This is a genomic window from Blautia sp. ZXY-1-B12, from assembly GCF_056339915.1.
In genome coordinates, this window is the sequence record NZ_JBWJVP010000191.1 from 1 (window position 1) to 55013 (window position 55013).

The following is a 55013-nucleotide window of genomic DNA, read 5'->3' on the forward strand; positions in this document are numbered from 1 at the left end:
CATCGAAAAGGACAAGAGAGTGACGGTTGGCTTTTTTCAGGAAAGAAACCACGTTGGTCATATGTGAGGAGAATGTACTTAATGACTGTTCGATACTCTGTTCATCACCGATATCTGCATAAACTTCTTCAAACAGTGCAAGCTCTGAGCGGTCCAGTGTGGGAATATGAAGACCGGACTGGCCCATGAGAGTGAGAAGTCCGACAGTCTTTAAAGATACAGTTTTACCACCGGTGTTCGGACCGGTGATAACAAGCAAGTCGAAATCATCGCCGAGACGGATATCAATGGGAACAGCTTTCTTCTTATCAATGAGAGGGTGGCGTGCCTGTTTCAGACGGATGCGTCCTTCATCATTGAAGATTGGTTCTGTTGCATTCATATCCATGGCAAGGGATGCTCTGGCAAAAATGACGTCAAGCTGTACCATGATATTAAGATCTGCGCGGATAGAGTCGGTCTGTTCTGCAGTTTGCTGGCTCAGAGTGGAAAGGATCACTTCAATCTCTTTTTGTTCTTCCAGTTCCAGCTCGCGGATGTCATTATTTAGTTTTACGATTGCCATAGGTTCGATAAATAAAGTAGAACCTGTGGAGGACTGATCGTGTACCATACCCGGAACCTGTCCTTTGTATTCTGCCTTGACCGGAATGCAGTAGCGTCCGTTTCTCATGGTAATAACGGAATCCTGCAGATAATTGCGGGCACTTCCATTTACAAGAGAGGAGAGCTGTGTATGGATCCTGTCTCCGGTAATCTTCATGTTTCTTCGAATCTGGCGGAGGTTGCTGCTTGCATCATCACTGATCTCATCTTCTGAGAGGATGCATCTGCGGATCTCTGTTGTAAGAGGAGTCAGTGGTTCCAGTGCCTCGAACATCCCGTCCAGAGAGTCCGGGAGAGAATCACCGCGCTCACTTCTGGAATAAGCTTTGACACGATTGGTGTTCTCAAGAAGGCTGCAGATGGCAAGAAGTTCACCAATCCCCAGAGAACTTCCGATTTCCAGACGTTTCAGAGAACCACGCACATCTTTGACGCTGCCAAAGGAAATATTTCCTTTCTGGAAAAGACGGGTAAGTGCATCTCTGGTCTGAGTCTGCATATGTCGGATTTCATCAATATCTGTGGATGGCTCCAGCTTCCGGCAGATTTCTTTTCCCATGGAAGAGGAAGCCTTGTCTGTCAGCATATTGATGATTTTATAATATTCAAGTGCTTTATATGCTTTCTGATTCATTGTCTGTTTAAATCTCCTGATAGATATCTTTATAATTTGCTGTCCCTGATATTATAGCATTTTTTGTTATGGAAATGTACTCCGGGATTATAGCAATTTGAAAAAAATAATTGTGTTACTGTTCACTCCGTTCACAGTAACGTAGCCAAAATCTCATTCCAGATATCGCCTGCGGCAATGGAATTTTGGCTTGTATGTCTCGGGATTTTGGCATGTTCATGCCAAAACACCTCGCGGAATAGTGGTGTGTGAACAGTACATAACTGTAGCCGTGTTACTGTGAAATAAGCAGTTACAAATACTTTTCCTATTATATATGATTTTGGAATCTATGGAAAGCAAAAAGGATAGAAATACATAAAAATGATAGTTTTTACAAAAAAATAAAAAAAATTCAAAAAAGCTATTGACAGTTTATATAGTTTTTGGTATAGTACCAATTGTCGCAACAATAAGTAAAACTTATAACAGAAATGCGATATGCGGAAGTGTCGGAACTGGCAGACGAGCAAGACTAAGGATCTTGTGAGCATTGCGCTCGTGTGGGTTCAAGTCCCATCTTCCGCATAAGAAACGGTTTGAATGCTATTATATGTGCATTTAAACCGTTTTTTTGTGTCATCATAATAACCTGAGCTGTAGTGTTTCGCTGATACGATAAGTGTTTCAGTAGGAGCTTCTTTTTTGTACTGTGGGAAATTACTTATAGTATATTCATAAAAAATTCATATCTTTTTGTTAAAATAATATGTAGATTGTTACGATATAATTTGTTTGAATACAAGTGATATTGAACCTGAATGGTAACTGTTTGGCAGATTGCTGTTTTGTATGACACTGGGCAGTTATCCTGAATGGAGTGCGGCAGGAGAATCAGGTATGAAAAAAAACAAAATGGACACACAGGAATATCAGTTTATAAAAGAAACGGTAAAAAAACAGCCAAAAGAGAATGGCAGTCTGTTGCGCAGGCTGCTTATGATAGCAGGATGTGGCGTTTTGTTTGGGGGCTGCGCAGCCGTAACCTTTGCCAGTGTGTTTCCGGTTATGGCGGACAGAGAAGAGAATACACAGCAGAAAATCGAACTGACAGGATCGGATGTAGCGGAGACGATATCTGAAGAACAGGCAACAGAGAGGGAATCTGTCGCTTCAGTTTCTGAAAAAGAGGAGAAGAGTCTTCTGGCAATGCGTCAGGAGATGTATAGGGAAGTGCTGAAGGTTTCCCAAAAATCCCGAAAATCTCTTGTAAACGTGAGAGGAATTTCAAAGGATGAGGATTTGCTGAATAATTCTTATTTGCAGCAGGAAGATACGGAAGGTCTTGTCTTTCTTGAAACAGAGACGCAATTTTATATCCTGACCTATGAGGAAGAACTGGAAAATCTGCAGGAACTGCAGGTGACTTTTGCAGATGGTTCGACAGTGCAGGGAGAGATATGCAGGGGAGATGCAGATTCCGGATTTGCAGTTGCAACTGTGAGAAAAAATCTTCTTAATGACAGTACAAGAGAAGGTATCGTGGTATCTGATCTGACAGACACAAAGAAACTGGGACAGAGCGATATAGTAATTGCTATCGGAAGTCCTGCCGGTGACAGTGATGCGGTGGTTTATGGAATGATCACTTCTGTTTCTGAAAAACTATCGGTAGCGGATACGGAGTATAATGTGTTGGCTACAGATGTGCAGGGGAATGAAGATGGAAGTGGTGTGCTGCTTGATTCTGACGGAAATGTGGCAGGTATGATACTGAAGAAGAATGAAAACGATGGAGATAATATTCATGCAGTTTCCATTTCGCAGATTCTTCCGTTGGTAGAACATCTGGCTAACAAAGAGACAATCAGATATACAGGTATTTATGGAACAGAGATAACTCAGGCACAATGTAGAAAACTGGGAATTGATCAGGGACTTTACGTGGAGCGTACACAAGAAGAATCTCCTGCGATGAAGGCAGGGATACAGTGTGGAGATATCATAAGTAAGATTGATGGAACTCCCACAGAGAGTATGCAGTCTTACTATACATATCTTCAGACAAAAAAGCAGGGAGAAAATCTTACCATAACGGTTCTTCGCAAAAATTCCGATGGTGAGTATGCGGAGAAAGATTATAAGGTAACAGTTGGAGAGAGATAGTGACAGGCGGAGAATCCTACAAGCGGGATTCTTTCTTGTGGAATTGTTATAATACTAAAAATAAAGGATAGAGAGGCAGGCTTTATGCGTTTTTTAAATGAGTTACATGAGGGAGACAGAATTAATGGGATTTATCTGTGCAAGCAGAAACAGTCTGCGGTAACGAAGAATGGAAAACCCTATGAGAATATTATCCTCCAGGATAAAACCGGAATCATGGATGGAAAGATCTGGGATCCGAATTCTCTTGGAATTGATGATTTTGATGCACTGGATTATATAGATGTTGTGGGAGATGTGACCAGCTTTGCAGGGGCTATGCAGCTGAATATCAAGCGTGTGCGCAAGGCTGCTGAAGATGAGTACAACCCGGCAGATTATCTTCCTGTAAGTGAGAACAGCACAGATGATATGTACAGCCAGCTGAGAGCATTTATTGACAGTGTGGAGAATACTTATCTGTCTGCACTTCTGAAGAAATTATTTGTGGAAGATGAAGCTTTTGTGAAAGCGTTTGAAGGACATTCTGCAGCGAAGACAGTACATCACGGATTTATCGGCGGTCTGATGGAGCATACTCTGGGAGTGACCAGACTCTGCGATTATATGTCAAAGGCATACCCGGTCATCAACAGGGATTTACTGATCACAGCATCACTTCTTCATGATATCGGAAAGACAAAAGAATTATCTGCATTTCCGCTAAATGATTATACAGATGAAGGTCAGCTTCTGGGACATATTTATATGGGAGCGCAGATGATCAATGATCTTGCCCGCCAGATACCGGAATTTCCGGAGGTGCTTAAGAATGAACTGATCCATTGTATCCTGTCCCATCACGGAGAACTTGAATACGGTTCCCCGAAGAAACCTGCACTGGTGGAGGCTGTAGCCCTCAATCTTGCAGATAATACAGATGCAAGAATGGAAACCATCACAGAGATTTTTGCAGCAAACAAGAGCAAAAAAGAATGGCTTGGATATAATAAATTGTTTGAATCCAACTTAAGAAGAACAGATGAGGTGTAATCTTTATGGAATTTCGTAAGAACGATCTTGTTACGTTAGAGATAGAAGATTGCGGAATTGACGGTGAAGGTATCGGAAAAGCCGATGGCTTCACCGTTTTTGTCAAGGACGCAGTGATCGGAGATACAGTAACAGCCAAAATTATCAAGGCAAAGAAAAATTATGGTTACGGCCGTCTTATGGAGGTGCTGAAGCCATCTCCGTACAGAGTTGAGCCCAAGTGCGAATTTGCCCGTCAGTGTGGCGGATGCCAGCTTCAGGCACTTTCCTATGACCAACAGCTTGTATTTAAGACAAATAAGGTGAAGGGACATCTGGAACGTATCGGTGGCTTTACAGATATCCCCATGGAGCCGATCATTGGCATGGATGAACTTTTTCATTACAGAAATAAGGCACAGTTTCCTGTAGGCAGAAATAAAGAGGGAAAAATCGTTACAGGTTTTTATGCGGGAAGAACCCACAATATTATTGAGAACCGTGACTGTGCACTTGGTGTAGCTGAGAATAAAGAAGTTCTGGACCGTGTGATCGCACATATGGAGAAATACGGGATTGAACCATATAATGAAGCAACAGGCAAAGGGCTGGTGCGCCATGTCCTGATCCGTTACGGATACTTCACAAAAGAAGTGATGGTCTGTCTGATCCTGAACGGAAATAAGATTCTGAAAGAGGAACAGCTTGTAAAATCTCTGTGTGAGATTCCGGGAATGACAAGCATCACCATCAATGTAAATAAGAAACACAGTAATGTAATCCTTGGTGAGGAAATTCGTCTGCTCTGGGGCCAGGAATATATCACAGACAGGATCGGAGATATTTCCTATCAGATTTCACCTCTGTCTTTCTATCAGGTAAATCCTATGCAGACTCAGAAGCTTTATGCAAAGGCACTGGAATACGCAGATCTTCACGGCGAGGAAACAGTATGGGATCTCTACTGTGGAATCGGAACTATTTCCCTGTTCCTGGCACAGAAAGCAAAATTTGTCCGTGGTGTGGAAATTGTTCCTGCAGCTATTGAGAATGCGAAAGAGAACGCAAAACTTAATGGTCTGGAAAATACAGAGTTCTTTGTGGGCAAGGCAGAAGAAGTGCTGCCGAGAGAGTATAAGAAAAATGGTGTTTATGCAGATGTTATCGTCGTAGATCCGCCAAGAAAAGGCTGTGATGAAACCCTGCTGGAGACCATGATCGAGATGAACCCGGAGAGGATTGTGTATGTAAGTTGCGACAGTGCGACGTTGGCAAGGGATCTGAAGTATCTGTGTGCGAGGGGATATGAGCTTAGAAAGGTATGCCCGGTTGATCAATTTGGGATGACGGTTCACGTGGAGACGGTTGTTCTTTTGTCCCAACAAAAACCAGATGACACGATAGAGATCGACTTAGACTTAGATGAGCTGGATGCAACCAGTGCAGAGACGAAAGCGACCTATCAGGAAATCAAAGATTATGTGCTGAAAGAATTTGGCTTGAAGGTTTCAAATTTATATATTTCTCAAATCAAAAGGAAATGTGGAATCGAAGTAGGAGAGAACTATAATCTGCCAAAGACAGAAAATCCAAAAGTGCCACAGTGTCCGAAAGAGAAAGAAGATGCTATCAAGGCTGCCCTGAAATATTTTGCGATGATCTAAGGATATCGCTGATTTCAAGGAGGAATAACACATGAAAAGCACATTTGAAAAAATGGGTGGAACCTACACACTGGGAGCAGACGGAATTTACTATCCGAATCTTGTCAGTACAGATGAAGAACCGCATTATGGAAAATATGGAATGCTGCGGAAAACGTATCTGAAAGAGCATCGTCCGGCAATGTATTCTCTGTATATGTTGGAAGACAGATTGACAAAACATCTGAATGCTGTGGATGATGAAGCACAGGAGAGGATGGGTATTCTGGTGCGTCAGATGATGGAGAAGCAAGGCGTTACGGAAGAATTGAAAGCTCGTGATCAGATGGTGTGGGTTGGAGTTGTAAATAACATCCGGAATACAGCAGAAGAGATTGTGTTAAAAGAATTGATTTATAGGTAGTAGAATAAGAGCTGAACAAGTAGGACGAAAACTCCTGTTTGTTCAGCTTTTATGTTTATAAGGGGTCAAAGAAGAAGCAAATTACAATTCTATAGCAAGTGATCTTTTCTAAGTTTCGGAAGGCTGGTTTTTTCCGTCATAGTTATAAGTTGCCGATTTAATTATTCCATAGTATGGCTTAAAAAATATTCGAATATAACTTTATAGAAATAATCATGATGGGGAGATTATTTGATGAATTATGTGCTAATATTCTGCAATTCTACTGCTAGTCGATTGATTTATGCACGCTCTCATTATAATATGTGTGCAGGAGGTGGATATATGTATCAGATTAGTAATGAAAAATTTGGTTTATTTGTAACCGAATTAAGAAAGGAAAAGAATTTAACTCAAAAGGATTTGGCTGAAAAATTATATGTATCAGATAAAACAGTTAGCAAATGGGAACGTGGTCTTAGTATGCCCAATGTCGTATTACTCATACCAATAGCTGATATATTAGATGTTACCGTTACAGAATTGTTACGTGGAGAAAAAATAGATACACAGAAAAATATTGATACAAAAGAAGTCGAGGAATTGGTAGTAGGCTCTCTCGATATGGCTGTTAGGAATTCTATTCATCAGCATAGAAAAAACTGGATATTAGCATATTTGCTATGCTTTTTAATATCTATTACAGAAATTATTATGTTAGTCGTATCTGGGAATTCAATAGCTGAGATGAAAGATGATATATTGCTGGTTACAGGGTTAATGCTTTTATTTGGTGCATGGTTTTGTTTCTTTGCCAAAGACATATTACCAACATATTATGATGCAAACAAGATAAATTATGTTTCACAAGGAATTTTTAGAATACATCTAGTTGGTTTATCCTTTAACAACGGAAATTGGATGTACATCTGCACAACTTTAAAAATATGGACACTTGCAACGGTTGTTCTATATCCTCTTGCAGGTATTATAATAATCAATTGTTTCAATATAGCTTTATGGGATATTTCGAATAAAATTTTCTTAATTATGATATTAGGTGGTATGGTAATTTCGATTTACATTATCGGGAAAAAATACGAATAATTAAATTACCTGTTATCGTTGTGGATAGTACTAATTTACAACATTCTTCATGGGAAATATGGAATGATGCAGAAGAGGTTGTGTTAAGAGAATTAGTGTACATTTAAAACGTGGAAAGCTCCTTCGAGGCTTTTGGCTGATTATAAAGAAAGTATATAGAAAATGCATTAATCATATGGTATGATTTGAACAAAAGATAGAATCTTATGAAGTAAGAAGAATATTTTTGAGGAACGCAACTTAGAAGTTTCTGAATTAAGTTAATCGTGCCATATGGCTTGATTATAAAAGCAAAGATAAAAACGCAACGTACATCTTTGATGTGCCAGAGCCGGTAGGTAGCCCGGCCGTCCTATATAAATAGGGTAAGTAACCTGCCCCTCCGGGTTGTCCATTCTTTGTTCAATCAATTTTAGGAGGGATTCTTATGGACAAAGTAAATGGAAAGCTGACAGTATTTTTTGAGGAGCCGTTTTGGGTGGGGATCTTTGAACGCATCGAAGATGGTAAACTATCTGCGGCAAAGGTAACATTTGGTGCAGAGCCAAAAGATTGTGAAGTACAGGAATATATTCAAAAGTGGTACTTCAGTTTGAAATTCAGTCCGGTTGTTGAAACTGTTGTAAAGGATATCAAAAGAAATCCGAAACGGATGCAGCGGGAAGCAAAGAAGCAGATGCTGGAAATAGGCATTGGTACAAAATCGCAACAGGCGTTGAAATTACAGCAGGAACAGAACAAGCAGGAACGCAAAGAGAAAAGCCGCAAGAGAAAAGAAGCAGAAGAGCAGCGAATGTTTGAACTGAAACAGCGCAAGAAAAGAGAAAAGCATAAGGGACATTAAAGTCCCTTGGGCTTTTACTCAAATCGAAAAGTGTTGAATAAAGATTTCGGGAGGTGTTTCTATGAAGAAAAAAGTACTTGCAATTATGTTAGTTGCCGTATCAATCATGTTGATTTCAGCGTGCGGAAAAAAAGAAAAATTGTACGAAATTCCTGATTTATCGCAGTATAAGACAGATTATGTAGGAGATTCTTCAAATGTTATAAATATTGTAAGCGGTCAAGAGTATCCAGAGGGATACTCATATGACAGTATAGAGATACAGTCTGAAACAGAGCCTTATGGATTAACAGTTTTTCTAAAAGATGAGCCGTCGGCAGTCAAACTTGAAGATGAATTGCAGGTTAATGCAGATATGACATTTGACTTGATTGGTAATTTGGGAACAATTGATTATAAAACAGCAGATAGCAAAGAAATTATTGTATCATATGAACGGTGATATATTTTTAGTCAACTTTTAGACAATTTGAAGAGCAGAATATAAAAAGGCGTATGGAAGTTTTGATTTCCATACGCCTTTTTGAAAGGAGTTTATTTTTGAACAAGAGATTTGTAAGAGCATGTTATCTACTCGAAGATGATTACAATTCCATATCATAGGACTTTTTCTTAGCTCTTGCAGGCTGATTTCGCCGCATTTCCTGTTCTAGCTGATATTTAAGTTCCCATGCACGATGGGAGAAGACATCCGAATCTTCCACATTGAGATAATCCACCTCATTGGCGGCAATATCACGGCGGTGATAGTCATAATACTTACCAAAAGTACCTTTGAGCTGCTCGATCAGCTTATCCCGGAAATCAGGACGTATCTGGATTCTGGTGTCCAGCAATTCTGTATACTGTTCAGATTCAGGACGAAATTTTTCTTCCCGGAAAGCGGCGGCATCTTTTTCAAGCTGTTTTTTGAGCGAGATGTCCTGAGAATCTAGGATATCAAGATTGTTATTCATCCATGTCAGAGGAAGTCCGACAGCCAGATGGACATCTGCTTCACGGATGGAAAAGACATTCAGTTCCTTTGCAATAGCCATTAGCGTCAGAAGATAATATTCTTCGTCCATAGCCTTATCCGGGATAAATTCTTTGTGTCCTTTGCCAATCCGGTAGTAAATGCCGTTATATTCTAGAATATTTCCGGTGAAGATTGGTTCTGTTTCATAGGCTTTGATTCCGGTTGGCGTGACGGTGTTTGCTGTTTTCATATTGCTATAGCCATGATCTACAGCGATGATTTTTGTGTTTCTGAGTTCTCGCATAAAAAATACCTCCGTTTTCGTATTGATTGATTCAGCAGGTCATACCGGTGTGGTACTGCTTTGCTGTGAGATAAGCATACGAAAATCTGAGGTAAAAGACATTGAGTGGAAATTGAGCTGGAATTGAGAAAAAAGATATATTGTGCGTACGTTCTTCATGTACTCTTGTTGTGATTTCATTGTTTTTTATCGTATAATATGGATACTGGAGGTGGTTTGGATGAAATACAAGATTTTAGTTGTTGATGATGATAAAGAATTGGTGAAAATGCTTTGTAGTTATTTTAATATGAAACAATATGAAACCATTACGGCTACAGATGGAATGGAAGCATTAAATAAAATAAAAATGAAACCGGATATTATTTTGTTGGATATCAATATGCCACGCATGGATGGGATTGAAGTATGTCGTCTGATACGCAGTAAAGTGTTATGTCCAATTTTATTTCTGACAGCAAGAGTTGACGAAGATGATAAAATTAATGGGTTGCTTTCAGGTGGGGATGATTATATTACGAAACCATTTAGTCTTCGGGAGTTGGAAGCAAGGATTGTCACAAACATAAAGAGAGAAGAAAGGCATCAACAAAAAACGGAATACCGTTTTATGGATGAAATGCTGATTGATTATTCTGAAAAAATAGTAGCTATAGCTGGACACAGGATGGAGTTCACAAAAATTGAATATCAGATTATTGAATTCTTATCCATGCATCCGGGGCAGGTGTTTGATAAAGAACGTATATATGAACAAGTCTGTGGATATGATGCGGAAGGGGACAGTAGAACGATAACGGAGTTAGTACGGCGTATAAGGAAAAAAATAGCGGATTATTCAGAAAAAGAATACATAGAAACTGTATGGGGGATTGGATACCGATGGAAAAAATAAGAAACTTGTCACTGAAAAAAACAATTCTGCTTTATTTTGTGATCAGCTTAACGGCAGCATTTCTGTTATCTGGATTTACAGTTCATTTTGCAAGAAATATGCAGAATAAAATATGGGAAAAATATATTGATTATGCAGATTATACGGACGTGTTTCAGCAATATGGAAAGAAATACGAGATTGAGATATCAAGACCTAATCAATCGCAGATGAATCGTTTGGACTATCATCTTTCGGAAATGTGTGACTTTATGGAAACATATTCGGTACTGATTTTTTCGATTGTTGGGAGTGTTGCTGCGGTATTCTTTTTTTATAAAAATAAGTTAAAGACACCTCTACAGGAACTAAAAGATGCCTCGCAAATGATTGCGGATAATGAACTGGATTTTCATGTGTCCTATGAAAATAAAGATGAGATGGGAACTTTGTGTAAAGAATTTGAAATGATGCGAAGTGCTTTAGCAGATAACAACAGAAAGATGTGGCGAATGATTGATGACGAGAAGGCTTTGCGGAATGCAATTGCACATGATATACGTTCTCCACTTTCCATATTGCGTGGGTATCAGGAAATGCTCTTAGAGTTTGTTTCTGCTGAGAGTATAAAAACAGAGGATGTTATTGATATCTTACAAACAGGCATGTATCAGATTGACCGTATAGAGCATTTTACGGAAAACATGAGAAAAATGTCCCATTTAGAACAGAGGGAACTGCAATGCTCAGAGATAGAATTATCGGAACTGGAAAAAAAGATTGAGGCAGAAGCTGCCATGCTGTCCAAGAAGGAAAGTAAATTATGTAAGGTAGAAAGAGCGCAGGAACAAAACATTGTGAAAGTGGATGAGGAACTTGTCATGGAAGTGACAGACAACTTACTGGAAAATGCGGTTCGATATGCACAAAAAAGTATTGCTTTGCAAATAAAGAAAAAGGATGGTTTTCTTATAATTTCTGTTGAAGATGATGGAATAGGATTCGTGGATACTGAGGAAAAAGTAACAGAGCCATTTTATCATAAGAATCTACAAGATGATTTAAAGCATTTTGGTCTTGGTATGTATATTTCTCGTATTTTCTGTGAAAAGCATGGAGGAAATTTGAAAATATATAATGTCAGACAGGGCGGTGCTCATGTAGAAGCTCTTTTCAAAGCTGAATAAAAATACTTTATAAGGCTGAAATCACAAATAAAGTGGTTTTAGTCTTTTTTGTTGTGAATTTATTGAGAATTGATTTGTATGATGTCGTTAAAGAAATAAAGAAAGGAAGAGATACAATGAAAACAATCATAAAAAGAAGTATACTTGATTATTTAAAGAACCCTGTTTTGTGGATTGGCTTGATTATTATAGTTACCAGTATGTATCAATGTCTGTCATCGTATTTGCAAATTCATTATATCAAACAGAATGAACAGATCACACAAAATGACGTAGCATTGGAAGATGCTGATGTCATGGATGGGTACATTCCCACATCTGATGATAAAGAAAGAAGAAGGGAGTGGGAAGATACGATCAAAGAGACGCTAATGGACACCTCCAAAAATGGTTTTGGATTTAGCAGGCAGGAAGCAGATCATGTAATGAAAGAAATTCAGAATATGGATGTAAAGACTGCTTCTGAGTTTTTGGAATCCCAATATGGCTATTATAATGCAAGATATGCTTATGAGGACCTTGAAATTCATAAGGGGACAGCAGAAGAAATCAATCATTATATCGAGCGGAAATTATCCGAACATTCTTTTTCCTGGTACTTTGCCAAAAAATTTACGGATTTTGCAGGATTGCATATGGCCTTTTTTGCAACAGTCTTGCTATCATTTTTATTTATTCAGGATACACGAAAAAGTACCTATGAATTATTACATACAAAGCCTGTTACGGCAGTCCAATATATATGTGGGAAAGTAATAAGCGGATTCATTAGTATGCTGGGAGTATTAGTGATTTTGAATGTTATATTCTTTATGCTGTGTTTGAAAACGTCTTTAGAATCGGGCTTTCCAGTAACACCAATTGATTTTTGCGTGAATTCTCTGATCTATATTATTCCGAATATTTTGATGATATGTTGTGTCTATACAATTACAGCAGTAATATTTAAAAATCCGCTTCCGGCAGCACCAATCTTGTTTTTGCACATTATATATTCAAATATGCTGACCATGAAGAATGATATTTATTATATGAGACCGTTCTCTATTATGGTGCGATTCCCTGGCAGATTTTTTGAAACACATGCAGCCAAAATGTCAAACATAAATCAGATTATTCTTGTAATTTCATCAGTTATATTAGTATGTATTTCTGTTACAATCTGGAAAAGGAGGAGGGTTCATTGAAAACGGAACTAAAAAACTGCCTGTCGTTATATAAGATTTTTTATTCATGTGCATTTATACTGATATTGTGTGTTATTCATCCGATTATATACTATGAAGAAATCGGTTCAGCAATTCAGTCTCCAATAGCATTTTTAACAATTATTTTTTGTAGTGACACATATTTGATGGAAGTAAAAAGTAAGCGTGCCGATGTATTTCATTTGTATGATCAAAAAAAGCAGTTAAAAGTAATATCGCAGAGAGTAGGCGTTCAAATATTATATTTATTAATACTTTCCTGTGTTGGATATGTTTTGTTTTTCTGGCAAAAACCGGGCAGTGTAAACGAAGGCATTTCGGGTATTCAGATATTTCTTTTATATTTCATTGCAATGTTTGGAACTATCTGGCTTTGGAGTATATGCTCTGTGATTTTGTGTACATTGCTTCGAAATATGTGGGCAGGTATTGGATGTTTATTTGGAATTGTCATTGGACTTATATCAAAAGCGGGAAGTTCATTTTTCGGAAATCTGGGATTGTTTTCTTTCAGCTTTTGTGAACCTACTCAATTAATGTCCGAGAGTTGGATTTATGGAACGCTTGTGTCTTTTATAGCGGGGCTGTTTTTATTTGCAGTATTACCAATGGCTTTAAAGAAAAGAGGATAGATTATGAGTATTAGAATAAATGATTTAACAGTTAGATTTAAAAATGGTGTAGTTGCAGTAAATAAGGCATCTCTTGAAATACCTAAGGGAATTTACGGACTTTTGGGTGAGAATGGTGCTGGAAAAACCACTTTGATGAGGGTTCTTACAACTGTTTTAAAACAAACGGAAGGAATGGTTTTCCTTGATGGAATTCTGTATAACGAGGGAAATTATGAGAAAATACAGAAAAAGATTGGTTATCTTCCACAGGAAATCGACTTATATCCGAATCTTACGGTGAAAGAATGTCTTGTATATATGGGGGGACTGTCAGGAGTATCCAGAAATGACCTCGAACAAAGAATTACCTATTATCTGGAAAAGACTTCTCTTACAGAGCATCAGAATAAAAAAATGCGGCAATTATCTGGTGGTATGAAGAGACGTGTCGGACTCATACAGGCACTTCTTAATAATCCGGATTTTTTGATTATTGATGAACCTACCACCGGGTTAGATCCGGAAGAAAGAATCAGGATCCGCAATCTTCTGGTTGATTTTTCAAAGGATAGAACTGTGCTGTTTTCCACTCATGTAGTAGAAGATTTAGCAGCAACCTGTACACAGCTTGCCATTATGAAAAAAGGGAATTTTTTATATTCCGGAAGTGTGAGTGGATTGCTGGAAAATGCAAAGGGCTGTGTTTGGAATTGTACGGTACAAAATGCAGAAGAAGCCCGTTTGTTAGAAGCCAATTATTCTATTTCATCTAAGCAGTATGTAGAAAATGGAATTCATATGAAAATATTAAGCAAAGGAAAGCCAAATGAGAAGTGTGTCCTGGATAATGATATCACTTTGGAAGATGCATATATTTATTTGACGAATAGTTGAATATAACGGCGGGCAAGTTGCCCGCCGTAAATTATGCTTATTTTGTTAAAAGACCGGATAGATTTTTTCCAATGCAAAATCCAATCTGTGGATATAACTCCTGATCAAGAAAATGCGGATATTTTTAAATTGATTGTGTCAATTTAAAATCAATTTCTATTCAATGTGGTTTTCCGGTAGGTTCTGTAAAATAAGCTCAGATTAAAACAATGACGGGAGGAGCTTATGCAACAGAATATTGAATTTGAGCGGTGCATTGATTTTCTGGTACGGATGATTGATAAGTACGGCGAAGAAGTCCTCCGGGAGTTGGAGGAAGAAAAATAGAATAAAGAAGAAAAAACAGCATAGAATACTTCTTTTCATAGCATTTGTAAGACCGTCGAAGTCTCCTTTTCACAGGTTCGGCTTGCTATTCTCCATCGGAAACAGAGTCTTTCTTTTTTTAGACTTACCAGAAATCATTTCATGCCCAGAATAGATAGCTATGATCATGCAGAACAGAGAGCTACAAGCAAAATACTTATGAGCGGATTTCATATTTTTATAGCCAGTATAAAAGATTCCAAACATTGCTGCCGATGCACCAAGTGACCAATATTTATGTGCTTTCATCTTAGATTTCTCCTGCGTTTTTTTATTATGATTCAGTTTTTTTCTTTTATTTATAAAGAAATGAGGAACACATCTGTATATAGCGAGATGGTTTCTCTTTTTGTTATGCGGTTTTTTGTACAGCCAGCGCTTCGATTTCTTCTAAGGTCAGGTCTGTAAAAGCGGCAATATCTTCGTAAGTGAGTTTACCGGAGGCCAGCATACGTTTAGCAATTTCAATGCGTTCAGCTTTTCGCATATTTTCCATCTCTCTGCACATAGTCAAAACTCCTTCCTCATCTTCTTTAAAATAACGTACTCTGTCAGCAAGGATTTTATAATACATGTCTTTCGGATTGGTACAGGAAAAATCGTGCATTAGTTTTCCGAGTTCTGTTTCATCTTTGATTTGGGAATTTATATAAATAATATGAGCTTCATCACCGAATGGTTCACCGGTTTCCTGGATGATGCGGTCAACATGATAAATTGGAAGCCCGGCTTTTAATACATCATTTTCGGTAATAAAAATCACATAGGTTTCAGTGAGAGCATCATATTTATCGCCAGCTTCAGTTATATTGGCATCTATAAGACTGCTATTGTATCTTGCACGTTTTGCATCAGCACCACGATCACTTCTTTGAATTTCTATATTATAAATGCGGTTATTGGAATCAACAGCTAATATATCCAAGCGAATAGAACGTCCCTGTAAATTTTTTATATCGTATTGTCCCTGCACAGATTGTACTTTAAGGTCATGTCTTTGCAAAATAATTTGAAGTAGAAATTCCGCACATGCCTTATCTTCAAAAACTTTACTCATAAAATCATCATCTAAAAGACGGAACCCCTGAGGCGTTGTAGATCTTCTTTATGTTTTTGCTCAAAATCTAATGTTTCTTCTGTATTATCCATTGTAAAAACACCACCTGCTTTCCTTTAGAATGGGACATAGTAAACATGGATTCCTGTATCATTATTTTAACATGGCAAATAGTAATCCTCAATACCTGAATTTTGAAATGACAAATGCCGATAAAAAATAACAGTCTATAAATCTTTTACTTTTTCAATCTGTTCATTCACATCTTTAAGTTGCTGTTCAGTATCTTTTAAAGATTTTCTGGGAGCACTGGTCTGGTCTGATGCCTGATTGAGTTCTACATGGAAATCATCAAGAGAATCATAGCCATGTTCCTGTATGTAGGCAACAGTCTGAGCCATCTGCTTCAAATTGGTGAGCTTTACTTTTTGAGCATAGGCTCCACTTTGCTGTGCTTTAATACAGGTTTGCAGATCTATGACAAGCCGGAGATCTGATTTTATGAAAATGAATGGTGTAGAGATAGCAGAAGTATCAGAGAAAGGAACAGTTGGTAAATCTGTGGAAGTATTCGGAGACTGCTGTTCCAGAATTTCTTCTTTCTGTTCTCTATGGGATTTCGTGTTTTCCTCAAATGCTTTCAAGAGAAAATCTTCTGTGTATCTGGTTCCAAGATTCCTTTCAGTGATATATTTTTTTCTGCCAGGGTGAAGATAGCTGTATCGGTTTCGACTGATCGTGAAGATGATGTGATATTTTACATCAAGGATTTTTGAAAATTCCTCTGGTGATTGGGCGGTGCTTGCAGCATCATCAATAGCGTCACGAAGAAATTGTTTTTCTGTCTGGTAACGTGTTTCCTTTGGTGTGATTCCATCTTCTTTCATTTTCTGATTCAGTTCATCGAGCTTTTCCTGTCCACGGCGTTGTGCCCAATATTCTTTTTCTGTGATTTTTCTTTCAGCAGGAGTGAGCAGATCAACCTGATGTAGCGGGTGGATTACTCCACCCATTGCTGTTAACCGATTGTTTTAATTGGACAATCTAACCGCTTTTAACCGAGCATTTTAACTGGACGCTCTAACCGCTGCGCAGATATTTCTATCTGTGTTTTTATTATATGCAATTTACAGTAAAAAACCAATGCCTTTAATTGCTAAAATTTTATGAACTTTTTTCGATATCTATGGAATCGTTTTTATCACAGACAGGAACAAAAAGAAAGAGATAGCAGATGGGTATAAAAAGTTTGCTTGGTTTCGGTCAGGCGAGGGATAAGCCTGTACGGAATTACAGTAATGGTGAGTATTCGTTCAATTTCGGACAAAGCACCAGCGGAAAGAGCGTCAATGAAATAAGAAACATTGATAAAGGTTTATCTGATGGCTTGGAATGCATTGGTTGAGAACCGAGAGGGAGAAAATTTAACTAATGCTATTGAGTCTTCAGACATTGGGAATAAAACCTTATGTTTGCAGGCTTTTTGTTTACAGAAAAATTTTTCGTGGATATAATAAACATGACATATAGTTGTCGTGTTGTGTTAGATATGATATGTATGGAGTGTGGAAACTATGAAGACAGATAGGCTTATTGGGATATTGTCAATCTTACTGCAGGAAGAAAAGACAACGGCTCCTGAACTGGCAGAAAAATTTGAGGTATCCCGCAGGACAATAAACCGGGATATTGAAGACCTTTGCAAAGCAGGCATTCCAATAAGGACGGCACAGGGGACCGGTGGTGGTATTAGTATTATGGACGGATATCGTATGGATAGGACGATTCTGACATCCAAAGATATGCAGATGATCCTTGCGGGGCTGAGAAGTCTTGACAGTGTGAGTGGAAACCGATACTACGGTCAGTTGATGGAGAAAATCCAGACCGGATCATCAGAGTTTATCAGTGAAAGAGACTCTATGTTGATTGATTTGTCTTCATGGTATAAAGGCTCTCTTGTTCCGAAAATCGAAGTAATCCAAAATGCAATAGAAAACAGGCATACTATACAGTTTAAGTATTATGCTCCATCTGGAGACAGCAACCGAAGGATAGAACCGTATTATCTGGTTTTTAGGTGGTCAAGCTGGTATGTATGGGGGTGGTGTTTAGAACGTGAAGATTACAGATTGTTTAAGTTGAACCGTATGGATTGCGTTACAGAATCGGAGCAGTTTTTTATGTGCAGAAATGTACCAATGCCGAATTTGTCAAATGAGAAGATATTTCCGGGCGGGATAAAGGTAAAAGTCCTTTTCGCCCCGGATGTAAAGTGGCGGTTGGTTGAAGAATTTGGACCGCATTGCTTTACCAGGACGGATGATGGAAGGCTGCTTTTTTCGGCGGATTATACAGATATGGAAAACCTTGTGACATGGCTCATGACATTTGGAGCAAAGGCTGAGGTGCTTGAGCCGAAAGAAGCACGGGACATTATCCGCAGGAATGCGGAAGAAACATTAAAAAGCTATGGAGGATTAGGAAAATGACGTTTGATTATAAAAAGGAATACAAAGAGTTTTACATGCCGAAGGGAACACCGTCTATTGTCAGAGTCCCGAAAATGAATTATATAGCGGTGAGGGGAAGCGGTAATCCAAATGATGCAGATGGAGAATATAAGCAGTCTATTGGACTTTTGTATGGAATTGCATTTACGATAAAAATGAGTAAAAAGGAAGACCATCAGATTGACGGATATTTCGATTATGTGGTGCCGCCATTAGAGGGATTCTGGTGGCAAGAAGGCGTGTCAGGAATCGATTATGCGCGCAAGGAAGAATTCAAGTGGATTTCTGTTATTCGCTTGCCTGATTTTGTTAGCAGGGAAGATTTTGACTGGGCAGTCAGAAAAGCTACGGAGAAAAAGAAACAGGATTTCTCCAAAGTTGAGTTCTTTTCGTATGATGAAGGTCTGTGTGTACAGTGTATGCATATCGGATCGTATGACGATGAGCCTGCTACAGTAGATGAGATGCACAGATTTATGGAAGAACAAGGATATGCACTGGATATTACTGATCAGAGAATGCACCACGAAATTTATTTGAGTGATGCACGGAGGGTGGCACCGGAGAAACGCAAGACTGTGGTCAGGCATCCGATAAGGAGGGCTTAAAGGTATGGAATATATTAGAGTTACGAAAGAAAATCTTGAAAAGGAGCACATTTGCTGCGCCATTTCCAACAATAAAGATATTCAGGTATCATCAAAAAAGGCATGGCTTGCGGATAGATTTGATGAAGGTCTTGTGTTTCTTAAGAGCGTAGAACGCGGCAAGTGCTTTATTGAGTACATACCTGCGGAGTGTGCATGGAATCCAATCGAAGCACCTGGTTATATGTATATTAATTGTTTGTGGGTGTCCGGATCTTTCAAAGGCCATGGATATTCAAGTGACTTACTTTCCGAGTGTATTGAGGACAGCAAAGAAAAGGGGAAGAAAGGCCTATGTATTCTTGCAGCAGCAAGGAAAAAGCCATTTCTGGCCGATTCGAAGTTTCTAAAATATAAAGGATTTAAAGCTTGTGATGAGGCTGATAATGGAATCCAGCTATGGTATCTGCCGTTTGAAGAGAAAACTGAGCCACCGGTGTTCAAGGAATGTGCAAAACACCATCATATAAATGAAAGCGGCTATGTTCTTTATTATACAAACCAATGTCCTTTTAATGCAAAGTATGTACCAATCTTGGAAGAAACCGCTCAGAAGAATGGTATTCCACTCAAAGCTGTGAAGATTGAAAATAGGAAGGATGCTCAGAATGTACCAACGCCAATCACGACTTATGCACTATTTTGTGATGGGGAGTATGTTACGAATGAGCAGATGAATGATAAGAAATTCTTAAAGCTGGTGGGAAGATAGGAGAAAACAACATGGCATCAACAAAGGTATATTTGAATTTATGTTTCTCTCTTAATTTATGGCAGGTTTTATCGAGCTGAAGCCGGTAATAAAAAAATACTATAAAACAAAACAGAAAAGCTGACGTAAAAATAGCAGGTACCATAAGGCCTGCGAGCATTTTTTCTTATATTTAACTGTCAAACTCCCGTGTATTGATTTTCTGGTACGGATGATTGATAAGTACGGCGAAGAAGTCCTCCGGGAGTTGGAGGAAGAAAAACAGAATAAAGAAGAAAAAATAGCATAGAATACTTCTGAGCGGATATGGCTGAGAATGTTTTGACATATTGACAGGACATTTAAAATGACGTATACTAAGCTCAGTGATCGTTCTGTAGAAACTTGAGAAGCCTACAGGCGGGGGAGAGCCTGCGGGTCTCTCCCTCTTTTGTTTTAAGGAGAAATGAGATGCAGACACCGAAAAAATTCTCTTCTTTTAGTGACCAGGTTTCCTGGATCAGTGATGAAAAGGGAATAAAAATAAAAGACAGAGAATATGCGGAAGAGATGTTACGCCAAATAGGATATTTTCCTCTTATGGGAGGATATAAACATCTTTTTAGAATATCAAACACAAAAAAATATAAAGCAGGAACAAGTTTTGAAGAAATAGTCAGTCTGTATAAGTTTGATGCAGAGCTTAGAGAGTTGTTCTTTAAATATTTACTGCAGATTGAGCGACAGATGCGTTCTTTGATGTCATACTATTTTACTGAAATGTATGGAGCAGAGCAGAAGCAGTACCTGGACGCTAATAATTATAATAATACAAAAAGAAATCATGCAACAATCGTAAAGTTGATAGCGACCTTGAAACGAGCAACAACGACCACAGATTATACATATATCAACTATTACCGCAAGACATATGGTGAAATTCCATTATGGGTTTTGGCAAATGTACTTACGTTTGGAAACTTATCAAAAATGTTCCGAGTGTTTCCGCAGTCCTTAAAATCAAAAGTATCAAAAAACTTTGAACCTTTGAATCAGCATCAGATGGAACAGTTTCTATCTGTTCTCACTAAGTATAGGAATGTATGTGCCCATGGGGAACGACTGTTTACATACAGAACAGTAGATGCTATTGCGGATACACCGCTTCATAAAAAACTTTCATTACCACAGAGCGGTAATCAGTACGAAAAAGGAAAACAAGATTTGTTTGCTGTGGTGATTGCTTTTAGATATCTATTACCTGGAAAAGATTTTCTGGAATTTAAAAGAAAGCTCATAAAAGAGATTGACCGAGTAAACAGAGAAGTAGAGCATATAAGCGAAGTTGAATTATTGAATAAAATGGGTTTCTCGGAAAACTGGAAAAGTATTACCAAATATCATTTAAAGTAAAGAAATATCCTCTAAGAGATAGTGAAATACCTATTGTCTTAGAGGATTTTTTATTGAAGAATTTTAATATTTAAGAGTTTGTTTTTTCCTTTTTGACATTAAAGATAAGATTTCTTGTGGGTTTGTCAACTGACGTCCGGGAAGTGTCTGCTTTGGTGTGCGGTCGCGGTCGGCTTCGTCAATCGCTGCAATAAAAAGTTTTACGCTGTTTGGATTGGATATGACAAAATTATGAGTAATACTTGAAGTAGCCATACGAACACCTCCTCTTTTCGGGTTTTTTTTGTATTAATTATACGATTGACAGAGAAATGCGTCAATAAGAAAAATAAGCATTGAAAATAGTTGGAACAAGTACTAAAATAAAGTTGGGACATGAAATGAAGGTTACATTACGAAATAATAAGAATTGTAGGTGGAAGGTTTGAACATAGAAGCATATGATGCGGATTCATTGAGAAAGATGGTTAGGCTGCTTGAATATGAGAACAAGATATTAAAAGATAAATTGAAGAAAGCAGGCATTTCCTATGAAGAGGTGAATCCTTTTGAAGAAAAAATAGAAAGTGCAGAAGAATATGACCTGGATCAAGGGAATCGTATTGTAAATCCACCGTATATTACAGAGAAAATGGCAATACGTTTCTTTTCGATGTTTTGGGGAAGAGAAGATGTATATGCCAGAAGAGGAAAGAACGGGGGCTATTTTCCACAATGTGCGAATCGTTGGAATGACCGGCTTTGCCCTAAACAACGTAAAGAGAAGGTATTGTGTGATGAATGTGAAAATACCAAATGGATTAGTTTGGATGTTAAAAAAATAATTGATCATTTGTTAGGCACAAAAGAAGATGGATCAGATGTAATAGGTGTATATCCTTTACTGCCAAATGGTACATGCAGATTTATTGTATTTGATTTTGATAATCACGAAAAAGGAGCAGAGGTTACGGACTTTGCAAATACGGATAATGAGTGGCATAAAGAAGTGGATGCGCTTAGAAAAATGTGTGAGCTTAATGGTATCAGACCTTTAGTTGAGAGATCTCGCTCCGGGAAAGGGGCACATGTATGGATTTTCTTTAAAAAGGCAATACCGGCGGCTACGGCAAGAAATTTTGGATTTCTCCTGTTAGACAAGGGTTCAACTTCCATCAATCTGAAATCGTTTCATTATTATGATAGAATGTATCCTTCGCAGGATGTGGCAAGCAGCATAGGTAATTTAATTGTATTGCCATTACAGGGGCAGGCACTTAAAAATGGAAATAGTGCTTTTGTAGATGAAAGTTGGAATGCATATTCTGATCAATGGGATGCTCTTTTCAATAAAACAAGAAAGCTGGGAATAGAAGATGTTGAACAATGCATGGCAAAATGGCAGGGAGAATTAGCAGAAGTCAGAGGAATGCTTACTAATATTGAGAAGAATGTCAGACCGAAACCATGGAAGAAGAAATGTGAGTTTTGTAAGTCAGATGTTGTGGGCAAGCTTCACATGGTATTGGGCAATGGAGTTTATGTTGATACTCTGAATCTTATGCCAAGAATACAAAATCAGATTCGTAGTTTGGCGGCATTTGATAATCCGGAATTTTACAAAAATAAAAGGCTGGGATATTCTAATTATTATAATTTTAGTGCTGTATATTTAGGTAAGGATATATATGGATATATACAGATTCCGAGAGGACTGCGGGAAAATATTATACAGGAATGTGAAAAAGCAGGCATTTCAGTTGAGGTTTCAGATCAAAGAGAAACAGGACAACCTATCAGAGTATCTTTTAAAGGTGATTTGCGAATGCAACAGGAATTAGCAGCAGAAAAATTATTATCACATTCAGATGGAGTTCTGAGTGCGGCAACTGCATTTGGAAAAACTGTAGTATGTAGTTACCTTATTGCAGAGCGAAAAGTAAATACGCTCATTTTGCTGCAAAGTAAAGATTTGCTTAATCAGTGGGTTGATGAATTGAATCATTTCTTAGAGATAAGAGAAGAACCACCGGAATATGAAACAAAAACAGGAAGAAAGAAAAAAAGGAATAGTGTGATAGGCGTTTTGCACGGAAATAAAAATACATTGACAGGGATTATAGATGTTGCAATGGTTGGTTCAATGTACAGCAGAGGAAAATTTAATGAACGAATTAATTCTTACGGAATGGTAATTATGGATGAATGTCATCACGCAGCTTCTAATACATCTATGGAATTATTGCAGAAAATAAATGCAAAATACGTGTATGGTGTTTCTGCTACGCCTAAACGTGGCGACAGTCTTGATCGGATTATCTATATGCTGCTGGGACCTTTGAGACATAGATTTACTGCTTTGGAGAGGGCTAAGGAACAGGGGATTGGACATTATTTTGTCCCAAGATACACAAGAGTAGTTGATACTGCAGAAAGCAAGGATAATATTAATAAAGCATATAATTTGATAAGTACCAGTAAGGTGCGCAATGAAATGATCATAGATGATGTTATAACTTGTGTTGCAAGAAAACAAACTCCTGTAATTTTAACAAGATTTAAGGAACATGCAAAATTTTTACATGATGCCTTAAAGGAAAAAGCAGATCATGTATTCCTTCTATATGGGGATAATTCGGATAAGGAAAATGCTGAAATAAGAGTAAAATTAAAGCAGATACCTGAAAATGAATCGCTTATTTTGGTGGCAACTGGTCAGAAAATAGGAGAAGGGTTTGATTTCCCAAGACTGGATGTATTAATGCTTGCAGCACCTGTATCTTTTGAAGGACGCTTGGAACAGTATGTAGGTAGATTAAACAGAGATTATGTCGGAAAAGAAGCCGTTTATGTGTATGATTATATTGATTCGCATGTGCGTTATTTTGATAAAATGTATGCAAAAAGATTGAGAACGTACAGGAAGACAGGATTTTCAATCTGGACACAAGAGTTGCAACCTAAACAAATAATAAATGCAATATTTGATTCTGTAAATTATACCGAAAAATTCGAGCAAGATATTGTAGAGTCAGAAAAAATGGTAGTAATTTCCAGTCCGGATATCAGACAGGATAAAATTGACAGATTTTTATTACTAATCAAGAAGAGACAGGAAGTAGGGGTAAAGGTCACTGTTATTACAACAAATCCGGAAGATATTACTTACGGAAAGTCAGATGTATGTTATGAATTAATCAGAGCAATGCAATTGGTAGGAATAAATGTGATAACAAGAACAGAAGTAGAAGAATGTTTTGCTATTATTGATGATGAAATAGTATGGCATGGCGGGATGAATCTACTTGGAAAAGCTGATGTCTGGGATAACTTAATGCGTATCAGAAATTCACAAGTTGCAACGGAATTGTTGGAAATTGCTTTGGGATGTTCTGAGGAGAGGAGGAAAAGTGAATAAAAAGATAAAATGTGATACCTATACCAGAGTATCCACAACCATGCAGGTAGATGGCTACAGTCTGGATGCTCAGAAAGAAAAACTCAAGAGATATGCGGAATTTCAGAACATGGAAATCGTAAATGAGTATTCCGATGAAGGTAAATCTGGAAAGAGCGTAGAGGGCAGACCGGAATTTCAGAGAATGTTGGATAATATTGAGAATGGCACAGATGAGGTGCAGTTTGTACTGGTGTTCAAGCTTTCCAGATTTGGTCGTAATGCGGCAGATGTTTTAAATTCTTTGCAGCGGATGCAGGATTTTGGAGTGAATCTGATCTGTGTTGAAGATGGAATTGACAGCTCAAAAGATAGTGGAAAGCTGATGATTTCTGTTCTGTCTGCGGTGGCAGAGATTGAACGAGAGAATATCCTTGTTCAGACAATGGAGGGACGTAAGCAGAAAGCCAGGGAAGGAAAATGGAATGGTGGATTTGCTCCGTATGGTTATGAATTAGTAAATGGAGAATTGCAGATTGCAGAGGACGAAGCAGAGATTATTCGTCTGATCTATGACAAATTTATTCATACCAATATGGGAATCTCTGCGATTGCCGCATGGCTGAACCAGCATGGATATAAAAAGAAAAAACGACAGAATAATACACTGGACGCATTTGCCGCATCATTTATAAAAGGCGTTCTGGATAATCCGGTATACTGTGGAAAGCTGGCTTATGGACGAAGGAAAAACGAGAAAGTTTCTGGTACAAGAAATGAATACCGCATTGTAAAGCAGGAAAATTATATGCTGCACGATGGTATCCATGAAGGGATTGTTTCAGAAACAGACTGGGAGCTGGCACATCAAAAACGGGAAAAAACAGGTGTGAAATATGAAAAGACACATAGTCTCGATCATGAGCATATTTTATCTGGAATATTGAGATGCCCGTTATGTGGAAGTGGTATGTATGGAAACGTGAACCGAAAGAAAAAGAAAGACGGAACTTTATATAAGGATTATTTCTATTATGCCTGCAAACATCGTCGCCTGGTAGATGGTCATAAATGTGGATATCGTAAACAATGGAGTGAGGAGAAGATTAACAATGCAGTGGAAGAAGTTATTCGGAAGCTGGTGAAGAATCCTAAATTTGAAGAAGCAATTCTGAATAAAATCGGTTCAAGAATTGATACAGAAGAAATAGAAAAAGAGATTGAAGGATTGGAAAAGCAGCACAGGCAGCTGACCGGAGCAAAAGCAAGACTTGGACAGCAGATGGACAATCTGGATATCATGGATAAATTTTATGAGAAGAAATATCAGGATATGGAGACAAGGTTATACCGTTTGTATGATGAGATTGAAGGCGTGGAGAACAGTATAGAAGAAGTCAAGAACCGCCTGCTGAATATCCGGCAACAGAAAATATCAGAAGAAAACGTCTATCAATTCCTTTTATATTTTGATAAACTATATGATAAGTTCACCGACCTGGAGAAGAAAGAATTTCTTAACAGCTTTGTAGAACAGGTGGATATTTATGAGCAGGAGCAGCCGGATGGCAGATTCCTGAAGCACATAAAGTTCCGTTTTCCGGTGTATTTTGGAGACAGGGAAACACAGGAACTTTGTTGGGACAACGAAAGTACCGTTGAAAGTTGCGCTTTATTGTCTAAACTAGAATAAAAACTGGATGAGAAGGTGACTAGTACATCGTTTTCGAAATAACTATACCACTCACTTGTCTGCGAATCCGATTGCACAGGTCTAAAAGCCTCAGCGTAGCCCGCTACGCCTGCGTTTTTATACCAGCACACTCGAATCCGCATCCTACGCGATTGGTATAGTTATTTACGAAACGATGTACTAGAATTCGAAGAATCGCCATATAAGTCAACAAATGCCGGGTAAACTGATGACTAGAATCGAAGAATCGCCATATAAGTCAACAAATGCCGGGAAAGCATATGACTGGAATTCGAAGAATTGCCATATAAGTCAACGAATATCGGGAAAGCATATGACTGGAATTTGAAGAATTGTCATATAAGTCAACGTATGTCAGGGAAACTGATGACTGGAATTTAAAGAATCATCATTTGAGTCAATACATGATTGATATTTGTTGACTAGGAGGTGCATATTTTTGGCATCGTGAAGCGTGTTGCTGTGAACAGTAACGAGGTGGTGCTTATGAGCTCCAGACTGACAAAAAATCTACTTGATAAATATAGATCAATATGATAAAATAAGGCCATTCTCCGCGAGGGAGTAATCGGCATATTCCGGAACATTTTTCAGATATGTTTTGAAGAGTGTGTAGTACTATCGACATAATGGTGCCATATGCACCCGGTATTACAGTAAATGATGAGACTCATGGACAGTTAAAACAGCTGTCTGTGTGTCTCTTTTTTTATGCTGCAGGAACATTACAGCAGTTCAGATAACATAAAAAAGTCTTCCGGGAAGGGTTCTATGTTACTGAAAAATTATTTTATATAGGAAAAGGAGCAAAAAACACATGAATATTTTTGAACTTTTTATACTGGCGATAGGCCTGTCTATGGATGCATTTGCAGTATCTGTCTGTAAGGGCCTTTCCCTGGGCAGAATCAATGCAAAGCATATGTGTGTATCGCAGGCGCATGGTTCGGGGGATTTCAGGCATTAATGCCCCTTGTGGGATATTTCGGCGGACGATTCTTTGCAGATAAGGTTACTCGATACAGTCACTGGGTAGCTTTTGTCCTTCTGGTGTTCATTGGTGCCGGCATGATCAAAGAATCGAAAGAGGAAGAACATGTAAATGCGGATATGGATATAAAATCCATGTTCATCCTTGCAGTGGCTACCAGTATTGATGCACTGGCAGTGGGAGTGACATTTGCTTTTCTGAAAGTAGAGATCGTATCAGCAGTATCCTTTATCGGTGTGATCACCTTTGTCTGTTCAGCAGCAGGGGTAAAGATAGGCAGTCTTTTCGGAATGAAATACAAATCCAAAGCGGAATTATGCGGAGGTATTATCCTTATCCTCATAGGTACAAAAATCCTGCTGGAAGGACTGGGAATGATATAAATAATAATTACAAATCTCAACTCAAACGTGTTATAATACTACTATTAATGAACAGGCATGAAATGATTATCCGCCTGAATAATTTAAATAACATATCAGGGAGGTTTCTATTATGAAAAAAGTAAAAACAGCAGCAGCACTTTTATGCAGTGCATGTCTGGTACTTTCAGGAACTGCTGTACCGACAATGGCAGATTCAGTGAAGGTTGTGACGCTGGGAGCCGATCTTACTCAGGACCAGAAGAATACAATGATGAAATATTTTAATGTAGACAGTAACCAGGTACAGATTCTCACTATCACTAATCAGGATGAGAGAGATCATCTGAGTGCTTATGTACCGTTAGAGCAGATCGGAACCAGAACAGTGAGCTGTGCATATGTAAAGCCGACTCAGTCAGGCGGTATCAAAGTAAGGACAGCCAATCTTAACTGGGTAACATGTAACATGATCGCAACGTCACTTTCCACATCAGGTGTCAAGAACTGTGAAGTGATAGCAGCCTGCCCGTTTGAGGTATCCGGAACCGGAGCGCTTACAGGTATTCAGATGGCATATGAGACAGCTACAGGGGAGCAGCTTGACAGTACGAAGAAAGAACTTGCTACAGAGGAAATGGTAGTAACAGGAAATCTGGCTGATGAGGTTGGAAAGAATGATGCAACTACTGTTATGAATAACTCCAAGATACAGGTTATCAAAGATAATGTCCAGAATGTGGATGATATCTATAATATCGTAGTAAATGTTGCTCAGCAGAATAATGTAAATCTGGATTCTGACCAGATTAATAAGATCGTAGAGCTTCTGAAACAGATTGCGCAGCAGGAGTACAATTATGATGATGTAAAAGCAACACTGGAGCAGGTAGAACAGAATACATCCGGTGATAATGATGAGCTTGGTGATATTGATGATGAAGAGGATGACACTGTAAATGCAGGTGATTCCGCAGATGGAGATGATATCCTGAACAATGTGGATAACAGTGCTTTAGGCGGAGATATCGTAGAGAGTTCCACAGAGAATCCATCGCTGGAGGAGGATTCAGGTCTGATTGAGGACGACGGGGACGATCAGAGTGACGGAGACCTCAGCGAAACAGAAGAACCGCAGGAGCCGGATGGTGACGAGACTACGGACGACAGTACACTTGGAAATACAGATGAAGGTGATACAGACTCCGATGAAGGAACAGATGATACAGAAAATAGTGCCACATCAGATGAACTGGATACTTCTGCACTGACAGAAGATCAGAAGACCATGTTTGATAAAGCTGAGAATTTCTGCAAGGGAGAATACGAAGGTGATGCAGCTGCTCTTACAGCAGCTATGGAAGATGATACAGCAACAGCTTCTGTAATTCTTGACGCTGAAAATGGTGCAGCTCTTACTAAGGATGTGGAGAAGGCATATCTGAAAATTCTTACAGAAGGCACAGCTTCTTATCAGGCAGATGGAACAGAGATTTACATGAGCACAGAGCTCAATATGGTAGATAAGTCCATGAAGGAAATCTTCGGATTAAGTGCAGATGCACAGGCAAGTCCGGAGCTTGGAGAACTTTCAGATGATGACAGACAGACCTTATATAATGAAACAATGAAATTCTTTGAGAAACTCTACGGAGAAAGCACAGAGACTTATGATACAACGGATGCAGATTCCACAGAGACTGCAGGCGGCGAGGAAAATGCAGAATAATCAAAGCATCATGCAGATTTCAGAGAATAAGGATGGTTCTGCAAAGGTATTGTTCAGGATACGAAAAGCAGAGATGACAGATGTGGATGAGATCATGGCTGTTATGCATGAAGCGAAGAATGATAAAGAGCATCCGGACTGGTTTGTATCTGATGATGAGGAATATGTCAGGACACATATAGAAGAACAGGGCTTTGTGATCGTGGCACAGACAGCAGATGGTTCTGTTGCGGGTTTCTTCATTATTAAATATCCTGAAAACAGGGAAGATAATCTGGGAACTTATCTTGATTTTGATGAGGAACAGCTTTCCCATGTTGCAGTCATGGATTCGGCAGCTGTGTGTTGTGCATACAGGGGAAACGGGCTGCAGGGGCATATGCTGGAAGAAGCGGAGAGATTGCTGGATACAGACCAATATTATTATCTGATGTGCACCATACATCCGGATAATCAGTTCAGCAGACATAATATGGAAAGCCATGGATATGAAGTTAAGAGAACGGCACTCTGTTACGGAGGTCTGCCAAGATGTATCCTTCTTAAGGAGTTAACCGAATCAGGGAAGTCCCCTGCACAGGTTGTGAAAAGCAGCAAACAATAATAGTAATGGAAAGCAGTTGGTGAAATTTTTGCGATTTTGCCAGCTGCTTTTTGTTATGTATGGAAAAAATGAGATGAATGTGATAAAATGATGTGATTATAGCAATCCTCGTAAATAATGCATCTTAATCCGGCCCATCAGAGTGTGAAATCTGAAACTGTCTTAAATGCATTATTTATGTTACTGTTCACTGGTAATATCCCGCGAGGTGTTTTTTGTGAGCGAAGGTCACAGAAAACCCGAGACATACTGCGCGAATTTATGCGATTAGCATAAATTCTGTGCATCGCGAAGCGTGTTGCTGGGAACGGAGTGAACAGTAACTTATTTATGAGGGCTGCTATAGAAAACAGAGTCATATAATTGACAAAAGATAAACATAAAAAATACAAGGAGAAATACGAATGGGAATGGCAGTAGTAACTCTGAAAAAGGGAGAGGGAAGACTTCTGAAATCCGGCGGAATGTGGATTTTTGATAATGAGATAGATACAGTCATGGGAAATTTCGAGAACGGTGATATTGTACTTGTCCATGATTTTGACGGATATCCTATGGGAAGAGGGTTCATTAATACTAATTCTAAGATTACGGTACGTCTTATGACCAGAGATGAAAATGTTGATATTAATGAAGAACTTTTGGAGAAGCGTGTACGTGATGCATGGGAATATCGTAAGAAAGTGGTAGATACAGGATGCTGTCGTCTGATTTTTGCAGAGGCAGATTTCCTTCCGGGAATTGTGGTGGATAAATTTTCGGATGTACTGGTAGTTCAGTCACTGGCTCTGGGGATCGATCGTTTTAAAGAAACAATCGTAGAACTCCTCAGGAAAGTCCTGGCAGAAGATGGGATCACTATTCGCGGTGTTTACGAAAGAAGCGATGTGAAGGTGCGCAAACAGGAAGGAATGGAAATGGTTAAGGGTTTTATAGGACCAGAGTTTCCAACACTTGTGCAGATTGAAGAAAATGGTGTAAAATATGAAGTTGACGTAAAGGACGGGCAGAAGACAGGATTTTTCCTGGATCAGAAGTATAACAGACTGGCAATCCAGAAGCTTTGCAAAGGTGCGAAAGTTCTGGACTGCTTTACACATACAGGTTCCTTTGCACTCAATGCCGGAATTGCAGGTGCTGAAAGTGTAACCGGTGTGGATGCATCTCAGTTGGCGGTAGATCAGGCAACAGCCAATGCGGCATTGAATGGTTTATCTGACAGTGTGAAATTTATCTGTGAAGATGTTTTTGAACTGCTTCCAGAACTGGAAGAAAAGGGTGAGAAATTTGATGTTGTGATTCTTGATCCTCCGGCATTCACCAAATCCAGAAATTCTATTAAGAATGCAGTAAAAGGATACAGGGAAATTAATCTGCGTGCCATGAAACTGGTAAAAGACGGAGGTTTTCTTGCAACCTGTTCCTGTTCTCATTTTATGGATTATGAATTATTTACTAAAACTATCGGACAGGCGGCAAAGAATGTACATAAGAGACTTCGCCAGGTAGAATACAGGACACAGGCACCGGATCATCCAATCCTGTGGGCGGCAGATGAGTCTTATTATCTGAAGTTCTATATCTTCCAGGTATGCAATGACAGATAATTATATAATATGATATCAGAGCCAGAGTGTACTTGCACGATAAGATTTTTGAGAAAACAGGGATTTCTGTAGCAGAGCAGAGGATTCCGGATGTTTGAGAATAAAGAAAGAGAGGAAATAATATTATGAGTTTCAGAGAAGTAAAAGCAGAAGAACTGACAATGAATCCATTTACCAAGATTGGAAAGGAATGGCTGCTGATCACAGCCGGAAATGAAGAAAAATGCAATACCATGACAGCAAGCTGGGGTGCAATGGGTGTTATGTGGGGAAAGAACGCAGTGACAGTGTATATCCGTCCTCAGAGATACACCAAGGAATTTGTGGACAGGGAAGATACATTTACAATTTCTGTTCTGGGAGAAGAGTATCGCAAGGCATTAAATTATTGCGGAAAGGTTTCCGGAAAAAATGCGGATAACAAGATTAAAGAAGCAGGACTGACTCCTTACTTTACAGACGGAACAGCCGGAATTGAAGAAGCTGACATGATCATGGTCTGCAAAAAAATGTATCATGATGAGATTAAACCGGAATGCTTTGATGCCGGGGAAAACGACGGTAAGTGGTATCCGCAGAAAGACTACCATACCATGTATATTGCAGAAATCCTGAAAGTTCTTGTCAGAGAGTAAAAAAATGCATTACAAACAGTAAAAAAGAGGTAGTTTAATGAAAGACAAATTAAACAGATTCATGCAGGGGCGTTATGGAGTGGATAATTTTGCAAGATTCACTCTCGGTGTGGCACTTTTCGTCATTGTTGTAGGTTCTTTTATGAGACAAAACGCAGCCGGAGGCGTTCTGGATACAGTTGGATTTATTCTTATCATTTATACATATTTCAGAATCCTTTCCAGAAATATCTCTGCACGATATGCGGAAAACCAGAAATATCTGGGATATACTCAGAAAATCCGCAGCCGGTTTACCAGAGAGAAAAATATGATGGAGCAAAGAAAAACACATCATATCTATACCTGCCCGGGTTGTGGACAGAAAATTCGTATTCCCAGAGGAAAAGGACAGAAGGTAGAGATTGAATGTCCGAAATGTCATGAGAAGTTTATCAAAAGACGTTGATTTGCTGCAAACACGCTCTGGCAGATCATCATAAGTTATGGGCTGGAGGAATTATGTTTGGTTATATAGTAATGAATAAGCCTGAAATTAAGTTTAAAGATTTTGATCTGTACAGATCCTTTTACTGTGGATTGTGCAGAGAACTCAAAAGTAAATATGGGATATCAGGACAGATTTCTCTGACTTATGATATGACATTTGTGGTGATTCTTCTCAGTGCGCTTTATGAGCCGTCCACACAAAAGGGAAGCACAAGATGTATCATTCATCCGGTATGTAAACAGCCGGTCAGAAGAAATACAGTGACAGAATATGCGGCAGATATGAATGTACTTCTTACTTATTATAAATGCCGGGACGACTGGGAGGATGAAAAAAAAGTAACTGCTCTTGGTTATTCAAAAGTTCTTCAGGGAAAAGTGAAAAAACTGGATCAGAAATATCCGGATAAATCCCGAAGAATACAGAAGCTTCTCAGTGAATTGTCTGAGATGGAGAAATCCGGAGAAAAAGACATTGACAAAATGGCGGGCTGTTTCGGAAAAATTATGGAAGAGATTTTTGCATGGAAACAGGATGTATGGGAAGATACTCTGCGCAGAATGGGATTTTTTCTTGGCAAATTTATTTATCTTCTGGATGCATACGATGATGTGGAAGAGGATATAAAAAATAAAAATTACAATCCTTTTTCAGAACAATATATAATAGAAGGGTTCGATGAGCAGGTACGCCGGATTCTGATCATGATGATGGCGCAGACCTGCAGGGAGTTTGAGAAACTTCCTATTATAAAATACACTGATATTTTGAGAAATATTCTTTACTCAGGGGTATGGTGTCGGTTTGAGGTGATACATAAGAAGAGAAAAGAAGCAGGAGAGAAAGATAATGATTGATCCGTACAGTATACTGGGGATTTCCAGAGATGCATCCGATGAGGAAGTGAAGAAGGCATATCGTAAGATGAGCAGAAAGTATCATCCGGATGCCAATATTGACAATCCGAATAAAGAACAGGCTGAGGAGAAATTCAAGCAGGTTCAGCAGGCTTATGAGCAGATTATGAAGGAAAGAGAGCAGGGAGCAGGTTACGGGAATTATGGCAGCAATAATTACGGTGGTTTTGGCGGATTTTCCGGACAGGCAGACTCTGGCTATCAGGATGAAGAGTCTATGCGCAGGCAGGCGGCAGCCAATTATATCCAGAACGGTCATTATCGTGAGGCTATGAATGTTCTGCAGTCACTTTCACAGAGGAACGGACAGTGGTATTATCTGTCTTCCATGGCAAACATGGGACTTGGAAATAACGTAAATGCATTGAATGATATTAAGCAGGCTATCCGTCTGGAACCGGATAATGTACAGTATCAGATGGTTTTGCAGCAGATGGAAGGCGGAGGAAACTGGTATCAGGAGATGCAGAATCCTTTTGGAGGTATGCCGACAGGTGGTGATGATTATTGTATGAAGCTGTGCCTGGCAAATATGGCATGCAGTCTGTGTTGCCCGGGAAGCGGCATATTTTGCTGCTAAAACGTTATTGTTCACTCCGTTCTCAGTAACGTAGTCAAAATTCATTCCAGATTGCCTGCGGCAATGGAATTTTGGTAATAATTGGATTGACAATTAAAAGTGAAAATATTACTATAGTAAAGTGATAATGTGCAACTGTAATGATATGCAACAGTTGCGAACATATAATTAAGGTTACAGGAGGAAATCATAATGAGTATTCGTATTGGTATTTTAGGCTACGGCAATCTTGGCCGCGGTGTAGAGTGCGCAATCAAACATAATCCGGATCTGGAGCTTGTTGCTGTATTTACACGTCGTGCTCCGGAAACTGTTAAAATCCTTACAGAGACAGCAGCGGTATATTCTGTCAATGATGCCGAAAAAATGAAAGATAAGATCGATGTACTTATCATCTGTGGCGGAAGTGCAACAGATCTCCCGAAACAGACACCGGAATATGCGAAGATGTTTAATGTAATTGACAGCTTTGATACACATGCAAGAATTCCTGAGCATTTTGATTCAGTAGATGCAGCTGCAAAAGAAAGCGGTCATATCGGAATTATTTCAGTGGGCTGGGATCTGGGAATGTTCTCACTGAACCGTCTCTATGCAAATGCAATCCTTACAAACGGAAAGGATTATACATTCTGGGGCAAGGGTGTAAGCCAGGGACACTCAGATGCAGTACGCCGTATCAAAGGCGTAAAAGATGCAAAACAGTATACAATTCCTGTTGAAGCAGCACTGGAAGCAGTAAGAAACGGAGAAAATCCGGATCTTACAACAAGACAGAAACATACAAGAGAATGCTTTGTAGTTGCAGAGGAAGGTGCAGATCTGGCACAGATTGAGAATGATATCAAGACTATGCCTAACTATTTCTCTGACTATGACACAACTGTACATTTTATTTCTGAAGAAGAACTGAAGCGAGATCACAGTGGAATCCCACATGGCGGTTTCGTGATCCGATCCGGAAAAACGGGCTGGAATGATGAGAACAATCATGTGATCGAATATAGTCTGAAGCTGGATTCCAATCCGGAGTTTACATCTTCTGTACTTGTTGCATATGCAAGAGCTGCATATCGTATGAATAAAGAAGGACAGAGTGGTGCGAAGACCGTATTTGATGTGGCACCTGCTTATTTATGTGCTGCTGATGGTGCTGAATTAAGAAAGCATCTGTTGTGATCAGGGATATAAGATAATATTCTGTCTGTTGAAAAAATAAAGAGAAAACAGGTATACAGGTTATATTTCACAGTGTTATCTTGTGAAAAGAGACAAAGTATTTGTGGACTTTGTCTCTTTTTTTATGGAATAGACTGTGAAAAATTAGTGAATGTTTAACAGAATTTTACTTGTCTGTTGACGGGATATTTAAAGTGTAATATAATAGAGTCATAGAAACGTAACAACATTGTAAAAAACTTTGTTAAACCTTAGAGCGTATCTGAGAAGTATGTGAGATATCAGAGCGATACCCACGATTCATACTTTTCAGACACGCTCTGATAATGAAAAAAGAAAAGGAAGGTATGTATGCAAAACGTAAACAGGAAGTTTAAAATCTGGGGGGCACTTCTGTTTCTGCTGTTTTTTGCTGTGGGAGTTTCCATGTATTTTACTGCGGCAAATGTACAGGCTGCAACGAAAACAGGTTTTGTAACTATTAACGGAGATTCATACTACATAAATGAAGATGGCTCTAAACAGAAGGGTTGGCTGGAACTTGAAGGGAAGAAATATTACTTTAACACAAAGACCGGTGTTCAGGTAAAGGGCTGGGTTACTGACAGTAAAGGACGAAAGAGATATTTCAGTAAACAGGCTGGTATCATGATGACAGGCTGGGTCACTGATTCAAAGGATCAGAAAAGATATTTTAATCCATCTACCGGATTCATGCAGACGAAATGGCTGACATTGAAGGGAAAGAGATATTATTTCTACAGTAACAGTGGAGTGGCTGCCTGCAAGACATTCCTTACAGACAGTAAGAAAAATACCAGATATTTTACAAGTGCATGTTATATGCTTACCGGCTGGACAAAGAATTCCAGCAATGAATACAGATATTTTGAAACTGAAGACGGAATTATGGCAAAAGGTTTCCAGACACTCGACGGAAAAAAATATTATTTTAATACAGGCAGCGGCAAGATGGCTGTAGGCTGGACGACAATTGATGGAAATAAGTATTATTTTGATAAGGAAACCGGTGTGATGGCTACCGGAGATGTAACAATTGATGGACAGAAATACCATTTTAATTCCAATGGTATATTGAGCAATACTACAAGTCCGACCGGTTCCAGAACAATCAAGAATTATCTGGCAGGTGCATTACAGCCTGTTGGTCAGGCTCTGTACGTATGGGGTGGCGGATGGAATGATTCCACCAGAAAAGGAACAAGTCAGACAATGACTGATTTCTATAACAGTCAGAGCAGCAGTTATGATTACAATAACTACAGAGATCTCAGCACAGCCAACAGAGCAAAAGGTTTTGACTGTTCCGGTTTCGTAGGATGGTCAGCTTATCAGGTAATGCAGAGTAAGTCCGGTGTAGGAAGCGGATATACAGTAGTTTCCGGTGAGATTGGTTCTTATTATAAGTCCATGGGCTGGGGAAGTATTCTCACTCAGGCGAATCTGGCAAGTGATGACTGGACAGTATATCCCGGAGATGTGGGATATGACAGTGGACATACATGGATCATTCTCGGACAGTGTGCTGATAAGAGTGCAGTGATCGTGCATTCTACCCCGAATGCAGGTGTTCAGATTGCAGGTACACCTACTCCGTCCGGTGGTTATTCCAGTCAGGCGATTGCACTGGCACAGAAGTATATGTCAAGATATCCGGGATATACCAAATATGATTATCATACTTCATCTGGTAACTATATCAGAAGAGGTAATTATCTGAGATGGAACAGAAGTACGCTTTCTGATCCGGATGGATATATGAATATGACCGCAGACCAGATCCTTGCAGATCTGTTTAGCTGAGAAGTGAATAGTTAAGAAAATGGAAGCAGCTTTCGAATGAGGAGGCTGCTTCTTTTTTTGCGTTCTGTAGTAATTCCATAAATAATGCAAACAATCCAGTCCACTATAGCGTGAAGTCCTGCTACGTTACTGTCCACTCCGTTCACAGTAACGTAGCCAAAATTCATTCCAGATTGCCTGCGGCAATGGAATTTTGGCTTGTATGTCTCGGGATAGTGGTGTGTGAACAGTAACCCTGCATCAGATATCTTTGTCCTGTGTTAAATTATTACAAGCATGAAATGGAATATGTTTGAATTGTAGAAAGAAATGCGAAGAATAACAAAAAGATTAATAAATGTTACAGAAATATAAAATTTATGGTAATTAATCCTTGCGTTTTTGAGTGCAGTGTGTTAATATGTATAAGAATTAACTTAGATATTGCAAAAACATTAAGATATAGAAAGAAAATGTTACGAGGGTGAGAATTCATGAAGAAAAGAATTGTATGTCTTACATTAGCACTCCTGATGAGCGCAACACAGGTTGTTAGTGTAAGCGCTTCAAGAGAGGATGAATTGAGAGAAGAGCAGGCGATCACAAGTCAGCAGCTGGATGCGACATATTCCAGAATGGATGAGCTTGCATATGCGAAATCACAGCTTGAGAATGAGATTTCCGAACTGGATTCCAATCTTGTAAGTGTTATGGTTTCTATTGATACTCTTAAAGGAGATATCGATAATAAAGAAGTAGATATTATTAAGACAAAACAGGATCTGGCTAAGGCTCAGAAGGCGAGAGATAAGCAGTATGAGAGCATGAAGCTTCGTATTCAGGCACTGTATGAACAGGGTGGGGATGCAGCGTGGTTTCAGATGATGCTTAATTCAGAAGATTTAAGTGAACTTCTGACACGTGCTGAGAATACACAGCAGATGTATGAGCAGGACAGAAAGAATCTTGATAAATATGTGAATACTATTAATGAGGTGAATAATTTAAAGACTCAGTATGAATCTGACAAAGCAGAACTGGAAGAGATGAAGGCTTCTTATGAACAGCAGTCTTATGATCTTCAGTGCCAGATCGATCAGAAGAAATCTGAATCAGCCGATTATGAGAATGAAATTGCATATGCACAGCAGCAGGCGACAGAATATGCAAATCTGTTAGCGGAACAGACAGCTGAAATTCAGAGATTGGAAGCTGAAAGAATCGCAGCAGAAGAAGAGGCAAGACGACAGGCTGAGGAAGAGGCTGCAAGACAGGCGGCAGAAGAAGAGGCAGCAGCAAAAGCTGCGGAGCAGGAACAGGACTCCGAATCAGAAGAGGAAGAAAATGTAGAGTATGATGAAGACGGAAATGAGATTGAGAATACTGATGATGCGGATGATGAGTCTGAATCAGATGATGGTGTAGAATATGATGAAAATGGTGATCCTGTTGACAATGCAGGAGCTTCTGATGATGTAGAGTACGATGAGTATGGCAATGTGATTGATTCTGATAATACAGTTTCACCAGATGATTATGAGAGTGAACAGTCATCTGATTCAGATAGTTCTTCATCTTCAGGTTCAGGATCAGGATCTTCTGTAGTAGACTTTGCAACACAGTTTGTTGGCAATCCATATGTATGGGGCGGTACAAGCCTTACAGGTGGAGCTGACTGTTCAGGATTTACACAGAGTGTATATGCAAACTTCGGAGTAAGTCTTCCGAGAACTTCTTATGAACAGCAGAATGCCGGTACAGAAGTATCTTATGCTGATGCACAGCCGGGCGATTTGATCTGCTACGGTGGACACGTTGCAATCTATATGGGGAATGGACGTATCGTTCATGCATCGAACTCTGTAGATGGAATTAAGATCAGTGATAACGCAGCGTACAGAACGATTGTTTCTGTAAGAAGACTGGTATAATTAAATAAGTATAAATAATTAAATTTATAGGGGTTGAAAAGGAGTATCGCTAAGGGGGCTGATGCTCCTTTTCTTTATGTATAAGTTACCATTATTCCGCGAGGTGTTTTGGCATGAATATACCAAAATTCCGAGACATACCGCGCGAATTTGTGCGATTAGCATAAATTCTGTGCATCGCGAAGCGTGTTGCTGTGAACGGAGTGAACCGTAACCATGTATAATATTTTACCGACTTTCAGGTGGATTTTACCTTGACATAAAATTGGATGGATAGTACAGTTTATGTAACTGAAGAGATACATATAAAATTTTAAATCTGTTTTTGGAGACATCAGTGGGAAAGAATATTCTCATGAATTATCCGGATTATAGTTGAATAGTGAAAGCGAGGAATGATAAATGGCAAATGACCATGTAGAACACATAAGAATTGTACAGGAAACGGTTGCTGGCAAGGAGATTACTTTTGCACATGTAATGGGAGGGCCGGCTCCGGTCATATACCAGAAGCTTGGACTGAATCCGCAGGTGGATTACCGTTCATCTGCAATCGGAATTATGAATATGACACCGCCTGAATCTGCAGTAATCGCATCTGATATTGCGGTAAAAAGCGGAAATGTTTATCTGGGATTTGCAGATCGATTTACAGGCACACTGATCATTACGGGAGAGATTTCCGATGTAATGTCAGCGATGACTGAGGTTGTGGATTATTTCAGAGACACTCTGGGTTATGTAGTCTGCAAGATTACCAAAAGATAGGAAGTGTTGGGATGGCAGGGATGACAACCAGAGAATTACTGGAAAAGCTTTATAACCAGGATTATGAGAAATTAAAGGGAAAAAAGCTGCGTATGACCAGGGTAAGGGTTCCGGGAAAGGAAGTGTGCCTGGCGCATGTGATCAATCCTTCACAGAGCTGTATTTATCAGAATCTTGGTCTGCATATTGGAGTCCATGAGGGAGAAGACCACACAGGAGAAGCAATTGGAATGATTCGTTTTACCCCATGGGAAGCAGTGGTTGTAGCTGCTGATATTGCAGTGAAAAGTGCAAATGTGGAGATTGGTTTCATGGATCGCTTCAGCGGATCATTGATCCTTACGGGAGGTCTGACGGAAGTTCAGACTGCAGTGGAAGAAGTGGTGAAATTTTTTAGAGAGGTGCTTGGCTTTAAGACTTGTGCAGTTCACAAAAGTTAAAACATACGAAAAGTCAGTTATTCTGTACCGATGGTGCTTATGTAACTGCCGGAATAGCTGAGAGAAGTGAAAGGGACAGACATTAAATATGAAGAAAATATTTCTGATGGGCAGAAGTGAAGCAGGTAAGACTTCATTAACGCAGGCATTAAAAGGCGAAAAACTTCATTATGTAAAAACGCAGTATACGAATACGGATGATGATACCATTGATTCTCCGGGAGAGTATGCAGAGTCCAAGCATTTCAGCGTAGGGCTGGCCTGTTTTTCTTTTGAAGCAGATGTGGTGGCAATGGTACAGTCAGCAGATGAACCTTTCAGTTTGTTTGGCTATGGCAGTAATGCATTTATTCTGAGACCACTGATAGGAATCATTACGAAAATAGATTCTCCTTATGCGAATGTTCCAATGGTGCGTCAGTGGATGCTGAATGCAGGATGTGAAAGAATTTTTCTGGTAAACAATGTGACCGGAGAGGGGATTGATGAGCTGAGAGCGTTTTTGAATGAGGATGTTCCAAAGCTGAGTCTGGAAGAAGCAAAATTCAGACAGAGTCTTGGTCTGAATGAATGGGATCCGCTACCGGAAGGTGTGGAATATTCATGCCAAAACACCTCACGGAATAGTGGTGTGTGAACAGTAACGAATGAACAATAATAATTTGGAAAATATATTGATAAATAGTTGACAAGCTTGTTGCAGGGTGTTATTATAATGACAGTATAATTCCATACAGAACATATTAAGTGCTGATACTGTGAGAAAGAACAGTACAGAAAGAGGGAATCAGGTGAGAAACCTGAGCGATCCGGTCACTGTAACAGAGGAGCAAATCTCAGAATGTCCATTGTGCCATAGCATGAGAAGGAGAGAGGAGCGATGAGCCTGGAGCCAGGAAACCTGCTTGGTATGGCGAGGTTAAACTTCCGTGTAAAGTGTAACAACCAACTCCGTTGAATCCGCAGCTTCGGAGTGTTGTCTGCTTTTATCTGAAGGCAGACATTTTTTATGGAATGCGCCTGTTCTTTATGAATTATACATGATTAAATGGCAGGCGATACTACTTCGGATTTATTCGTTCCCTCCGCGCACTCATGAACGGATTTTTTTCTACCCCGGGGTAGCATCGCTCCCTCTTATTAATTTTAAATGTATGATCTGTGAAAAATACTGTAATGAATTTTCAATGCTTTGTTATGTGAAGAGAAATTGATAATTTATTAGAGTATTTTTTTTATTTCGTCCTCTGATGGGTGGGATTGATGGAGACTGAGAAAACGGAATTATTCTGGAAAGATAAAAACTTGCAACAGGAGAGGAGAGGTAGCAATGGAGAAACCTTATTGGGAAGGGAAAGAATATTCTTATTTCAGTCATAAGAAATGTGAATTTTTTCCGTGTCATAAGAATGCAAATCCGGATGATTTTAACTGTCTGTTCTGTTATTGCCCGCTATATGCCCTGGGTGAGAAATGCGGTGGGAATTTCCGGTATACGGAAAAGGGAATTAAAGACTGCACAAACTGTATGCTTCCGCATAAGCGAAAAAACTATGGATATGTCACAGGAAAATACCAGGAACTGGCTGATATGATGAAAAGAGCAAAGGAAAGTATCAGCAAATAAGAGGAGAATGTGTCGCTGCTTAGAACGGAGTGAACAGTAACAATGTGTCAGATTAGCACAAATAAGAAAGAACGATTTTCATTGTAATACAATGCTTGTTCTGCTAGAATAAGGATAGCAAAAGAGAAGAGTCTGTAAGATTTTCAAGTCTGTTCTGAGTTAGTATATAAAGCATTTCACACACATTTTCCACACTTTTCACATGTACAGAAGAAAATGCATCACAGGCATTTGACGTCTTTTCCTGGCGACATTTTCTTGTTGGCAGAGCTCTGCATTTCTACATAGAGCCGTCGGAAAACAGGGAAAATTCACTGTTTTCCGACGGTTTTTGTCATTGATCATGGTTGAAAAACAAAAAAGATAATGATATAATGATATTATATTTATGTAAAGGAGTTAACTACTACATGAAAAAAAGAAATACAGCGATACGCGCATTGTCAGTTTTTCTGGCTTATGCAATGGTTTATACATCGGTACCAGCTGCGGGTCAGGAAATGTTTGGATCCGGAGTCAACAGGGAGACAGAAGAAAATACATCAGATCTGAAAGAATTTCAAAGTTCACAGGCAGATGAATTTGGAACAGATACGGGATCGGATGCAGAATTGTTCGGAAGCGATGATGCAAAACAGGAGTTTCAGGATGGAGAAAACTCAGAAGAGGGTACAGACGGAATCAGGTATATTAAGGGCCGTCCGTTGACAGAAGAGGAAAGAAAGGAAGAACTGGAACCCTTTAAAAATTTAAAACCTTTGGATCCGGGAATTGAAGTGGAGAGTGATCTGACATCAGTTTATGCTGCATATGGAAACAGGGAGGCTGCATTTCCATCTTCCTATGATGCCAGAAAGGAAGGATTAGTTACGCCCGTAAAGAATCAGAATCCATTTGGAACCTGCTGGGCTTTTGGTATGGCAGCAATCATGGAGACTTCGCTTCTGGCACAGAACAAAGGAACCTACGATCTGTCAGAAGAACATTTATCATATTTTTTCTCCAACAGACAGAATGATCCTCTTGGAAATACCCCTGATGATAAGAATTATGTACTGGGAAATTATCACGTGATAGGAGGTAATGATCACCTGGCAGCGATTTATCTCAGTACATGGTCGGGAATGACCACAGAGGCCGATGTACCATTTCCTACGGATTCTTCGCATCAGAATGATCTGACTGTGCAGATTCCGGAAAGTAAGGCTTATAATTCTGCAGCATATCTGAAAAATGCATCTGTTTCCAAATACAGTGAGGAACGTATGAAAGAAATGCTGCTGAATGACCATGCAGTATCCATTATGCTTTATATGAAGGAAAGTTATGTAAATCCGGACACAGCTGCATATTGTTATCCTGTTGGAAAATCAAATTCGACTGTAATTAATCATATTGTGACAGTGGTCGGATGGGATGATACGTATTCAAAGGATAATTTCCTTCCTGTTTCCAATGTAACATCTGATGGTGCGTGGATCATCAAAAACAGTTGGGGGGAGAAGAAAGGAGACGGAGGATATTACTATCTTTCTTATCAGGATCCCAATATCAGTAAACTTGTAAGTGCAGAGGCAGTGGCTGCTTCGGATCAAAAGTACAGGAATAATTATTTTTATGATGGTTCTTCAGCACTTTCAGTGATTCCGATACAGGCGGGACAGTCAGTAGCAGCAGTTTATGAGACAACTGCAGGAAAGGGAAAAGCAGAAGTCCTGGGGGAGGTTAATCTTGTTACAAACAGTGACAATGCCTGTTACAAAATTCAGATATACACCGATCTGACAGATCCATATGACCCGGAAAGCGGGACTGCTGCATATGCTGCTCCATATGAGTTTGAACAGCCAATCGCAGGTGTACAGACTATCAGTGTACCAGAGGTGGTTTTGAAACAGGGAAGCAGATATTCTGTTGTGATCACAAACAGTGGGATTGAAAAAATCAGCTTTGGAGTGGAAGCAAAGTCCAGTTATGGGAACTGGTTTACCTGTACGGCGGGGATAGAAACAGGGCAGACATTCTATAAGGGTGCATCGGAAACGGCCAGGTGGACAGATGGAAAGACGAAAAACTGGACGGCAAGGATCAAGGCACATACAAGGACCCTGAATCAGTCATGGGTGCCGGATACACCGGTATTTCAGGTGAAGGCATATAATTCCGGATATAACCTTATTTCATGGGAAAAAGTTTCCGGAGCTACAGGATATTATGTGTACAGAAAACCTGCAGCAGGTGGGAAGTGGTCCCAAATTGCAGATGTCGGGACATCGGAATTAAAATATAAAGATAGTAAGGTTACGGCTAATGCATCATACCGTTATACAGTAAAAGCATATTATGAAGCATCCGGAAAAAGATATTCAGGTAAATATAAAACCGGCGATGTGATTAAAGCAGCACCTGCAGTGCAGAAGGTTACTTCTGTGAAATCTGAGAAAAATGGAATCCGTATCCGGTGGAAGCCTCAGAAAAAATGTGACGGCTATTATATTTACAGAAAGAAAAAAGGTGGTTCCTATCAATTGATAAAGAAAATTTCCAATGGAAATAGTTCTTCTTATCTGGACAAAAAAGCACAAAAAGGTGTATCATACTATTATGCGGTAAAAGCATATGTTAAAGAGCCATATGGAAATACATACAGCAAATATAAAAGTTCATCTGCTGTAAAAAGAAAATAAGAAATGAAGGAAAGAGATTATGAAGAGAAGGTTTGGAGGAACAGTAATAGCAATGGTACTGTGCTTTATTCTGACAGTGGTTTCTGTTTATGCGGATGATGGAAAGGGTCAGAATCCGGATTATGTAACAGATTATTATATGATCGTACAGAGTACACAGGGCGGGGTAGATATTTATGATGAAGCAGACACTCAGAGTGTTAAACTGAATGACAGCAAGATCTCAAATGGAACTGCCATTCACGTTCTGGGTGAGAAGAATGGAGCAGACAATAAAAAATGGGCATATACACAGTACCATGGAATGAACGGATATGTTCCTATGGATGATCTGGATCCGGCTTCCAGAGAAGAAGCTGCCAATGAGGAATATCGTACTTTCGGAGGCAAAGATGTGGATTTCGAAGTAAAGGTTCATGGAAACGTATCGGTTTATAACGGACCTGGAGAGAAATTTGATCAGGTTTCAGGAACAGAGGGAATCGCAGATGGGACAACTGTACATATTTTTCAGCATGTTCAGGGAGAAGACGGAACAAACTGGGGGAAAACAGACACAGATGGTGTAACACAGGGATGGCTGAATCTTGATCGTGATACAGATTACGTAAATGAAAATGTATCCGCAGATGCACCGGAGGCTACAGGCACATCAGGAAATGTTCCGGTGGCTGCTGTTACACCAACACCGGAAGCAACTCCAACTCCGAAAGCCACACCAACACCAGAGGTAACACCTACAGAAAAAGTGACACTGACACCGGAGGCAACACCTACAGAAGAAGCAACACCGACACCGGAGGCAACACCTACAGAAGAAGCAACGCCAACACCGGAAGAAACAGAGAAGCCTGCTTCGACAGAAGACAAGGAATCCGATGATAAGCAGAGTCAGAAAACATCAGGAAAGAATGTAAAAGCAGATTCAGGAATGAAGAATCCTGTAATCTGGATTAGTGGTATCGGGATTATTGTTATCATAATTTTACTTATTTATTTCCTGAAGAAGAAAAAGTAAGAGTTAAAATCATTAAAGAATGCCGTCGACGGCAGAGAACAGTTACAAAATAAACAGTGGAACTAAAAGAGCAGCGCATCGGATGATGCAGCTGCTCTTTTTAGAAAATGTGTGTGTATAATTGAGACGTTATGAGGAAACCTCAAATCAGTCTTAATTAACAAAAACTATTAATGTGTGTGCATATATAGTCTACAATTTTTTTGCAATTTAATCAAGATGGAATTTTATAGAACGTGATATATTTGTTACTGTTCACACACCACTATCCCGCGAGGTGTTTTGGCATGAATATGCCAAAATCCCGAGACATACAAGCCAAAATTCCATTGCCGCAGGCAATCTGGAATGAATTTTGGCTATGTTACTGAGAACGGAGTGAACAGTAACATATATTTTTGAGGAAAGAGGCTATTCAGACTTTTTACTTGCGTAACTCTGGCGGGAAACGTATAATAGGAAAAAGCAATACTCGAGGGTGAGGAAAAGAGGATGAAGATAACAGAAGAACTGTTAAATGAGATGAAAATTAAGGATGAGAACTTTTCTGACGGTCTGATCAAGCCGGACGGCGATTACGTAAGAATACCCAGAGGACATCTTCATGGAATGATGGAATTGCTTCCATGGACAGAGAACGAAATCTGGAAAATGATCCCGGATGATGATTCTCCGCTGTTCTGGCTGATTGAGAAAACAGGATGCGTTCTTACGGATTATAATAATTCTATTGGCATGAAGATGACACCTGCTCAGCAGACTGTGTTTGATATGATGCGAAAACATGGGGTTCTTACAGATGATTATTACGATCTGACGAAACAGAGGGAGAAAGTAAGAGAAGCCAGAGAACAAAAAGAGAATCGAAAGCAGTAGTTAAGTGTATATGAATATATGGAATTGAAGCGATGGAAAAGTATGCTCATTAAAGTCATCCGACGCAGAAGCAACAATATACGATATTAAAAAGCAGCATATCAGAGTTATGGATCATAACCTGATATGCTGCTTTTAGCGTGTCTGAAGAAAAAACTTCAGTTTTGGAATCTGATTGTTGAGAATCAGTGATTCCGGAAACATAGCCTGGTGGACAAATTCTGCGGAATAAGTGAAATCGCCCACATGATCTTTTCCGTGACTGTCGCTGGATAAAATGATCGGAATCTCATATTTCTGACAGAAATAAAGAATTTCAGTCGCATTGGATGTTGTATCTCCGCGATAGCCGTTTGGAGAAAGAGAAGCTTCGTTTATTTCAAAGATAACATTCTCCTGCAATGCAGCAATAGCCAGAGTTCTGTAATCCACCGGGAAATGCGGATCATCACAATGCCCGAGGACTTTTACAGCAGGATGTTTCATGGCGTTGATATAGGCCAGGGTATTCTCAGCAGCAGCGCCGGAACGGTAATTCTGCTGATGCATACTGATGATCGCATAATCCAGTCCATTCAGCAGATCATCTGACAGGTCGATGTGCCCGTCAATATCAAGAATGTTCAGTTCAACGCCATAAAGAACATCAATTCCAAAGCGTTTTTTGGGACAGAATGGAAGACTTCTGAAATATGAGGAAGTCCCGGAAGTGAGAGTCCCGGGACCATGATCTGAAATTCCAAGAAGCTTCAGACCCTTATGACTGGCTTCCTTTGCCATATCTGAAATGGTACAGGTGGTGCCGTGCCCACTGGCAATGGAATGCGTGTGAATATCGGAGAGATACATATAAGTTTTTCTTTCTGAATGAAAAATAAGCGTGTCAGGAATGCTTTATGAGACAAGTATGGCAGAAGAAAAATGAAATGTCAATCATAAAAACAAAATAAAAATGTTACTGTTCACTCCGTTCTCAGTACCGTAGCCAAAATTCATTCCAGATTGCCTGCGGTAATGGAATGAATTTTGGCTTGTGCGTCTCGGAATTTTGCCACATTTATGCCAAAACACATCGCGGAATAGTGATGTGTGAACAGTAATATAAAAATATCAAAATATCCAAAACAGAAGAAAAATAAATATACAACTCTACTATGATCTGACGTAGGATTTCACATTCTGATGAGCTGGATTAGGATGCGTTATTTACGAGGATTGCTATAAACAGATTGTTGTCAAATACAATTCGAGAGGAACTCAGGTCTGTGGGGTGATGTTTGGAAAAGGCTGTCTTTGATGTTGCTTATTATTCTTGACGATTGAATCAGAGGACTTACCTGATTTTGTTTAAAACAACAAAAACAGGCATAAAACAACATACTCACTAAAATAGTAGATATATTATGAGATAACTGCTGCTTTTTAATGTAAAAAGATTGAAAATTAATTAACAATATTAGATTTGTTAGTGAAAAATAGATAATTAGAATTGGCATATATGCACAAGAAAAATGTTTTGTTTGGTGAATTTGACGTGAAAATCAAATTTGAATTAGAATTTTTGTTCAAAATATGATATGAATAATTGGCTAAAACTACTGAAATACAAAAAAACGGACAAAATGACACATTGTTATGTTTACAAAATTGGTGATATATGTTAATATAAACTCACAAAAACAAAAATGCTTCGGCAAAATATCCAAAAAGGAGGAATATCATGAAGAAAAAATTAATCGCAGCGTTACTCTCAGCAGCTATGGTGGTTTCTGCAGTTCCTGTATTTGCAAGTGATGCAGCAGCAGACGAGGAAACAGCAACAGAGAGCAGTACCGAATCTCCGTTAGCGGGCAAGAAGATAGCATATATTATGTACATGTCATCAGCAACTATCTTCCAGATGTGGTCGGATTCATTTACCGCAACAGCAGAGAAGCTTGGTATGGAAGCAAGTACTTTCTTCTGCAACGATAATGCAGATACATGGAAGAGTACAATTGAACAGTGCGCGCAGGGTGGTTATGATGGATTGATGGTTTCCCATGGTGGTCAGGAATACGCATATGATTTCCTGTCAGGAATCCTGGAACAGTATCCGGATTTGAAGATTGTTACATTCGATACACCATTTAAAGATGCAAATGGTGAGACTGCTAAGATTGACGGTGTTACACAGTTCTTCCAGCAGGATGCAGGATTTGCTGAATCTCTGGTTCAGGCTATCCTTGATATGTATCCGGACAAAACAGAGGCAGGCGAGCCTGTAAATATTCTTCAGGTTCAGCAGGGCGCCGGATATAACAGCCCGTTCGACCGTCGCCAGGTAGGTTATGAACCATTTGAGACAGATGGAAAGATTAAAACAGTTGAGAGAATAGCACCAATTGATGATCAGAATGCTACTTCATCTATGCGTGATGTAACTGCTGCTACTTTACAGAAATATGGCGAAGGCGATATTGATGGTATCTGGTGCTGCTATGATGCATATGCACAGGGCGTATATCAGGCGCTGCGTGAAGCAAATTCCGATATCCCAATGGTATCTGTAGATATCTGTAATGAAGATATCCAGTTCATGCAGGAAGGTAAAAACTGGAAAGCATGTGCTACAACAAACTGGACATCTAATGGAGAATTTGCATGCCGTGTATTAGCACTTGAGATGGCAGATCAGTATGAAGACATTGAAGCTGCTTCCTGCTACTATGCAAATCCGGGCGCCTGGATGGAAATTCCTTCAGTTATTGTTACCCAGGAAATGGTTACATCTAAGGAAGGTATTAATATTGAGAACCTGGCAGAGGTTGCTGGAGAAGACTATTCTGATACTTCTTGGATGCCTACATGTGATTGGATGGTATCAGCACTTGGACACTAATCCTTTCAAAAGGACAGTAGTTAATACTGAAAATATCTAAGTAAAATGAGGCGTCGGGGTTCAAGGCTCCGACGCCACTTTTTCCGTACTGGATTATCTGTGGCGGAAAATAATTACGGAAAAGAGGGAATATATGGATAAAATCACACTTGGAACACGAAAAGTTTCCATAGAATTTCCTGGTGTAAAGGCCCTTTCGGATGTTGATTTTGAAATTTCAACCGGTATGATCCATGCAGTTATGGGAGCGAACGGAGCCGGTAAATCGACATTGATGAAAGTTCTGGCTGGCTCAAATCCAGATTACACAGGAGATGTTTTGTATAACGGAAACGTCGTGGAATTGAGAAATCCGGCTGCCGCAAAGAAACTCGGCATCCAGATTGTATATCAGGAAGTTGATATGGCGCTGATTCCGACACTTTCAGTAGCTGAGAATGTAATGTTTAATGACATGGTCATGAACATGGGACATAAACAGTTTGTCAATTATGGAAAGATTAGAAAAGATGCAAAAGAGGCTCTGGCCCGCCTGAATATTGATATTGATGTAAAGAGATGGTGTGGTACACTGACACTGGCGCAGAAACAGATGGTCCTGATAGCGCGTGCGGTTCAGAATTCATGTAATTTCCTGATACTGGATGAGCCGACAGCACCATTATCAGATACGGAAACAGAGGAACTGTTCCGTGTTGTAAAACATTTAAGAGAAACAGAAAATATTGCTATTATCTTTATTACACATCGTATCCAGGAAGTCCTCAGAATCTGTGATTCTTACACGGTTATGAGAAACGGACAGGTTGTGGATACAACTCCGATCACACCACAGACAACTTCAAAAGAGATCGTTGATAAAATGCTTGGACGTTCTTTTGAGGAGAATTTTCCGAAAGAAGTCTGTGAAATCGGAGAGAAATCATTTGTAATAGATCATCTGACCGAACGCGAGAATCGTGTAAAAGATGTTTCTATGTACGTAAGAAAAGGAGAAATCGTCGGACTTGCCGGTCTGGTAGGTGCAGGAAAAACAGAACTTTGTAAAACTATTTTCGGTGCATACCATAAATCGGGAGGTACGCTTACATTAAATGGCAGGGAGCTTAAGATAAAGAATCCGTCCGATGCCGTAAAGAACAGAATTGCACTGGTACCTGAGGAAAGGCGTAAAGAGGGCGTGCTTGTTGCAGAAACAGTTACCTTTAACATATCCGCAGCGTGCCTTGGAGATTTCTGTACCATGTCTTTCGTAAATGACCGCAAGACAGCGCAGAAAGCAAAAGAATATGTAAAGAGCCTTAGTATTAAGACGCCTTCGGTAAAACAGAGGGTTGCATATCTTTCAGGAGGAAACCAGCAGAAAGTTGCTGTTGCCAAGTGGCTGGCAGCAGACTGTGATGTATATATTTTTGATGAACCTACAAAAGGTGTAGACGTTGGTGCAAAGCAGGAAATCTTTCATCTGATCAATCAGATTGCAAAAGACGGAAACTGTGTCATTTATGCTACCTGCGAGAATTCGGAGCTGTTATCCATAACAGACCGCATGTATGTTATGTATGATGGCAGGATTATGGCAGAACTTGAAACTGCAAAGACCACCGAAGACGAGATCATGCATTATGCTACAGGTTCGGAGGAGAAATATGCAGGCTGATATCTGAGCAGATATCGGGCATCAATGTATTGGGAGGAAAATAATATGGTTCAGAATTCAAAGATGAAAACGATTGGGAAAGGGTTACTGAGCTGGGCTGCTGTAATTGTGCTTGTGGTTTCAGTTGTTATCTTTACAGCAATCAAGGGCACGGCATTTTTTTCAGTGAATAACCTGATGAATATTCTCCGTGCCATGTCAGTAGTTACAATTTTTGCTCTTGCAGCAACTGTATCTATGGCACCGGATGGATTTGATATGTCAGCCGGTACACTGGGTACTTTCAGCGCCTATGTTTTTGCAGCACTGTTTCTGTGGTTTGGCGCTCCCTTATGGCTGGCTATTGTTCTTACTATTGTGTTTACAATGGTAATGTATCTGTTGACAATGTTCTTAATACTGGTATGTAAGATTCCGGATATGCTGGCAACCTGCGCACTGCAGTTCGTACATGCGGGTCTTGGTCTTGCATTTACAGGCGGCAGCGCTGTATCTGCAGGTCTGAGTGCTCCGAAGTGGTTTGGCGCACTGCACGGAGGAGATGTGACTCCTCTTCGTAAAGGATGGACAACCGGTTCTATGAACATTGGTAAATCCCCTTATATCATCATTATCATGTTGCTCTGCGTAGTTGTATGCTGGGTACTTCTGGAAAGAACAAAACATGGTCGTTATTTATATGCAATGGGCGGCAACAAAACAGCAGCAAAACTTTCCGGTATCAATGTTAAGAAATACAGATTTATGGCAGGTATGTTCGCAGCAGTATTTATCGCAGTTGCAGGTATTGTTGTATGCTCCCGTAACTCAGCAGCTCAGATCAACAGCTGTGACAGTTACCTGATGAGTTCCCTGGCAGCAGTATTTATCGGACGTTCTGTAGGCGGTGCTGAGAGACCGAACGCTCTTGGAACAGTTGTAGGTGCTCTTCTTATTTCCACACTGGAAAATGGTCTGACAATGTGCGGCGTTGTTTACTATGTACTTCCGGCAGTTAAAGGTGCGGTTCTTTGCCTGGCGCTGGTTGCAGCGTATATCACTGTAAAAGAAGATTAATTAAAAGCATGAAAGAGCAATTTGTGACGGATAATGAGACGGAATATGGAGGAAAAAATTATGTCAAAGTTTGATACTTATTTTCTTATGAAAACAGATGATGCAATTGAATATGCAAAGGAAAAAGTTTCGCAGATCGAATGGGATGCTGACAGCATGACTGCAAAGGAAATCGGAGATGGAAACCTTAACTATGTATTCAAAGTAACTGATGCAAAAGGTCACAGCGTAATTATCAAACAGGCTGGTGTAGAGGCACGTATTTCTGCCGATATGAAACTGGATACAGACAGAAACAGAATCGAATCTGAGATCCTTGTTCTGGAGGGTAAACTTGCACCTGGATATGTACCGGAAATTTATTTCTATGATACAGTAATGAGTGCATGTGGTATGGAAGACTTAAGTGATCACGAGATCATGCGTACAGCAATGCTGGAACATAAGATTTTCCCGAAATTCGCAGATCAGATTTCTACATTTATGGCACAGGTTCTTATGGGAACTACAGATGTAGTGATGGATCATCAGGAGAAAAAAGAACTCCAGCGTAAATTTATCAATCCGGAATTATGTGATATCACAGAAGCGCTGGTATATACGGAACCATACAACGATGAGAGAGGACGCAACCGTGTATTTCCTCCAATTGCAGACTTTGTAAAAGAAAAACTTTATGAGGATCAGGGACTTCATTGTGAAGTTGCAAAATTAAAAATGGATTTCATGACAAGAGCGCAGTCCCTGATCCATGGTGATTTACATACAGGTTCTATCTTTATTAATGAAGAAAGTACAAAAGTATTTGATCCTGAGTTCTGCTTTTACGGACCGATGGGATATGATATTGGTAATGTGATTGCAAATATGATTTTTGCATGGGCGAACGGTGATGCGGCAGGTGCGGCAGACTTCTGTAAATGGGTAGAGGATGTTCTGGTAGATGTCATCAACATGACAAAAGAAAAAATGGAAAAATATTATGATGAACATGTAACAGATACTATGTGCAGGAATGAGCTGTACAAGAAGTACTATATGGATACTATTATTGAAGACACTTCAGCAGTGGCCGGTCTGGAACTGATCCGTCGTATTGTTGGTATGGCTAATGTAAAAGATATCACAACAATTGCAGATGAAGCAAAACGTGCACGTGCAGAGAAGATCTGCATCACGGCTGCAATTGATTTCATCAAAAACAGAAGTGATAAGAAATGCGGCAAGTGCTTCCTGAAGACTCTGAAAGATGCAATTGCCGAAGTAGACGCATAAAAGTTGCTGTTCACACGTTGCTGAGCGCTGAGTGAACAGTGACGTGTGAAAAAACATAATTGATAAAAGGAGATGGATATTATGGAAAATGCACTTAATCTGGATACCGTAAAACTTGCGGAAAATAAAAAAGAAATCGTAATCCTGGATCAGACACTTCTTCCGAACCAGTGCAAATATCTCAATATTTCCACAGCAGGAGATATCTGGGAAGCAATTTATTCGCTGAGAGTAAGAGGAGCTCCGGCAATCGGTGTTACAGGAGCTTATGCATATTATGTGCTCGCAGATCAGATTGAAACAGATGACAAAGAGGAATTTGTAAAAGAGTGCACAAAGATGATGGAGTATATCAACTCATCCAGGCCTACAGCAGTCAACCTTTCCTGGGCTCTGAACCGTATGCATAATGTAATGCTTACAGAGAAAAATCATATGAATATTCCGGAACTGAAAGCTCGTCTGATGAAAGAAGCAGATGATATCAGAGAAGAAGATATTCAGATCAGCCGTAATATTGGCACTTATGGATTTGAACTTCTGGAGAAACTTGGAAAAGGCGTCGGTATCATGACACACTGTAATGCGGGAACATTGGCTACAGCGAAATACGGAACTGCATTAGCTCCAATGTACATTGCTCTGGAACACGGCTGGGATCCAAAGAATGATCTTCATGTTTACTGTGATGAAACCCGTCCGCTTCTGCAGGGAGCAAGATTGAGCGCATATGAAATGCAGGCAGCCGGTATCGACACTTATGTACAGTGTGATAACATGGCTTCTTATACGATGAAAAGCGACAAGATTGGAATTATCTTTGTGGGCTGTGACCGTGTAGCTGCAAATGGAGATTTTGCAAACAAGATTGGTACGAGCGGAGTTGCCATTATTGCCAAACATTACGGAGTTCCGTTCTATGTATGTGCACCGTCATCTACCATTGATATGACTCTGGAATCTGGTGATGAAATTCATATTGAACAGAGGAAAGGTGAAGAAGTTACTGAAATGTGGTATGAGAAACGCATGGCTCCGGAAGGAGTCGGTGTTGTAAATCCGGCTTTTGATGTAACGGACCACAGTCTGGTAACAGGTATCATTACAGAAAAAGGTATTGCTTATGAACCATTTAAAGAATCCTTTGAGAAAATGGGGATTAAACCTGTGGAGAAATACGTAGATAAAAAATAATAGCCATATACAAAAAACCGGAATGAGGATTTTCATTCCGGTTCTTTTTGTGAACTGTATTGCTCATAATGATGAGCAGTGACAGATGGTCAGTAATAACGAACATTGTTTTTGTCCAGAAAATCTTTCCATTCCGGTGAGAATTCTGTGTCCAGAATAATGCCGTCTCATCATCATCATCATCATCATCATCATCATCATCATCATCATCATCATCATCATCATCATCATCATCATCATCATCATCACATCCACAGTAATCATCATCATCATCATCATCATCATCATCATCATCATCATCATCATCATCATCATCATCATCATCACATCATCATCATCATCATCATCATCATCATCATCATCATCAACATCATCATCATCATCATCATCATCATCATCATCATCATCATCATCATCATCATCATCATCATCCATGATCATTCATCATCATCATCATCATCATCATCATCATCATCATCATCATCATCATCAAA

The 55013-nt window shown here is 39.5% G+C and carries 48 protein-coding genes, 1 tRNA gene, 3 pseudogenes and 1 riboswitch; of the genes and pseudogenes, 43 read left to right on the plus strand and 9 right to left on the minus strand.

Annotated features, from left to right (window positions below; genetic code table 11):
* Nucleotides 1–1240 (minus strand): endonuclease MutS2 (locus tag AC075L_RS10860; protein WP_476387673.1); only part of this gene is annotated, 1240 nt, incomplete at its 3' end.
* Nucleotides 1241–1722: 482 nt separating this feature from the next.
* On the opposite strand from AC075L_RS10860, the gene AC075L_RS10865 reads away from it, so the two are divergent.
* The 8 genes from AC075L_RS10865 to AC075L_RS10900 all read left to right on the plus strand — a co-directional run bounded on the left by AC075L_RS10865 (nt 1723) and on the right by AC075L_RS10900 (nt 8835).
* Nucleotides 1723–1807 (plus strand) — tRNA-Leu (locus AC075L_RS10865).
* Between the two features lie 312 nt (nt 1808–2119).
* Nucleotides 2120–3385 carry a S1C family serine protease gene (locus tag AC075L_RS10870; RefSeq protein ID WP_173744697.1) on the plus strand — a complete coding sequence of 422 codons (1266 nt, stop codon included), beginning with the start codon at nt 2120–2122 and terminating at the stop codon, nt 3383–3385.
* Between the two features lie 84 nt (nt 3386–3469).
* Nucleotides 3470–4417, plus strand: coding sequence for a 3'-5' exoribonuclease YhaM family protein (locus AC075L_RS10875; RefSeq protein ID WP_026649704.1), 948 nt, complete (start codon nt 3470–3472; stop codon nt 4415–4417).
* Nucleotides 4418–4422: 5 nt separating this feature from the next.
* The gene (gene rlmD, locus AC075L_RS10880; protein ID WP_118408761.1) at nt 4423–6060 is read left to right on the plus strand and encodes a 23S rRNA (uracil(1939)-C(5))-methyltransferase RlmD; all 1638 of its coding nucleotides are present in this window, start codon (nt 4423–4425) and stop codon (nt 6058–6060) included.
* Between the two features lie 31 nt (nt 6061–6091).
* Nucleotides 6092–6463 carry a TnpV protein gene (locus AC075L_RS10885; RefSeq protein WP_118408759.1) on the plus strand — a complete coding sequence of 124 codons (372 nt, stop codon included), beginning with the start codon at nt 6092–6094 and terminating at the stop codon, nt 6461–6463.
* A gap of 324 nt (nt 6464–6787) precedes the next feature.
* Nucleotides 6788–7549, plus strand: coding sequence for a helix-turn-helix domain-containing protein (locus tag AC075L_RS10890; protein ID WP_118408757.1), 762 nt, complete (start codon nt 6788–6790; stop codon nt 7547–7549).
* Nucleotides 7550–7976: 427 nt separating this feature from the next.
* Nucleotides 7977–8393 carry a YjdF family protein gene (locus AC075L_RS10895; RefSeq protein ID WP_118330095.1) on the plus strand — a complete coding sequence of 139 codons (417 nt, stop codon included), beginning with the start codon at nt 7977–7979 and terminating at the stop codon, nt 8391–8393.
* A gap of 61 nt (nt 8394–8454) precedes the next feature.
* Nucleotides 8455–8835, plus strand: coding sequence for a DUF4825 domain-containing protein (locus AC075L_RS10900; protein WP_019161000.1), 381 nt, complete (start codon nt 8455–8457; stop codon nt 8833–8835).
* A gap of 142 nt (nt 8836–8977) precedes the next feature.
* Here AC075L_RS10900 and AC075L_RS10905 read toward each other — a convergent pair.
* Nucleotides 8978–9349, minus strand: a pseudogene (locus AC075L_RS10905) (MobQ family relaxase); the annotation flags it as partial.
* Nucleotides 9350–9875: 526 nt separating this feature from the next.
* On the opposite strand from AC075L_RS10905, the gene AC075L_RS10910 reads away from it, so the two are divergent.
* The 5 genes from AC075L_RS10910 (at nt 9876) to AC075L_RS10930 (ending at nt 14432) form a co-directional block, all read left to right on the plus strand.
* Nucleotides 9876–10550, plus strand: a complete 675-nt coding sequence (locus AC075L_RS10910; protein ID WP_008705637.1) for a response regulator transcription factor — start codon at nt 9876–9878, stop codon at nt 10548–10550.
* Nucleotides 10538–11716, plus strand: a complete 1179-nt coding sequence (locus AC075L_RS10915) for a sensor histidine kinase (protein ID WP_118408755.1) — start codon at nt 10538–10540, stop codon at nt 11714–11716. Before AC075L_RS10910 ends, AC075L_RS10915 begins: the two co-directional genes overlap by 13 nt.
* A 116-nt stretch (nt 11717–11832) precedes the next feature.
* Nucleotides 11833–12903, plus strand: coding sequence for an ABC transporter permease subunit (locus AC075L_RS10920; RefSeq protein WP_118408753.1), 1071 nt, complete (start codon nt 11833–11835; stop codon nt 12901–12903).
* Nucleotides 12900–13556 (plus strand): hypothetical protein, encoded by a 657-nt coding sequence (locus AC075L_RS10925; RefSeq protein WP_005339624.1) that lies wholly within the window; start codon nt 12900–12902, stop codon nt 13554–13556. Before AC075L_RS10920 ends, AC075L_RS10925 begins: the two co-directional genes overlap by 4 nt.
* Nucleotides 13557–13559: 3 nt before the next feature.
* Entirely contained in the window at nt 13560–14432 is an 873-nt protein-coding gene (locus tag AC075L_RS10930) for an ATP-binding cassette domain-containing protein (RefSeq protein WP_476387674.1), read from the plus strand.
* A gap of 396 nt (nt 14433–14828) precedes the next feature.
* Here AC075L_RS10930 and AC075L_RS10935 read toward each other — a convergent pair whose 3' ends face one another.
* The 3 genes and pseudogenes from AC075L_RS10935 to AC075L_RS10945 all read right to left on the minus strand — a co-directional run bounded on the left by AC075L_RS10935 (nt 14829) and on the right by AC075L_RS10945 (nt 16868).
* Complete coding sequence (locus tag AC075L_RS10935) at nt 14829–15047, minus strand: DUF6219 family protein (RefSeq protein WP_055059977.1); 219 nt, start codon at nt 15045–15047, stop codon at nt 14829–14831.
* Nucleotides 15048–15150: 103 nt separating this feature from the next.
* Nucleotides 15151–15947, minus strand: a pseudogene (locus AC075L_RS10940) (Rpn family recombination-promoting nuclease/putative transposase).
* Nucleotides 15948–16082: 135 nt separating this feature from the next.
* On the minus strand, nt 16083–16868 hold the full coding sequence (locus AC075L_RS10945; RefSeq protein WP_226839680.1) for a hypothetical protein: 786 nt from the start codon (nt 16866–16868) through the stop codon (nt 16083–16085).
* A gap of 221 nt (nt 16869–17089) precedes the next feature.
* Between AC075L_RS10945 and AC075L_RS10950 the strand changes: the two genes are divergently transcribed.
* The 5 genes from AC075L_RS10950 to AC075L_RS10970 all read left to right on the plus strand — a co-directional run bounded on the left by AC075L_RS10950 (nt 17090) and on the right by AC075L_RS10970 (nt 21119).
* Entirely contained in the window at nt 17090–17260 is a 171-nt protein-coding gene (locus tag AC075L_RS10950) for a hypothetical protein (RefSeq protein ID WP_008705625.1), read from the plus strand.
* A gap of 169 nt (nt 17261–17429) precedes the next feature.
* Entirely contained in the window at nt 17430–18347 is a 918-nt protein-coding gene (locus AC075L_RS10955; protein ID WP_118338733.1) for a helix-turn-helix transcriptional regulator, read from the plus strand.
* Nucleotides 18344–18976, plus strand: coding sequence for a GyrI-like domain-containing protein (locus tag AC075L_RS10960; RefSeq protein WP_008705622.1), 633 nt, complete (start codon nt 18344–18346; stop codon nt 18974–18976). Before AC075L_RS10955 ends, AC075L_RS10960 begins: the two co-directional genes overlap by 4 nt.
* A gap of 4 nt (nt 18977–18980) precedes the next feature.
* Nucleotides 18981–19727 (plus strand): N-acetyltransferase, encoded by a 747-nt coding sequence (locus tag AC075L_RS10965; RefSeq protein WP_008705621.1) that lies wholly within the window; start codon nt 18981–18983, stop codon nt 19725–19727.
* A gap of 450 nt (nt 19728–20177) precedes the next feature.
* Nucleotides 20178–21119, plus strand: a complete 942-nt coding sequence (locus tag AC075L_RS10970; RefSeq protein ID WP_055068095.1) for an Abi family protein — start codon at nt 20178–20180, stop codon at nt 21117–21119.
* Between the two features lie 63 nt (nt 21120–21182).
* On the opposite strand, the gene AC075L_RS10975 is transcribed toward AC075L_RS10970, so the two are convergent.
* On the minus strand, nt 21183–21374 hold the full coding sequence (locus AC075L_RS10975; protein ID WP_008705619.1) for a hypothetical protein: 192 nt from the start codon (nt 21372–21374) through the stop codon (nt 21183–21185).
* Nucleotides 21375–21543: 169 nt separating this feature from the next.
* Here AC075L_RS10975 and AC075L_RS10980 point away from each other — a divergent pair, with 169 nt between their 5' ends.
* The 12 genes and pseudogenes from AC075L_RS10980 (at nt 21544) to AC075L_RS11035 (ending at nt 37127) form a co-directional block, all read left to right on the plus strand.
* Nucleotides 21544–24516, plus strand: a complete 2973-nt coding sequence (locus AC075L_RS10980; protein WP_476387675.1) for a TOTE conflict system archaeo-eukaryotic primase domain-containing protein — start codon at nt 21544–21546, stop codon at nt 24514–24516.
* The gene (locus AC075L_RS10985) at nt 24509–26188 is read left to right on the plus strand and encodes a recombinase family protein (protein ID WP_476387676.1); all 1680 of its coding nucleotides are present in this window, start codon (nt 24509–24511) and stop codon (nt 26186–26188) included. Before AC075L_RS10980 ends, AC075L_RS10985 begins: the two co-directional genes overlap by 8 nt.
* An 838-nt stretch (nt 26189–27026) precedes the next feature.
* Nucleotides 27027–27583: pseudogene (locus AC075L_RS10990) on the plus strand (manganese efflux pump MntP).
* Nucleotides 27584–27695: 112 nt separating this feature from the next.
* Nucleotides 27696–29291: a DUF1002 domain-containing protein gene (locus AC075L_RS10995; RefSeq protein WP_476387677.1), complete on the plus strand. Its 1596-nt coding sequence runs from the start codon at nt 27696–27698 to the stop codon at nt 29289–29291.
* Nucleotides 29281–29895 (plus strand): N-acetyltransferase family protein, encoded by a 615-nt coding sequence (locus AC075L_RS11000; protein ID WP_476387678.1) that lies wholly within the window; start codon nt 29281–29283, stop codon nt 29893–29895. Before AC075L_RS10995 ends, AC075L_RS11000 begins: the two co-directional genes overlap by 11 nt.
* 404 nt (nt 29896–30299) lie before the next feature.
* A complete protein-coding gene (locus tag AC075L_RS11005; protein WP_008705609.1) occupies nt 30300–31502 on the plus strand; it encodes a class I SAM-dependent rRNA methyltransferase in 1203 nt (400 codons plus the stop codon).
* Between the two features lie 125 nt (nt 31503–31627).
* A complete protein-coding gene (locus tag AC075L_RS11010; protein ID WP_025581120.1) occupies nt 31628–32137 on the plus strand; it encodes a flavin reductase family protein in 510 nt (169 codons plus the stop codon).
* A gap of 37 nt (nt 32138–32174) precedes the next feature.
* Nucleotides 32175–32585, plus strand: a complete 411-nt coding sequence (locus AC075L_RS11015) for a TFIIB-type zinc ribbon-containing protein (RefSeq protein ID WP_022381070.1) — start codon at nt 32175–32177, stop codon at nt 32583–32585.
* Nucleotides 32586–32638: 53 nt separating this feature from the next.
* Nucleotides 32639–33484: a DUF5685 family protein gene (locus tag AC075L_RS11020; protein ID WP_476387679.1), complete on the plus strand. Its 846-nt coding sequence runs from the start codon at nt 32639–32641 to the stop codon at nt 33482–33484.
* Nucleotides 33477–34124 (plus strand): J domain-containing protein, encoded by a 648-nt coding sequence (locus AC075L_RS11025; protein ID WP_476387680.1) that lies wholly within the window; start codon nt 33477–33479, stop codon nt 34122–34124. The genes AC075L_RS11020 and AC075L_RS11025 overlap by 8 nt, the downstream gene beginning before the upstream one ends.
* A gap of 192 nt (nt 34125–34316) precedes the next feature.
* Complete coding sequence (locus AC075L_RS11030; protein ID WP_476387681.1) at nt 34317–35303, plus strand: diaminopimelate dehydrogenase; 987 nt, start codon at nt 34317–34319, stop codon at nt 35301–35303.
* A gap of 351 nt (nt 35304–35654) precedes the next feature.
* Nucleotides 35655–37127: an N-acetylmuramoyl-L-alanine amidase family protein gene (locus tag AC075L_RS11035; RefSeq protein ID WP_055053727.1), complete on the plus strand. Its 1473-nt coding sequence runs from the start codon at nt 35655–35657 to the stop codon at nt 37125–37127.
* Nucleotides 37128–37138: 11 nt separating this feature from the next.
* Here AC075L_RS11035 and AC075L_RS11040 read toward each other — a convergent pair whose 3' ends face one another.
* On the minus strand, nt 37139–37294 hold the full coding sequence (locus AC075L_RS11040; protein ID WP_155512352.1) for a hypothetical protein: 156 nt from the start codon (nt 37292–37294) through the stop codon (nt 37139–37141).
* A gap of 306 nt (nt 37295–37600) precedes the next feature.
* Between AC075L_RS11040 and AC075L_RS11045 the strand changes: the two genes are divergently transcribed.
* The 8 genes from AC075L_RS11045 (at nt 37601) to AC075L_RS11080 (ending at nt 46453) form a co-directional block, all read left to right on the plus strand.
* Nucleotides 37601–39037 carry a C40 family peptidase gene (locus tag AC075L_RS11045; protein ID WP_022381074.1) on the plus strand — a complete coding sequence of 479 codons (1437 nt, stop codon included), beginning with the start codon at nt 37601–37603 and terminating at the stop codon, nt 39035–39037.
* 402 nt (nt 39038–39439) lie between these two features.
* The gene (locus AC075L_RS11050) at nt 39440–39805 is read left to right on the plus strand and encodes a BMC domain-containing protein (protein WP_008705595.1); all 366 of its coding nucleotides are present in this window, start codon (nt 39440–39442) and stop codon (nt 39803–39805) included.
* An 11-nt stretch (nt 39806–39816) separates the two neighbouring features.
* Nucleotides 39817–40245 (plus strand): BMC domain-containing protein, encoded by a 429-nt coding sequence (locus AC075L_RS11055; protein ID WP_008705594.1) that lies wholly within the window; start codon nt 39817–39819, stop codon nt 40243–40245.
* A gap of 88 nt (nt 40246–40333) precedes the next feature.
* Nucleotides 40334–40882, plus strand: a complete 549-nt coding sequence (locus AC075L_RS11060; RefSeq protein WP_118409553.1) for a EutP/PduV family microcompartment system protein — start codon at nt 40334–40336, stop codon at nt 40880–40882.
* Nucleotides 40883–40973: 91 nt separating this feature from the next.
* A riboswitch (cobalamin riboswitch) is annotated at nt 40974–41168 on the plus strand.
* A 407-nt stretch (nt 41169–41575) separates the two neighbouring features.
* Nucleotides 41576–41872, plus strand: coding sequence for a cysteine-rich small domain-containing protein (locus tag AC075L_RS11065; protein WP_476387682.1), 297 nt, complete (start codon nt 41576–41578; stop codon nt 41870–41872).
* A gap of 410 nt (nt 41873–42282) precedes the next feature.
* Nucleotides 42283–44559, plus strand: a complete 2277-nt coding sequence (locus tag AC075L_RS11070; RefSeq protein WP_022381076.1) for a C1 family peptidase — start codon at nt 42283–42285, stop codon at nt 44557–44559.
* Between the two features lie 19 nt (nt 44560–44578).
* Nucleotides 44579–45577, plus strand: coding sequence for a hypothetical protein (locus AC075L_RS11075; protein WP_022381077.1), 999 nt, complete (start codon nt 44579–44581; stop codon nt 45575–45577).
* Between the two features lie 492 nt (nt 45578–46069).
* Nucleotides 46070–46453, plus strand: coding sequence for a hypothetical protein (locus AC075L_RS11080; protein WP_008705589.1), 384 nt, complete (start codon nt 46070–46072; stop codon nt 46451–46453).
* Between the two features lie 135 nt (nt 46454–46588).
* Here the strand turns inward: AC075L_RS11080 and AC075L_RS11085 are convergent, their stop codons facing one another.
* A complete protein-coding gene (locus tag AC075L_RS11085; protein ID WP_055057226.1) occupies nt 46589–47302 on the minus strand; it encodes a phosphatase in 714 nt (237 codons plus the stop codon).
* An 871-nt stretch (nt 47303–48173) separates the two neighbouring features.
* On the opposite strand from AC075L_RS11085, the gene AC075L_RS11090 reads away from it, so the two are divergent.
* The 5 genes from AC075L_RS11090 (at nt 48174) to mtnA (ending at nt 54519) form a co-directional block, all read left to right on the plus strand.
* Nucleotides 48174–49334 (plus strand): substrate-binding domain-containing protein, encoded by a 1161-nt coding sequence (locus tag AC075L_RS11090; RefSeq protein ID WP_476387683.1) that lies wholly within the window; start codon nt 48174–48176, stop codon nt 49332–49334.
* A 133-nt stretch (nt 49335–49467) separates the two neighbouring features.
* Nucleotides 49468–50994: a sugar ABC transporter ATP-binding protein gene (locus AC075L_RS11095; RefSeq protein ID WP_026649809.1), complete on the plus strand. Its 1527-nt coding sequence runs from the start codon at nt 49468–49470 to the stop codon at nt 50992–50994.
* 45 nt (nt 50995–51039) lie between these two features.
* Nucleotides 51040–52050, plus strand: a complete 1011-nt coding sequence (locus AC075L_RS11100; protein ID WP_026649810.1) for an ABC transporter permease — start codon at nt 51040–51042, stop codon at nt 52048–52050.
* 60 nt (nt 52051–52110) lie between these two features.
* Nucleotides 52111–53325: an S-methyl-5-thioribose kinase gene (mtnK, locus tag AC075L_RS11105; protein ID WP_026649811.1), complete on the plus strand. Its 1215-nt coding sequence runs from the start codon at nt 52111–52113 to the stop codon at nt 53323–53325.
* Between the two features lie 72 nt (nt 53326–53397).
* Nucleotides 53398–54519 (plus strand): S-methyl-5-thioribose-1-phosphate isomerase, encoded by a 1122-nt coding sequence (gene mtnA, locus AC075L_RS11110; RefSeq protein ID WP_119253614.1) that lies wholly within the window; start codon nt 53398–53400, stop codon nt 54517–54519.
* A gap of 63 nt (nt 54520–54582) precedes the next feature.
* Here the strand turns inward: mtnA and AC075L_RS11115 are convergent, their stop codons facing one another.
* Nucleotides 54583–54954: a hypothetical protein gene (locus AC075L_RS11115; RefSeq protein ID WP_476387684.1), complete on the minus strand. Its 372-nt coding sequence runs from the start codon at nt 54952–54954 to the stop codon at nt 54583–54585.
* Nucleotides 54955–55013 lie beyond the last annotated feature (59 nt).

Excerpts from the sequence above, each read along its gene's own strand:
- AC075L_RS10955 (WP_118338733.1), top strand. The coding sequence starts at position 17,430 with ATGAAGACAGATAGGCTTATTGGGATATTGTCAATCTTACTGCAGGAA.
- AC075L_RS10930 (WP_476387674.1), top strand. The coding sequence starts at position 13,560 with ATGAGTATTAGAATAAATGATTTAACAGTTAGATTTAAAAATGGTGTA.
- AC075L_RS11020 (WP_476387679.1), top strand. The coding sequence starts at position 32,639 with ATGTTTGGTTATATAGTAATGAATAAGCCTGAAATTAAGTTTAAAGAT.
- AC075L_RS10885 (WP_118408759.1), top strand. The coding sequence starts at position 6,092 with ATGAAAAGCACATTTGAAAAAATGGGTGGAACCTACACACTGGGAGCA.
- AC075L_RS11075 (WP_022381077.1), top strand. The coding sequence starts at position 44,579 with ATGAAGAGAAGGTTTGGAGGAACAGTAATAGCAATGGTACTGTGCTTT.
- mtnA (WP_119253614.1), top strand. The coding sequence starts at position 53,398 with ATGGATATTATGGAAAATGCACTTAATCTGGATACCGTAAAACTTGCG.
- AC075L_RS11090 (WP_476387683.1), top strand. The coding sequence starts at position 48,174 with ATGAAGAAAAAATTAATCGCAGCGTTACTCTCAGCAGCTATGGTGGTT.
- AC075L_RS11035 (WP_055053727.1), top strand. The coding sequence starts at position 35,655 with ATGCAAAACGTAAACAGGAAGTTTAAAATCTGGGGGGCACTTCTGTTT.
- AC075L_RS10870 (WP_173744697.1), top strand. The coding sequence starts at position 2,120 with ATGAAAAAAAACAAAATGGACACACAGGAATATCAGTTTATAAAAGAA.
- AC075L_RS11115 (WP_476387684.1), bottom strand. The coding sequence starts at position 54,954 with ATGGATGATGATGATGATGATGATGATGATGATGATGATGATGATGAT.
- AC075L_RS11010 (WP_025581120.1), top strand. The coding sequence starts at position 31,628 with ATGAGTTTCAGAGAAGTAAAAGCAGAAGAACTGACAATGAATCCATTT.
- AC075L_RS10900 (WP_019161000.1), top strand. The coding sequence starts at position 8,455 with ATGAAGAAAAAAGTACTTGCAATTATGTTAGTTGCCGTATCAATCATG.
- AC075L_RS10945 (WP_226839680.1), bottom strand. The coding sequence starts at position 16,868 with ATGGGTGGAGTAATCCACCCGCTACATCAGGTTGATCTGCTCACTCCT.
- AC075L_RS11045 (WP_022381074.1), top strand. The coding sequence starts at position 37,601 with ATGAAGAAAAGAATTGTATGTCTTACATTAGCACTCCTGATGAGCGCA.
- AC075L_RS11030 (WP_476387681.1), top strand. The coding sequence starts at position 34,317 with ATGAGTATTCGTATTGGTATTTTAGGCTACGGCAATCTTGGCCGCGGT.
- AC075L_RS11050 (WP_008705595.1), top strand. The coding sequence starts at position 39,440 with ATGGCAAATGACCATGTAGAACACATAAGAATTGTACAGGAAACGGTT.
- AC075L_RS11055 (WP_008705594.1), top strand. The coding sequence starts at position 39,817 with ATGGCAGGGATGACAACCAGAGAATTACTGGAAAAGCTTTATAACCAG.
- AC075L_RS10970 (WP_055068095.1), top strand. The coding sequence starts at position 20,178 with ATGCAGACACCGAAAAAATTCTCTTCTTTTAGTGACCAGGTTTCCTGG.
- AC075L_RS11040 (WP_155512352.1), bottom strand. The coding sequence starts at position 37,294 with ATGAATTTTGGCTACGTTACTGTGAACGGAGTGGACAGTAACGTAGCA.
- AC075L_RS11080 (WP_008705589.1), top strand. The coding sequence starts at position 46,070 with ATGAAGATAACAGAAGAACTGTTAAATGAGATGAAAATTAAGGATGAG.
- AC075L_RS10975 (WP_008705619.1), bottom strand. The coding sequence starts at position 21,374 with ATGGCTACTTCAAGTATTACTCATAATTTTGTCATATCCAATCCAAAC.
- AC075L_RS11095 (WP_026649809.1), top strand. The coding sequence starts at position 49,468 with ATGGATAAAATCACACTTGGAACACGAAAAGTTTCCATAGAATTTCCT.
- AC075L_RS11100 (WP_026649810.1), top strand. The coding sequence starts at position 51,040 with ATGGTTCAGAATTCAAAGATGAAAACGATTGGGAAAGGGTTACTGAGC.
- AC075L_RS10995 (WP_476387677.1), top strand. The coding sequence starts at position 27,696 with ATGAAAAAAGTAAAAACAGCAGCAGCACTTTTATGCAGTGCATGTCTG.
- AC075L_RS10920 (WP_118408753.1), top strand. The coding sequence starts at position 11,833 with ATGAAAACAATCATAAAAAGAAGTATACTTGATTATTTAAAGAACCCT.
- AC075L_RS11070 (WP_022381076.1), top strand. The coding sequence starts at position 42,283 with ATGAAAAAAAGAAATACAGCGATACGCGCATTGTCAGTTTTTCTGGCT.
- AC075L_RS11065 (WP_476387682.1), top strand. The coding sequence starts at position 41,576 with ATGGAGAAACCTTATTGGGAAGGGAAAGAATATTCTTATTTCAGTCAT.
- AC075L_RS10910 (WP_008705637.1), top strand. The coding sequence starts at position 9,876 with ATGAAATACAAGATTTTAGTTGTTGATGATGATAAAGAATTGGTGAAA.
- AC075L_RS10915 (WP_118408755.1), top strand. The coding sequence starts at position 10,538 with ATGGAAAAAATAAGAAACTTGTCACTGAAAAAAACAATTCTGCTTTAT.
- AC075L_RS10960 (WP_008705622.1), top strand. The coding sequence starts at position 18,344 with ATGACGTTTGATTATAAAAAGGAATACAAAGAGTTTTACATGCCGAAG.
- AC075L_RS10935 (WP_055059977.1), bottom strand. The coding sequence starts at position 15,047 with ATGAAAGCACATAAATATTGGTCACTTGGTGCATCGGCAGCAATGTTT.
- AC075L_RS10950 (WP_008705625.1), top strand. The coding sequence starts at position 17,090 with ATGGGTATAAAAAGTTTGCTTGGTTTCGGTCAGGCGAGGGATAAGCCT.
- AC075L_RS10890 (WP_118408757.1), top strand. The coding sequence starts at position 6,788 with ATGTATCAGATTAGTAATGAAAAATTTGGTTTATTTGTAACCGAATTA.
- AC075L_RS10875 (WP_026649704.1), top strand. The coding sequence starts at position 3,470 with ATGCGTTTTTTAAATGAGTTACATGAGGGAGACAGAATTAATGGGATT.
- AC075L_RS11025 (WP_476387680.1), top strand. The coding sequence starts at position 33,477 with ATGATTGATCCGTACAGTATACTGGGGATTTCCAGAGATGCATCCGAT.
- AC075L_RS10965 (WP_008705621.1), top strand. The coding sequence starts at position 18,981 with ATGGAATATATTAGAGTTACGAAAGAAAATCTTGAAAAGGAGCACATT.
- AC075L_RS10895 (WP_118330095.1), top strand. The coding sequence starts at position 7,977 with ATGGACAAAGTAAATGGAAAGCTGACAGTATTTTTTGAGGAGCCGTTT.
- AC075L_RS11060 (WP_118409553.1), top strand. The coding sequence starts at position 40,334 with ATGAAGAAAATATTTCTGATGGGCAGAAGTGAAGCAGGTAAGACTTCA.
- mtnK (WP_026649811.1), top strand. The coding sequence starts at position 52,111 with ATGTCAAAGTTTGATACTTATTTTCTTATGAAAACAGATGATGCAATT.
- AC075L_RS11000 (WP_476387678.1), top strand. The coding sequence starts at position 29,281 with ATGCAGAATAATCAAAGCATCATGCAGATTTCAGAGAATAAGGATGGT.
- AC075L_RS11085 (WP_055057226.1), bottom strand. The coding sequence starts at position 47,302 with ATGTATCTCTCCGATATTCACACGCATTCCATTGCCAGTGGGCACGGC.
- AC075L_RS11005 (WP_008705609.1), top strand. The coding sequence starts at position 30,300 with ATGGGAATGGCAGTAGTAACTCTGAAAAAGGGAGAGGGAAGACTTCTG.
- AC075L_RS11015 (WP_022381070.1), top strand. The coding sequence starts at position 32,175 with ATGAAAGACAAATTAAACAGATTCATGCAGGGGCGTTATGGAGTGGAT.
- rlmD (WP_118408761.1), top strand. The coding sequence starts at position 4,423 with ATGGAATTTCGTAAGAACGATCTTGTTACGTTAGAGATAGAAGATTGC.